The following is a 56,781-nucleotide window of genomic DNA, read 5'->3' on the forward strand; positions in this document are numbered from 1 at the left end:
GGCACTGATCTCGGCGACATCACGCTCGCGAGCTTCGCGGGCAAGCGCAAGGTGCTGAACATCGTGCCGAGCCTCGACACGCCGACCTGCGCCACGTCGACGCGCAAATTCAACGAATCCGCCGGCAAGCTCGACAACACCGTCGTGCTCGTCGTTTCGGGCGACCTGCCGTTCGCGGCCAAGCGTTTCTGCACGACCGAAGGTCTCGCCAACGTGGTGACGGCGTCGACGTTCCGCGGCCATGAGTTCGCGCAGGCGTATGGCGTCGATGTCGCGAGCGGTCCGCTCAAGGGGCTGACGGCGCGCGCAGTCGTCGTCCTCGATGAGAACAACAAGGTGCTGCATGCCGAACTCGTGCCCGAAATCAAGAACGAGCCGAACTACGATGCGGCGCTGTCGGCGCTGAAGTAAGCTGCACGGCCGGACCGCTTGCGGCGGTCCGCGCATACGAGGCGCGGCAGCCATCGAACTCGAAAGGCCGCCGCCGCGCGCCGTATGCGCATTCTCTTGCTCGGCACCCCAACTTAAAGGACGCTCGCCTTGGCTACGCTCATCTGCGGCTCGCTCGCCTACGACAACATCATGACTTTCCAGGGCCGCTTCGGCGACCACATCCTGCCGGATCAGGTGCACATGCTGAACATCAGCTTCCTGGTCCCGACGATGCGGCGCAACTTCGGCGGCTGTGCGGGCAACATCGCCTATGCGCTGAAACTGCTCGGCGGCGATCCGAAGATCATGGCGACGCTCGGCGAAGCGGACGCGCAGCTTTACATCGACCGCCTCGACGCGCTCGGTTTGTCGAAGGAATACGTGCGCGTGCTGCCCGGCCAGCACTCGGCGCAATGCTTCATCACGACCGATCTCGCGAACAACCAGATCACCGCCTTCCACCCCGGCGCGATGATGGAATCGCACCTCAACCGCGCCGACGAAGCGCAGGGCATCTCGCTCGGCATCGTCGCGCCGGACGGCGCCGACGGCATGCGCGAACACGCCGCCCAGTTCGCGGCTGCGGGTGTGCCGTTCGTCTTCGATCCGGGTCAGGGTTTGCCTATCCTTGATGGTGTAGAACTCTGTCGCATGATTGAACTTGCCAAATACGTGGCGGTCAACGATTACGAAGCCAAGTTGTTGAGCAACAAGACCGGCTGGTCGATCGAAGACATCAAGAGCCGCGTCGATGCGCTGATCGTGACGCGCGGCGAGCATGGCGCCCAGATCTATCATGAGGGCGGCGTGCTCGACGTGCCGGTTGCGAAGGCGCGTCAGGTCGTCGATCCGACCGGTTGCGGAGACGCGTTCCGCGGCGGCCTGCTGTACGGCATCGAAAACAATCTTGGCTGGGAAAAAACGGGGCGTCTCGCGAGTCTGATGGGTGCGTTGAAGATCGAACATCAAGGCCCGCAAACCTATGCGCCGACGCGCGCCGAAATCGAAGAGCGTTTCAAGCAGGCATTCGGAACGAGCCTGTCGTGAGCGAGTGGAAGAAGGGAGTGAAGGGATGAAAACGGTAAGTCGCATCATGCTGGCAGCAACGCTCATCGGCTCAGTGGCGCTGACGGGCTGCGCGTATAACAGCAGTTCGCCCGACGTCTACACGGCGTCGCAGGCTCAGCGCGAGGAAACGGTGCGCATGGCGACCGTCGAAAGCGTGCGCGGCGTGAAGATCAGCTCGAACAACGGGCAGCCGAGCGGTCTCGGCGCAATCGGCGGCGGCGCGCTCGGCGGTGTCGCGGCGGGCAGCGCCATCGGCGGCGGCAACGGGTCGATCATCGCGGGCATCATCGGCGGTCTGGCGGGCGCGGTCGCGGGTAACGCGGTCGAGAACAGCGTCGCGACGAAGAACGGCCTGGAGATCACCGTGCGCCTCGACAACGGCGACCTTCGCGCGATCACGCAGACATCGAACGGCGAAGTGTTTCAGGCTGGCGAGCGCGTTCGCCTGCTGTCGAGCGGCGGCGTGACGCGCGTGACGCACTAGGCACCGGCGGATTCAACCGAGGAATCGTCAGCGATTCTTCGGCGGATGACAGAAGCGCATGCCTCGAAAGAGGCATGCGCTTTTTGTTTGCCGCTTGCTCGAGCGCGTGACATTGCCGCTGTGTGCGACGCCACGCGAAAAACCCGTCGCCGAGTTTCCCCAGCGACGGGACGAGGCCGGGTAGGCCTACCCGGTCGTAAGGCACAGCGAGGTGTGCCGCGGTGATGCGTCCTGCTTGTGCCGAGACTTACGGACGGCTGCCGGTCGGGAACGGCCATGCCGCCGCCGGGTTCAGCGCCGTCTTGACTGCTGCAGCCGGAGCGGCCGGAGCAGGCGTCGAGACAGTCGTTGCCGTCGTTGCGGGAGCGGCAGCGGTCGTCTTCTTGGCAGCAGCGGCCTTCTTGGCCGGAGCCTTCTTCGCTGCGGGCGCAGCCTTCTTCGCTGCGGGAGCAGGCGCGGGAGCCGACGCCGACGTCGAAGCAGGCGCAGGAGCAGCAGGCGCGGCAGGAGCAGAAGCAGTCTTCGCCGACGCCTTCTTCGCAGGGGCTTTCTTCGCAGCAGCCTTCTTCGCGGGGGCCTTTTTCGCAGGAGCCTTTTTGGCTGCAGCCTTCTTCGCGGCCGCTTTCTTCGCAGGCGCCTTCTTGGCGGCAGCCTTCTTCGCCGGCGCCTTCTTCGCAGCGGCCTTCTTCGTCGCTACCTTCTTGGTCGCGACTTTCTTGGCTGCGGCTTTCTTAGCGGGCGCCTTCTTCGCAGCGACCTTCTTGGCTGCGGCTTTCTTCGCCGGCGCCTTCTTCGCGGCGACCTTCTTTGCCGCTACCTTCTTGGTCGCGACTTTCTTTGCTGCGGCCTTCTTCGCCGGCGCTGCCTTCTTGGCTGCAACCTTCTTCACTGCGACTTTCTTTGCAGCGACCTTCTTGGTGGCGACCTTCTTTGCCGCTACCTTCTTCGCCGGAGCGGCTGCCTTCTTGGCGGTGACTTTCTTTGCTGCGGCCTTCTTAGCGGCGGGTTTCTTTTTGGCGACTGCCATGATTTTTCTCCTTCAGGTTTTCAGATGAGAGTCAGTTCAAACAACACCCTTCGTCAAAACCCGCTTCCCGCGTGGAGGCTCTCAGGGCACACGCTACGAAGCGGATTATTCATCGGCGTACGCTGATCCCACCTGCTTACGCTAATGAATACGGCAAGGCGCGCCGTGCCCCGAGGCACCGCGCGCCAAATAAAGTCAGCGCCAATACCGAGCGCCGCCCATCGCTTGATCGAGCCAGCGAGCTTGCCGCTGGCGTTTTCCGGGGGGAAGTTTGCCCATCCCATTGAAGGGAACGCAAAACGCCTGTCTTCGAATCGGGCCACTCGGCCCGTTAAGTCAGTAGGCGCACTTTGCATCAGGCGACCGTTCTCCTAAACCTTGTCAGTCAGGCGCGCGTGAGTGACACGCCGCTGCCTGCCCGTCCCATCGATTTCGTCTGCAACACGTCCTGGGCTTGTTGTTATTCCCAGGTCAGCGCGCCGCCGGTTTGATACTCAATCACGCGTGTCTCGAAGAAGTTGCGTTCCTTCTTCAAGTCGATCATTTCGCTCATCCACGGGAACGGGTTTTCCTCGTTCGGGAAGAGCGGGTCCAGGCCGATCTGCTGGCAACGCCGATTGCAGATGAAGCGCAGGTAACTCTTGAACATCGACGCATTCAGGCCGAGAACCCCGCGCGGCATGGTGTCTTCAGCGTAGCGATATTCAAGATCAACAGCTTGCTTGAAGAGCTCACGGATCTCCGCCTTGAACTCGGCGGTCCACAGTTGCGGCTCTTCGAGCTTGATCTGGTTGATGAGGTCGATGCCGAAATTGCAGTGCATCGATTCATCGCGGAGGATGTACTGATACTGCTCCGCCGCGCCCGTCATCTTGTTCTGGCGACCCAGCGCCAGAATCTGCGTGAAGCCCACATAGAAAAACAGACCTTCCATGATGCAGGCGAACACGATCAACGACTTGAGCAATTTCTGGTCCGCTTCCAGCGTGCCGGTGGTGAAGGCCGGATCGGTCAACGTCTGGATGAACGGGATGAGGAACTCGTCCTTGTCCCGGATGGACTTCACTTCGTGATACGCGTTGAAGATCTCGCTTTCGTCGAGACCGAGCGATTCGACGATGTACTGATACGCATGCGTATGGATCGCCTCTTCGAACGCCTGGCGCAGCAGGAACTGGCGGCACTCCGGAGCGGTGATGTGACGATACGTGCCGAGCACGATGTTGTTCGCGGCGAGCGAGTCCGCCGTCACGAAGAAGCCGAGGTTGCGCTTGACGATGCGACGCTCGTCATCGGACAGACCGTTCGGGTCTTTCCACAGGGCGATGTCTCGCGACATGTTCACTTCCTGCGGCATCCAGTGATTCGCGCAACCGGCGAGGTACTTCTCCCACGCCCACTTGTACTTGAACGGCACCAGCTGGTTGACGTCGGTCTGGCCGTTGATGATGCGCTTGTCTGCGACGTTGACGCGCGCTTCGCTCTGCGCGGCGATAGCGCCCGCGGAGGGCGTGGCGGCTGCCGGGGGAACGAAGCCATCGGAGAAGATGTTGTTCGCCTGAGCAGACTGATGGGCGGCTTGATGAGCTGCAGCATGTGCTGCTTGCGTACCGAAAGTCGTGCCTTGAGCGTTGCGCAACGGGTTCTGTTGCGAAGCGCTCGAGGGAGCTACGGTCGTGTTCTCGTCATCCCAGTTGAGCATAAATTCTCACCATCAATTTAGATCGGTTTGTACCATCTTTTCATGAGCGATAAAAGAGCTTGCTCATGAAAATTCTCGTTTTCTAGCGATTTGGATTCAGCGTTGCTACCTGCATACAACACTTGGCTCGTCGCTTCATGTGTGACGCGTGATGCAGGCACCGATGAGACAGGTGTGAAGCGGTCCTCACTGACTGTCATCGAGTGCTTCGGTGCGGTCTGCGCAGCGTTGCTTCGATGCTTCGAAGCGATGGTTCGAACGCGAGCGCAGCATGTGTCGATGTGAAGCGTTCGATGGTTCGCATGAGTGTCCGACACACGTGACCTTCATGCGGCTCATGCGAACTCGCATGCGATGTCATCGACGATGAAGCGGCATGTCGGACTCGCGATTTTTCTTGCGCATTCGATGCGCGAGGAACGCAGCCGGCGACTCGTTAGAGCGCTTCGATTTCGTTGCCGAAGTTTAGCATTTTCGGCCTAATCCATACAAGATATTGTGTCTGTCGCGGTCGATCCATACAACCTATAGGGCCGCTGCGCAAGTGCGAAAAAAGCGTCATCGGCGTAGCGGATCGAGCAGAGAACGCAGGTTGTTGTGATCGATCTCGTGCATGAGCGCAAGCAACGCGCCGAGCTTGCCTTGAGGAAAACCCTCACGCGCGAACCATGCGAGATAGTGTGCGGGCAAGTCGGCGATAAGCCGGTCCTTGTACTTGCCGTAGGGCATCGTCTGCGTGACGAGACGTTGCAGGTCTTGCGGGTCCATCGTTTCTCGACTCCTCTTGCATGTTCATCGCATCACATAGCCTGACGCTGGCGGTCGGCGTGTGCTCCACATCGGTGCCATAATCGCCGCTCCTCCCGCCATGATGATCGTTCTCTGATGCCGCTCGCCGTCAAAGCTTTCATTGCCCCTCTCATCGTCGCATGTGCGATGTTCATGGAAAGCGTCGACGCCAACGTCATCGTTACTGCGATTCCCGAAATGGCCCGGGCGTTCGGACGCGATCCCGTCACGCTCAAGATCGCGGTCACGAGCTATGTGCTTGGCCTCGGCGTCTTCATTCCGATCTGCGGCTGGGTCGCCGACCGCTTCGGCGCACGCGTCGTGTTTCGCACGGCCATCGGCATCTTCGTCGTCGGCTCGCTGCTTTGCGCGGCGTCGACATCGCTCGGCACCTTCACCGTCGCGCGCTTCATTCAGGGCGTCGGCGGCGCGATGATGGTGCCCGTCGGACGCATCATCATCTTCCGCTCGGTGCGCCGCTCGGAGTTCATTCGCGCGATGAACTACCTGTCGGTGCCTGCAATGCTCGGACCCGCCGCCGGTCCGCTGCTCGGCGGCTTCATCACGACGTATCTGCACTGGCGGCTGATCTTCTTCATCAACATCCCGATCGGCATTGCCGGCATCTACCTGACCAATCGATACATCACCGACACGCGTGAAGAGCATCCCGGCCGGCTCGACTGGTTCGGCTTCTTTCTTTCGGCGAGCGCGGGCGTGTTGCTGATGCTCGGGCTGTCGCTCGTCGGCGGCGAGCTGGTGCCGCAGAGCGTCGCTTACGCGATGTGCGTGCTCGGCGCGGTGATGGTCGCGCTCTACATCCTGCATGCGCGACGCGCCGAGCGGCCGCTGCTCGACTTGCGCTTCTTTCGCGTGCCGACGTTTCAGGCGAGCGTCGGTGGCGGCTCGCTCTTTCGCATCGGACTGGGCGCCGTGCCTTTTCTGCTGCCGCTCGCGCTGCAGGAAGGCCTCGGCATGACGGCGTTCAAGTCCGGCGCGATCACGTGTGCGTCCGCGTTCGGCGGCATGTTCATGCGATCGCTGGCGTCGCGCGTGTTGCATCGTTTCGGCTTCCGGCAGACGCTGCTGTACAACGCGGCGTTGTCGGGGATCGCGATCGCTGCATGCGGCGCGTTCTTTCCCGGCACGCCGACATGGGTCATCTGGGCGGTCGTGCTGCTCGGCGGGTTCTTTCCTGCGTTGCAGTTCACGTCGCTCAACTCGCTCGCTTACGCGGAGATCGAGACGCGCGATGTGGGCCGGGCCACCAGCCTGGCCAGTTTCGTGCAGCAGGTTTCGCTTGGGCTCGGGGTGACGATCGCCGGCATCACGCTCGAGCTGTCGCAGTATCTGAATGGCCACGCTTCCGTGCGCTGGTCGGACTTCTGGCCTGCGTTCATGGTGGTGGGCCTGTTTTCGTTTCTTTCGATGCCGGTTACTGCGCGCCTGTCGCGCGATGCCGGACGGGAGATCTCGCGCGGGACGCGAGGGTAAGTTCATTCTTGCTCTGCCGCGCTGGTTCGACGCCGCAATGAAAAAGGCCGGTATCGAAGTCGTCCCCGAGGGAAAGAAGCATCCGATACCGGCCCTACCGCTCGGGGAAAGCCAGGCTTCCCCCAAGCGCCCTCTCGCGACGAGAGAGCAAACCTCTTACTGACAGGCCTCGCACTCGTCGAACCCGGCGTCGCCCGGACGCATCATGCAAACCGGGCCATCGGCTTCCGGTGCATCCGCCGCTGCGGCAGGCGCGGCGTTGAAGCCACCGCCTGCAGCACCGCTCGCCGCCGATGCCCCGCCGCCCGAAGCACCGAAGCCGCCATCGGAACCCGACGAAGGAACCGCGTTCAGCGCACCGTGCGCAACAGTCGACTTCTCGACGTGCGTCGCCGCCATCGTACGGAGGTAATACGTCGTCTTCAGGCCACGCAGCCAGGCGAGCTTGTAGACCTCGTCGAGCTTCTTGCCCGAAGCGCCGCCCATGTAGATGTTCAGCGACTGCGCCTGATCGATCCACTTCTGACGACGCGACGCCGCCTCGACCAGCCACTTCGGATCGACTTCGAACGCCGTCGCGTAGATCGCGCGCAGGTCCGCCGGAATGCGGTCGATGCGCGACAGCGTGCCGTCGAAGTACTTCAGGTCCGAGACCATCACCTCGTCCCACAGGCCGCGCGCCTTCAGGTCACGCACCAGGTAGTCGTTCACCACCGTGAATTCGCCCGACAGATTCGACTTCACGTACAGGTTCTGGAACGTCGGCTCGATACACGCCGACACGCCGATGATGTTCGAGATCGTCGCCGTCGGCGCAATCGCCACGCAGTTCGAATTGCGCATGCCGTGCGTCGCAATGCGCGAACGCAGCGTCGACCAGTCCATCGTCTCGGTCGTATCGACTTCGACATAACCGCCGCGCGCTTCGGCGAGCAGCTTGATCGTATCCTGCGGGAGAATGCCGCGATCCCACAGCGAGCCGCGATACGTCGCGTAACGGCCGCGCTCCTCCGCCAGTTCCGTCGACGCGTAGTACGCGTAGTAGCAGACGGCTTCCATCGAACGATCCGCGAACTCCACCGCTTCCTGCGACGCGTACGGCGTGCGCAACAAGTGCAGGCAGTCCTGGAAGCCCATGATGCCCATGCCCACCGGACGATGCTTCAGGTTCGAATTGCGCGCCTTCGCCACCGCGTAATAGTTGATGTCGATGACGTTGTCGAGCATACGCATCGCGACGCTGATCGTGCGCTTCAGCTTCTCGTGATCCAGCGCGAGCGTGCCGTCGGCCTGCTTCGTCAAGTGCGCGACGAGGTTCACGGAGCCGAGGTTGCAGACCGCGATTTCGCTGTCGCTCGTGTTCAGCGTGATTTCCGTGCACAGGTTCGACGAATGGACGACGCCCACGTGCTGCTGCGGCGAACGCACGTTGCACGGGTCCTTGAACGTGATCCACGGATGGCCCGTCTCGAACAGCATGCCGAGCATCTTGCGCCACAGTTGCGCCGCCGGCACCTTCTTGAACAGCTTGATTTCGCCGCGCGCCGCCTTGTCTTCATAGGCCGTGTACGCCTTTTCGAACGCCGCGCCGAACAGGTCGTGCAGGTCCGGGCAGGTGGCCGGCGAGAACAGCGTCCAGTCGCCGCCTTCGTGGACGCGCTTCATGAACAGGTCGGGAATCCAGTTCGCCGTGTTCATGTCGTGCGTGCGGCGACGGTCATCGCCCGTGTTCTTGCGCAGTTCCAGGAACTCTTCGATGTCCAGGTGCCACGTCTCGAGGTACGCGCAGACCGCGCCCTTGCGCTTGCCGCCCTGATTCACGGCGACGGCCGTGTCGTTCACGACCTTCAGGAACGGCACCACGCCCTGCGATTTGCCGTTCGTGCCCTTGATGTGCGAGCCGAGCGCGCGCACGCGGGTCCAGTCGTTGCCGAGGCCGCCCGCGAACTTCGAGAGCAGCGCGTTTTCCTTCAGCGCTTCATAGATGCCGTCGAGATCGTCGGCAACCGTCGTCAGATAGCACGACGACAACTGCGAGCGATGCGTGCCCGAGTTGAACAGCGTCGGCGTCGACGACATGAAGTCGAACGACGACAGCACGTTGTAGAACTCGATGGCGCGCGCTTCGCGGTCGATCTCGTTGAGCGACAGGCCCATCGCGACGCGCATGAAGAACGCCTGCGGCAACTCGATGCGCGTGCCGTCGACGTGCAGGAAGTAGCGGTCGTACAACGTCTGCAGGCCGAGATAGCCGAATTGCAGGTCGCGATTCGCGTCGAGCGCGGCGCCGAGGCGCTTCAGGTCGAACTGCTGCAGCTTCTCGTCGAGCAGCCCGGCTTCGATGCCGCGCTTGATGAACTGCGGGAAATATTCGGCGTAACGCTCGCCCATTTCGGCTTGCGTCACTTCTTCGCCGAGGATTTCGCGGCGGATCGTGTGCAGCAGAATGCGCGCCGTAACCTGGCTGTATGCCGGGTCCTTCTCGATCATCGTGCGCGCCGCGAGAATGGCCGAGTCGTAGACCTGGCTCATCGGCACGCCGTCGTACAGGTTCTTCACCGTTTCGGCAACGATCGGATCGGCGGACACCGCATCGCCCAGATTCGCGCATGCGGAGACGATCAGCCCTTTCAGCGCTTCGAGATCGAGCGGGCGCGTCACGCCGTTGTCCGTCACGTTGATGACGCCGCCTTCGTGCGACTGCGCATCCTGCGCGGCCGAGCGCTCTTGCGAACGCTGCTGCGTGCGCTTCTCGCGATACAGCACGTAGGCGCGCGCGACGTTGTGCTCGCCGCCGCGCATCAGCGCGAGTTCGACCTGATCCTGAATGTCTTCGATGTGGAACGTGCCGCCGTGCGGACGGCTGCGCACCAGCGCGCGCACGACCGCTTGCGTCAGCTGCTCGACGAGCTCGCGCACACGCGCCGAAGCCGCGCCCTGCCCGCCATTGACGGCGATGAACGCCTTCGTCACGGCGATGGAAATCTTCGACGGCTCGAACGACACCACGCTTCCGTTGCGACGGATGACCTTGTAGTCGGCAAACGTCGTGTTGGGCGCGAGCGCTTGCGCGCCCTGGCCTTGCGCACCGCCCGCGGGCTGTGCGGATGCGCCTTCGAAGGAAGACGTGGCGTTCTCGGTGGTTTGCATGTGCAAAACTCCTGGGTGTTCGAATGGTGCGGATGATCCGCGGATTTATCACTTGTGCCGCGCGTATCGCGCCATCTGACGACGATGCAACGCGCGGTGTTTTTTTGCGGTGAAGCCGGGCTGTGAAGTCGGCCGTGAAGCCGGCAAGCCCTGAAACGCGATTCGCGGCGATGTCGGCCCGCACTGTTCTTGGCGCCGCGTGCGGGGCCCGCGTTGGCGCGCGGTTATCGGCCGACGCGACGCGCGTTCACTTGCTGCCTTCTTCACGGTGATGCTCGCCGGCGCTCGATACGGTTCGCCGTTTTTCCACGCCGGAAAGCGCCCCGGCCAGCCGAACGTTCCCTTGCGCCGGAAAGCCAACGGCGCCGGCTCGTAGGAGCGGGCGCCGCCTCAACAACACAAGATATAGTGCAAATTACGTCTGCGAGCACCAAGTATAGTGGAACTTCGCACGGTCTCAAAAAGGTTTTTTTGCTGACGAAACGCCTTCGCGGGGTTGACTTCTGCAACGCCGAAGCACGACAAGGCATCGAGCCTGACGCTGCTGCGTCGCAGCGAGAAAGACCTTACGCGGCGCATAGTCGCGGGGCGCGGGGCTGCGCAGATGGTGGGCTGAAATGAGAAAAACAATGACCGCAACGCGCGGTGGCGATCGTTTGAAATGCGATGCGCGTCCTGAGCGGTCGCGCTTGATCGGTCAATCGCTCATCGTGCGTCGCGGCCCGTCGGACGGTTGGCGTGGCGGCGTGCGTGATCGCTGCAGCAGAAGCGTTCTCCCGCCACGACGATGGCTTCGCTGCGCGGCGTATGCACGCCGCATTGCGCGCAGCGGATGAGCGGATCGGCGAGTTGCGGGGCGTCGCTGGCTGCGGCGCCGTTGCGGGCGCGCGAGCTCGTCGAACCGGCGGAGTCCGCCGCGCCTGTGGCGCCCGACTGGGCGCGCTGATTCGCGCGGCGCAGCTTCTTCAGGAGCCACTGCGTGACGAAGAAGAGGACGATCAGAAGAATGAAGTTTCGCATCGACTGGAAAAGTGGAATCGCCCGCTCAGATGACGGCGCGATGCAGCAGCACTTCGAACACGAACCGGCTGCCGACATACGCGAGCAGCAACGCCACGAACGAAGCAAGCACCCAGCGCAGCGCGGCGCGCCCGCGCCAGCCGGAGATGCGCCGCGCGGTGAGCAGCGCGCCGAACATCAGCCAGGAGAGGAAAGCGAAGATGGTCTTGTGATCGAAGCGCAACGCGCGATCGACCAGTTGCTCATTGAACGCGATGCCCGACACCAGCGTGAGCGTCAGCAGCACGAAGCCCGCGCCGATCAGCCGGAACAGCAGCTTTTCGAGCGTAAGCAGCGGCGGCAAGGTGTCGAGCCAGCTCGCGAGCCAGCCGTTGTTGCCCGAGTGGCGCATCGCGAGGCCGCGCATGCGCTGCAGGCGACGTTCGAGCATGAGCATCAGAATGGCGTGCAGCGCGGCGATGGCGAACAACCCATACGCGATGTTCGCAATCAGAAAGTGGAGCTTGAACATCGGCGCGGCGGAATACGACAGCACGCGCACGCCGCCGAACACGAGCGGCAGGACCGACGCCACGCACGCGAGCGGCAGCACGAGCAGGCGCAAGCCGTCGAGCGGAAAGAAGAAGCTCTCGATCCAGTAGATGCCCGCGCCGAGCCAGAACATCGCGGAAAGCGCGAACGCGAAGCCAAACACCATCGCGTTCTGCGGGAAGATGGTCGTGTGCAGCAAGAGGCCGTGCACGAGCAACGCTATTAATAGTAGCGCGCGCCCGACGCCGCTCATGCCGGAGGCCTTCGATGCAGCCGCGGGCGTCGCGCCCACGCCCGCAGGCACGCCCGCCAGCGCCGGCTCGACGCCCGTATGACGATGCGCGCGCCAGCCCGCCACGGCCAGTCCGCCGTAGAGAAGCGCAGTGAGGGCATACAGTACAATATCCATGTTCGAAGTTTACACTAGGCCCCGAACCTGCGACGTCTTCCCCTTGCGCCGGAATAGAGCGCATCGCTGCGAAGCCGTCTTCACGTCGCGGGACAACAAGGGCCGCACTCTCTACATTCCCCATGCTCGACAACCTCACTCAACGGATGGCGCGCGTCGTCAAGACGCTGCGCGGCGAGGCCCGGCTCACCGAGGCCAACACGCAGGAAATGCTGCGCGAAGTGCGCCTCGCACTGCTCGAAGCCGACGTGGCGCTGCCGGTCGTGCGCGAGTTCATCGCCAAGGTGAAGGAGAAGGCGCTCGGCGAGGAAGTACTGTCGAGCCTGTCGCCGGGTCAGGCGCTCGTCGGCGTCGTGCAGCGCGAACTCACCGCGGTCATCGGCGGCGACTACGAAGGCAAGGCCGCCGAACTGAATCTCGCGGTGACGCCGCCCGCGGTCATCCTCATGGCCGGCCTGCAGGGCGCGGGCAAGACGACGACCACCGGCAAGCTCGCCAAACTGCTGCGCGAAAAGCAGAAGAAGAAAGTGCTGACGGTTTCCGTCGACGTGTACCGCCCCGCCGCTATCCGCCAGTTGCAGACGGTCACGGAGCAGGTCGGCGCGGACTTCTTCCCGTCGGAGCCGGATCAGAAACCGGCGGACATCGCGCGCGCGGCGATCGACTGGGCGAAGCGGCATTACCACGATGTCGTGATCGTCGATACGGCCGGCCGTCTCGGCATCGACGAAGCGATGATGAACGAGATCAGCGAACTTCATGCGCTGCTGAAGCCGGCTGAAACGCTGTTCGTCGTCGATGCGATGCTCGGTCAGGACGCCGTCAACACCGCGAAGGCGTTCAACGACGCGCTGCCGCTGACGGGCGTCGTGCTCACGAAGCTCGACGGCGACTCGCGCGGCGGCGCGGCGCTTTCCGTGCGTCACGTTACCGGCAAGCCGATCAAGTTCGTCGGCGTCGCGGAAAAGCTCGATGGTCTCGAAGTCTTCCATCCGGATCGCATGGCGAACCGGATTCTCGGCATGGGCGACATTCTCGCGCTCGTCGAGGAAGCGCAGCGCGGCGTCGACACCGCCGCCGCGCAGAAACTCGCCGACAAGGTCAAGAAAGGCGGTGACTTCGACTTGAACGACTTCAAGGCGCAGTTGTCGCAGATGAAGAAGATGGGCGGTCTGTCGTCGCTGATGGACAAGCTGCCCGCGCAGTTCCAGCAAGCCGCGCAAGGCGCGGACATGAACAACGCCGAAAAGCAGATGCGCCGCATGGAAGGCATCATCAACTCGATGACGTTGCAGGAGCGCGCCAAGCCGGAGCTGATCAAGGCTGCGCGCAAGCGTCGTATCGCGGCGGGCGCGGGCGTTCACGTGCAGGAGGTGAACCGCATGCTGAACCAGTACGAGCAAATGCGCGGCATGATGAAGAAGCTCAAGGGCGGCAATCTGCAGAAGATGATGCGCGGCATGAAGGGCATGATGCCGGGCATGCGTTGATCGCGTTGCATCGAGCCCGTGTTTTTTCGCCGATGCGGCGACGAGACGCGGGTTTATGATAAGGCGCGCGCCGCCGTTTTTTCCACAGCAAGCAGTCAGCCTCCCCCGCTTTCCCTATGAATCGCGAAGAAGCCCTCCATATTTTTAGCCACTCGGAAGAGATCGTTTCGGCTGCCGAAGTCAACGCATCCATCGAGCGCATGGCTGCGGCCATCAAGGCGGCGACGAGCGAAGACTTCCCGCTCGTGCTCTCGGTTATGGGGGGCGCGGCCGTGTTTACCGGCATGCTGCTGCCGCACCTCGACTTCCCGCTCGAATTCGACTACATCCACCTGACGCGCTATCGCAACGCCATCAAGGGCGGCAGCGAAATGCAATGGCGCGTGGCGCCGGCGGAATCGGTGAAGGATCGCGTGGTGCTCGTGCTGGACGACATCCTCGACGAAGGGGAAACGATGGCCGCCATCCGCGACCGAATCATGGCGATGGGCGCGAAACAGTTCCTGTCGGCGGTGCTGTGCGAAAAGATCATCCCGAAGGCGAAGCCGTTGCGCCCCGACTTCTGCGGGTTCGAAGTGCCGGATCGCTATGTGTTCGGCTGCGGTATGGATGCCAAGGGATACTGGCGGAATCTGCCGACGATCCGTGCGTTGACGGAAGGGGCGTAAGCGCTTCGTTTCCTAAGTTCGTCTCAAGGGCCGCATCAGCGGCCCTTTTCAATCACGAGCGAACCTCAAACAAAAAGCGGCCAAGGCCGCTTTTTTCATAACTGATGCACGAAGGTCCGTATCCCTTCGAGCATCATCTCGACCGAGATCGCGACCAGCACCAGACCCATCAGGCGCTCGAACGCCGTCACCGCGCGTTCGCCGAGCCACTGCTGAATCTTCTCCGCGAGAATCAGCACGACCGCGCACACGATCATCGTGACCGTGAGCGCGCCGATCCATTCGACCATTTTCCCCGGCGCCTGCGATGTCAGCAGCATCACCGTCGCGAGCGCGGAAGGCCCGGCGAGCGCGGGAATCGCGAGCGGCACGATCAGCGGTTCGCCGCCGCGCGAGTCGCCGCCCATCGGGCCGTCCGGATGCGGGAAGATCATCCGCAGCGCGATCAGAAACAGCACGATCCCGCCGCCGATGCGCAGCGACAAATCCGTCAGATGCATCGCGCGCAGGAAGCGGTCGCCGGCCAGCATGAAAAACAGCAGGATGCCGAACGCGATCGCCACTTCGCGCAGAACCACGATGCGGCGCCGCTCGATGGCGACACCCCGCAGCGCGTTGATGAAGATCGGGATATTGCCGAGCGGATCGGTGATGAGCAGCAGCAGAACCGTCGCAGACAGGAAGTTGTACTGCATTACTTCGCGAGCGCCGCCCGCACCTTGCCTGTCACAACGCCCGCAGCCTCTTCCACCGGCAGCAGCGTGGCTTCGGTATCGCGGCGGCCCTGGTATTCGAGCTTGCCTTCCTTCAGCCCGCGATCGCCGATCACGATGCGATGCGGCACGCCGATCAGTTCCCAGTCCGCGAACATCACGCCGGGTCGCTCGCCGCGATCATCGAGAATCACGTCGATGCCCGCTTCGGTCAGCGTCGCATACAGCTTGTCCGCCTGCTCGCGCACGGCGTCGCTGCGGTCATAACCCATCGGGCAGATCACGACCTCGAACGGTGCGATGGATTCCGGCCAGATGATGCCCTTGTCATCGAAGTTCTGTTCGATCGCCGCGCCCAGCACGCGCGTCACACCGATGCCGTAGCAGCCCATCAGCATCGGCGCAGGCTTGCCGTTCTCGTCGAGATACGTCGCGCCCATCGACTCGGAGTACTTGGTGCCGAGCTGGAACACGTGGCCGACTTCGATGCCGCGGCAGATTTCGAGCGTGCCCTTGCCGTCCGGCGAAGGATCGCCCGCGACGACGTTGCGGATATCCGCGACTTCCGGTTCCGGCAGATCGCGGCCCCAGTTCACGCCGGTCGTGTGGAAATCGACTTCGTTGGTGCCGACGACGAAGTCGCTCATGTTCGCCACCGTGCGGTCCGCGATCACACGCACCGGCTTCTTTGTGCCGATCGGCCCGAGATAGCCCGGCGGCGTGCCGAACCATTCGACGATCTCCGCTTCCGTCGCGAAGCGATAGCCCGCGAGGCCCGGCAGCTTGTTGACCTTGACGTCGTTCAGCGAATGATCGCCGCGCAGCATCAGCAACCAGATGGTCGGTTCCGCGCCTTCGTTGTCGGTGGCGAGGATGATCGACTTGATGGTCTTTTCGAGCGGGATGTTCAGGTGCTCGGCGACCGCTTCGCACTTCGCCTTGCCGGGCGTCGGCGTCTTCGTGAGCGCTTCGGTGGGCGCGGCGCGTTGCGCGATCAGCGGCAGCGCATCCGCGGCTTCCACGTTCGCGGCGAAGTCCGAAGTCGGGCAATACGCGATGTCGTCCTCGCCCGTCTCGGCGATCACGTGGAATTCGTGCGAGCCGCTGCCGCCGATCGAACCGTTGTCCGCCGCGACCGCACGGAATTCGAGGCCGATGCGCGTGAAGATGCGCACGTAGGCGTCGTACATCTTGCGGTACGACTCGGCGAGGCCGGCGCTGTCCTTATCGAAGGAATACGCGTCCTTCATGATGAATTCGCGGCCGCGCATGACGCCGAAACGCGGGCGGATTTCGTCGCGGAACTTCGTTTGAATCTGATAGAAGTTGACCGGCAACTGGCGATAGCTCTTGATCTCGCGGCGCGCGATGTCCGTCACGACTTCTTCGTGCGTCGGCCCGACGACGAAATCGCGCTCGTGGCGATCCTTGATGCGCAGCAGCTCCGGACCGTATTGCTCCCAGCGGCCGGATTCCTGCCACAGCTCGGCGGGCTGCACGGCGGGCATCAGCAATTCGAGCCCGCCCGCGCGATTCATCTCTTCACGCACGATGGCTTCGACCTTGCGAATGGAACGCAGGCCTATCGGCATGTAATCGTAGATACCGCCCGCGACGCGACGGATCATGCCGGCGCGCATCATCAGCTTGTGACTGACGATCTCGGCGTCGGCGGGGGCTTCCTTCAGGGTGCCGATGAAGAAACGGGATGCTTTCATTCAGAAATTTTCCAAAAGCGGCGCGCGCCTCGAACCATGTGGCTACGAGGCTGGCAAGACGGGTGAACAACGGAACGGTGGACGGCTTGCGTGAACCGGCACGCACTGACTCCGGCCGACAAGAAGAAGATTCTGCCGCCTTCCCGGTCGCGTGGCAAAGATTCCTCGCACTTCAGCGCATTTCTGCCCCGAAATGCAGCGGCCGCCGCGGGTTGAAACCGATGCGCCGGGTCCGTTATCTGTTTATAATCAAAGCAATTTTAAAGGATTCGAAGGTGGTTGTATGCTGGATCGTGAAGGCTTTCGCCCGAACGTCGGCATCATCCTCTTGAACGCGCGCAACGAAGTGTTTTGGGGCAAGCGGCTGCGTGAACATTCCTGGCAGTTTCCGCAAGGGGGTATCAAATACGGCGAAACCCCCGTGCAAGCAATGTATCGGGAGTTACACGAAGAAACCGGCCTGCTGCCTGAACACGTGAAAGTTGTCGGTCGCACACGCGACTGGCTGCGTTATGAGGTGCCGGATAAGTTCATCAAGCGCGAAGTGCGCGGACATTATCGCGGTCAGAAACAGATCTGGTTTCTGCTGCGCATGGTGGGGCGCGACTGTGACATTTGCCTGCGCGCGACGGACCATCCGGAATTCGATGCTTGGCGCTGGAATGAGTACTGGGTGCCGCTGGATGCGGTCATCGAGTTCAAGCGCGACGTTTATCAACTTGCTCTCACCGAGCTTTCCCGCTTCTTGCGGAGAACCAATGCTCGCGGCGAACGCGCCGCGCATCACGGGCCGCGCTATCCACGCGTCGTCCAGACGATGACGATCGAAGCACCTGCCGTAACCGCCGCTGGCGCTGCGGTTCAGGCAGAATGCACGATCAGCGAAGACGTGCGGATCATCGCAACGGGCGCATCGTGCGATTGATCGGCACCGGTCTTCGTCCATTTTGACACTCGGCACTTCGAAGAACCCGGCACCGCGAGCATTGCTCGCGGTGCCAGGTGCTTTGCCGCCCGCGCATCCGTTTATCGGGAACATCGAATTGAAAGTCATCGTCTCATCTGCGGTAGCCGTGGCCGTGTTCGCCGCGCTCGCCGGCTGCTCCAGTTCCAAAGCTCCGTCCGCGTCCAATCAGGATGACGGCGTGTTCACGTATCTGCTCGACCGGAAGTCGGAATGGGTCGAGAACAAGGTCGATACGCTTCCGCCGCTGCCGCAAGCGTCCAATCTGCTGCCGTTCAACGTCTCGCAGAACACGCCGCTGACATTCGCCGTCGACAAGACTTCGCTTACCGTCGGCAGTGACGGCGTCGTGCGATACGTCGTCGTCGCGACGAGTCCGGGCGGCGCGCGCAACGTGAACTACGAAGGCATCCGCTGCGATACCTACGAATGGCGGCGCTACGCAAGCATCGACGACGCGCAGACCGGCTGGGATCGCGGCGCGACGTTCGATTTCCGGCGCATCGAGAACGGCGAACTGAACGCCTATCAGGCGGCGCTGTATCAGGACTACTTCTGCACGAGCAAGCTGCCTGTCGGCAATGCGAAGCAGATCGTCGAGAACATCCAGTACAAGCGCACGCAGAGTTCGATCAACCTGCGCTGACGGTTTCGCCGCTCGTTCTGGCAGCAAAAAAGCCCGCTGGCCTTTCGGCTCAGCGGGCTTTGTCTTTACGGCTGCCGATGTCAGACCAGCACCAGATTGTCGCGATGAATCAGTTCCGGTTCGAGCATATAGCCGAGCACGCTTTCGATCTCGCCGCTCGGCCGCCGATGGATCAGCCGCGCTTCCGAACTGCTGTAGTTGGTGATGCCGCGCGCCACTTCCTGCCCCTGATCGTTGACGCACGCGATCACTTCCCCGCGACCGAACGCGCCCTTCACATCGACGACGCCGATCGGCAGCAGGCTCTTCCCGTCGGCCGTGAGCTTCTGGACGGCGCCGTCATCGATGACGACGTGACCGCGCACCTGCAAGTGATCCGCCATCCACTGTTTGCGCGCCGCGATGCGTGCCGTGCGCGCGATCAGTTGCGTGCCGATCATCTCGCCCGAAGCGAGCCGCGTCAGCACATCGGCTTCACGGCCACTCGCGATCACCGTGTTCGCGCCGCTATGCGCCGCGCGCTTCGCCGCGAGAATCTTGGTCAGCATGCCGCCGCGCCCGAGGCTCGAGCCCGCGCCGCCGGCCATCTGCTCGAGTTCGGGCATACCTGCATCGGCTTGCTCGACGAGCGTTGCACTTGGATCCTTGCGCGGGTCGGCGGTGAAGAGCCCGCGCTGATCCGTAAGAATGACAAGCGCATCGCCTTCGATCAGATTCGCCACGAGCGCGCCGAGCGTGTCGTTGTCGCCGAATTTGATTTCGTCGGTGATGACGGTGTCGTTCTCGTTGATGATCGGCACCGCGCCCAGGCGAAGCAGCGTCAACAGCGTGGAGCGCGCGTTCAGATAACGCTCGCGATCGGCGAGATCAGCGTGTGTGAGCAGAATCTGCGCGGTGCGGATGCCGTGCGCGCCGAAGCTGCTCTCGTAGACCTGCGCGAGCCCCATCTGCCCGACCGCGGCGGCAGCCTGAAGTTCGTCGATTTCGCGCGGCCGCTTGCTCCAGCCGAGCCGATGAATGCCCTCCGCGATCGCACCCGAACTGACGAGCACGACTTCCTTGCCCTGCTCGCGCAGCGCCGCGATCTGCGACGCCCAGCGGGCGATGGCCGCGTGATCCAGTCCGCGCCCATCATTGGTGACGAGACTGGACCCCACTTTCACTACGATTCGCTTCGCAGCGGCGATGACCGAACGCATCGTGCGCTTTCTCCTCGGGTGTCGCGGCCCGTATCAGCGGGTCGCTTCGTTACTCGTTGGCTTCTTTGCTCGCTGCGTCGTCGCGGAAGCGCACGTCGGCGGCGAGATCTTCCGCTTCGGCCGCACGCGAGGCGTCGGAATGCTGCGAGATGTAATCGAAGATGGCGTAGGTCAGCGCCTCACAGCCCTGGCCGGTGAGCGCGGAGATTTCATACACCGGGCCGTCCCATTCGAAACGCTCGATGAAGTCCTTCACGCGCGCCTCGCGCTCGTCCTCGGGCACCATGTCGAGCTTGTTCAGCACGAGCCAGCGCGGCTTTTCGAAGAGCGCCTCGTCGTACTTGCGCAGTTCGCCGACGATCGCCTTCGCATCGGCGACGGGATCGACGTTTTCATCGAACGGAGCCAGGTCGACCAGATGCAGCAGCACCCCGGTGCGCTGCAAGTGCCGCAGGAAGCGATGCCCCAGCCCCGCGCCTTCCGCCGCGCCTTCGATCAGCCCCGGGATATCCGCGATCACGAAGCTCTTGCTCGGCCCGACGCGCACCACGCCGAGATTGGGCGCGAGCGTCGTGAACGGATAATCGGCAATTTTGGGCCGCGCGTTCGAGACCGACGAGATGAAAGTCGATTTCCCCGCGTTCGGCATGCCGAGCAAGCCCACGTCCGCCAGCACTTTCAGCTCGAGCTTGAGCATGCGACGCTCGCCCGGCTTGCCATCGGTCTTCTGACGCGGCGCGCGGTTCGTGCTCGACTTGAAATGCAGGTTGCCGAGGCCGCCCGCGCCGCCCTGCGCGATCAGGACCTGCTGATTGTGCTCGGTCAGATCGGCGATGATTTCGCCCGTTTCCTGATCCGAGATGATGGTGCCGACCGGCATGCGCAGCGTGATGTCTTCGCCGCCCTTGCCATAGCAGTCCGCGCCGCGCCCGTTCTCGCCGTTGCGCGCCTGATGCTTCTTCGCGAACCGGTAGTCGATCAGCGTGTTAATGTTGCGATCCGCGACCGCGTAGACGCTGCCGCCGCGCCCGCCGTCGCCGCCGTCCGGCCCGCCGAACGGGACGAACTTTTCGCGGCGCATCGACGCGCTGCCATCTCCTCCGTCGCCGGCGATGACTTCGATCCTCGCTTCGTCAATGAACTTCATGCGTTGCTCCGTCCCGTGTTTCCAAGCGATGAGGCCGCCCCGGCGATAACGCCGTAGCTGCAGCCGAACCGCTATTTTGCCGTGACCGGCGGCTGCCGGTCATCGATAAGCGTGAATTCTGTCGATGCGGCGTTTTCCGCGCACCAATGCAAAAGGCCCCGCGAACTTCGCGGGGCCTTTTGCGGTCCTGAAGCCCGTGCGTAGGTTTTACGCTGCCGGGACGACGACGACCGTGTGCTTCTTCGCTGCGCCCTTCGTCGTGAACTGGACGTGGCCGTCGGTCAGCGCGAACAGCGTGTGATCCTTGCCGATGCCGACGTTTTCACCCGGGTGCATGCGCGTGCCGCGCTGGCGAACGATGATGCCGCCCGCGTTGATTGCCTGGCCGCCGTAAACCTTCACGCCGAGGCGCTTCGATTCCGAATCGCGGCCGTTGCGGGAAGACCCGCCTGCTTTTTTGTGTGCCATTTGCTATAGCTCCTTTACCGTTGTGCGCGACGCGTTAAGCGTTGATCGCGTCGATGCGCAGTTCGGTGTAGTTCTGGCGATGGCCAGCGTGCTTTTGGTAGTGCTTCCGGCGGCGCATCTTGAAGATGGTCACTTTCTTGTGACGACCCTGGGACACGACGGTAGCCTTGACGGAAGCCCCACTGACCAGCGGTGTACCGAACTGAATCGATTCACCTTCGCCTACTGCGAGAACCTGGTCGAGCGTGATTTCAGCGTCAATGTCTGCCGGTATCTGTTCTACTTTCAATTTTTCGCCAACGGCAACCTTATACTGCTTGCCGCCGGTTTTTATGACCGCGTACATTGAGAACCTCACTCAGAATTTCGTTTTCCCACGCACCACGCGCGGAAAACACGAGATTATACATAGGGTTAGGCAGCGCGTCAAAAGGCATTGACATTTGCCGTTTGTACCCGGCGTGCGGCATCCGTGCCCGATCTTCTGCGATTTCGCCCCGATCCGATCGCGATTGCGCCCGCTCGCGCGACCCTCGCGCGCCGCGGCACCCGTCGCCGCGCCGATTCGCCTTATAATCCGCCGCATTACCTTATCAGCCGATCATGTCGTCCACCGCCACTTCTTCCCCCGACGCCGCCGCACTGCTTGCCCCGATCGCCGAGGACATGCAGCAGGTCAATCGCGTCATCCGGCAGCGCCTGGCATCAGAAGTGATGCTCATCAATCAGATTTCCGAGTACATCATCGGCGCGGGCGGGAAGCGGCTGCGTCCGGCGTTGCTGCTGCTCGTGTCGGGCGCGCTGGGCGATACGACCGGGCATCGCCATGAACTCGCGGCGGTCGTTGAATTCATCCACACCGCAACGCTGCTGCACGACGATGTCGTCGATGAATCCGATCTGCGCCGTGGCCGCAAGACCGCGAACGCGCTGTTCGGCAACGCGGCGAGCGTGCTGGTCGGCGACTTCTTGTATTCGCGCTCGTTCGAGATGATGGTGAGCGTCGGCAAGATGCGCGTGATGGAGATTCTTTCGGTCGCGACCAACATCATTTCCGAAGGCGAAGTGCTGCAGCTTCTGAACATGCACGACCCGGACGTCGACGAAGCGCGTTACATGCAGGTCATCCGCTACAAGACGGCGAAGCTTTTCGAGGCGGCGGCACAACTGGGCGCGGTGCTCTCAGGTGCGGATGCGCGCACGGAAGCAGCGGCGGCGGAGTTTGGCCGGCGCATCGGCACGGCGTTCCAGATCATGGACGACTGGCTCGATTACACGGGCACGCCTGAATCGATGGGCAAGAATGCCGGCGACGACTTGCGCGAAGGCAAGCCGACGCTGCCGCTCATCTATCTGATGGAGCACGGCACGCCGGAACAGGCGGCGCTCGCACGCGAAGCCATCGAGCAAGGCGGCACGGATCGCTTCGACACGATCTTCCACGCAATCACCACGTCCGGTGCGCTCGATCACACGTTGCAATGCGCGCGAAATGAAGCACAGGCCGCCGCCGATGCGATTTCGTCATTCCCCAGTTCCATTTTCAAAGATAGCCTGCTAGAATTATGCTCTTACTCGACGGCGAGACAGTCTTAAACGAGACTTTAGCGCACAAAACGTCTAGTTAAGTTGAATTCGGGGTGTAGCTTAGCCTGGTAGAGCGCTACGTTCGGGACGTAGAGGCCGGAGGTTCGAATCCTCTCACCCCGACCAGAATTTGCAAAAACCCGCATGGTCCGCCATGCGGGTTTTTTCTTTTCCAGCCCCCGCTGCGTCATGCCTGGCCGATCGGCCGGGAGGCGAAGCGGGAAAGCCGTCTGCTATAGTCCCTTTCATCATCGCTTCTACTCGATCACCGCGTGGACAACCTTCCCTTATGGGCGCAAATCTGCGCCATCTTCCTGCTTCTCATTCTTTCCGGTTTTTTTTCGATCTCCGAAACCTCGATGATGGCGCTCAACCGCCATCGGCTGAAATTTCTGGCTAGCCAGGGATCGCTGCGCGCCCGGACCACGCAGGGCCTGCTCGCGAAGACCGATCAGCTGCTCTCCGTCATTCTCATCGGCAACAACCTGATCAACACGATCATCCCGGTGCTCACGACGTCGATCGCGCTGCGCACGTTCGGTCACAACAACGTCGTGCTGTCGGTGACGACGGGCGTGATCGCGTTCCTGATCATCGTGTTCGCGGAGATCGCGCCGAAGATCGTCGGGGCGACCTTTCCCGAGAAGGTCGCGTTGCCGGCGAGTCTCGTGCTTGCGCCGCTCATGCGCATCGCGCGGCCGCTCGTGTGGTTCGTCAATCTCTTCGCCAACGCCATTCTGGCCGCGCTGCACATCAACACGAAGGGCGGCCGCGATCAGCGTCTGTCGCCGGAAGAGCTGCGCACCATCGTGCTGGAAACCGGCAGCTTCATGCCGACCAAGCACCGCAGCATCCTGCTGAACCTGTTCGATCTGGAAAACATCTCCGTCGATGACGTGATGATTCCCCGCCGCCGGATCGAAGCGCTCGATTTCGACGCGCCGTTCGACCAGATCCTGCACCAGCTCGAAACCTGCTATCACAACAAGCTCGTTGTTTATCAGGGCGACATCGACCGCGTGCTCGGCATCCTGCACGTACGCAAGACGCTGTCGGCGCTGCATAACCAGGAACTCGAGCGCGAAACGCTGCGCGAACTGCTCATGGAGCCCTACTTCGTTCCCGCCGGCACGCCGGTTTTTCAGCAGCTTCAGTATTTCCAGGAGAGCGGCCAACGCATCGCGATCGTGGTCGACGAATACGGCGAATTGCAGGGCCTCGTCACGCCGGAAGACATCATCGAAGAACTGATCGGCGAGTTCACGACGACGATTCCGCGCGGCGCAGGCTCGCGCGGCTGGGACGAGAACGGCGAGTGCATCGTCCCGGGCAGCATGCCACTGCGGGAACTCAACCGTTGGCTGAAGCTCAGCTTGCCGACGGACGGCCCCAAGACGCTGAACGGTCTCATCCTCGAAACGCTCGAACAAATTCCGGACGGCGACGTATCGGTGCGTATCGCGGGCGTTCATTTCGAAGTCCTGCGCAGCGACGATCAGTCGATCCGCACCGTCAAGATCTTCCGCCCGCCGACGCCGGGCAAGCGCGTGCTGCGTTAGCCATTCGGACGAGTAGGCGCGGGCAAGCGGGCGCGGGATGATCGGCTCATCTCATTTCGCACCGTGCTCCGATGATCTCCGCCTTCCGCGCCGCCGAACCTTCTCTCGACACCGCATCCGATCCCGACTCGCCCGCCGTCTCGCTGCTCGCGAACACCTTGCGCGAAGCGGCCGAGCGCGGCGCGTCCGATATCCACGTCGAGCCGTCCGAGCACGATTGGCGCATCCGGCTGCGTGTCGACGGCGCGTTACACGTGCTGCGCCGTCCGCCACCGCATCTGCGCGATGCATTCGTGACGCGCATCAAAGTGCTGGCGCGCATGGATATCGCCGAGCGCCGCGTGCCGCAGGACGGCCGGCTGCGGCTCGCGCTTGGCGGGGGACAGACCGGCGACTATCGCGTGAATTCGCTGCCGACGCTCTTCGGTGAAAAGCTCGTGCTGCGTCGGCTGGATGCGCTGCCGCCGGACCTTTCGCTTGGCGCGCTCGGCCTGAGCGAAGCGCAAGGCCGCGTCGTCGATTCGGCGATTCGCGCGCCGCATGGTCTCGTTCTCGTCACCGGGCCGACAGGCAGCGGCAAGACCTTGTCCCTCTATTGCTTCCTGCAGATGCTCAACGCCGAAGCGCGCAACATCTGCTCGGTCGAAGACCCGGCCGAAATTCAGCTCGCCGGCATCAATCAGGTCAGCGTACGCGAGAAGGCCGGCCTGAACTTCGCCGTGGCGTTGCGCGCGTTCATGCGGCAGGACCCCGACGTCATCATGGTCGGCGAGATCCGTGACTCGGAGACCGCGGACGGCGCGGTGAAGGCCGCGCAGACCGGCCATCTCGTGCTCTCGACGCTTCACACGAACGACGCGCCTGCCGCGATCGCGCGCCTCATCGACATCGGCGTGGCGCCGTACAACCTTGCGTCGGCGCTGCGGCTCGTGACCGCGCAACGCTTGGTGCGCAAGCTGTGCGAGGCCTGCCGTGCGCGTTCGTCGCTCACGCTCGACGACGGCTTTCGTCCGTTCGAGCCGCGCGGCTGCCCGGCGTGTCATGGCATCGGGTATCGCGGGCGAATCGGTGTGCATCAGTTGATGCCGGTTTCGGATGCGATGCGCGAACTCATCGTCGCGCGGTCGGCGACGCATGCGATCTCGCGGCTCGCGCAATCGGAGGGCATGCCCGCGCTGCGCGACGCCGCTTTCGCTCGCGTGCGCGAAGGCGTGACGAGCGTCGCGGAAGCCGTGGACGCGACGGAGATCGTATGAGCGCGCAAGGATCATCGGACGTCCGCTTCGGCTGGCGCGGCATCGACGCGGAAGGCGCGCGCATGAGCGGAAAGCTCATCGCGGCCGATGCCGCTTCGGCGCGCGCGTCGTTGCGACGGGACGGCGTGATCGTCCTCGAACTCGAAGCGCTCGGCGACGCGCCGCCTGCGAAGGCATCGGCGTCGGATGTCGGCGTTTTCACGCGTCAGCTTGCCGGTCTGTTGCGCGCGGGGCTGCCGCTCGCGGGTGCACTCGAAATGCTCGGCGACGCGGGCGGACGTGGCGGCCTGCCGCGCATCGTGCGATCGCTTGCACGCGACATCACGCGGGGCGTGCCGTTTTCGGCCGCGCTCACGCGTCATCCGGGGGCGTTCGGCGCGCTTTATTGCCAGCTCGTCGCGGTCGGCGAAGTGGCGGGCGCGTTGCCCGCCGTGCTCGCGCGGCTCGCCGATGATCAGGACCGCGCCAGCGCCCAGCGCGCGAAGTTGCGTGCCGCGCTCGCCTATCCGGTGATGGTGCTGCTGCTGTCGCTCGCGATCACGGCGGGCTTGCTGATCGGCGTAGTGCCGACATTCAAGACGATCTTCGATGGCTTCGGCGCCGCGCTGCCCGCGCCGACGCGCTTCGTGCTCGCGTTGTCCGATGCCGTCGCGCATCATGCCGTGCCGTTCACGGCGCTCTGCGTCTGCGCGGTGCTGGCCGGTGCACGATGGCTCCGGCGTTCCCCCCGCGCCCGCGAAACCGCGGACCGCATTGCGCTGAAGCTGCCGATCGTCGGCGCGCTGCTGCGGTCGCTCGCCGTCGCCCGATGGAGCCGCGCGCTCGGCACCTTGCTCGCGGCCGGCACGCCGCTATCCGACGCGTTCGATTCCCTCGCGCACGCCACCGGCAATCAGGTGTTCGACCGCGCGACCGTCGAGATCGCGGCGCGCCTGCGCAACGGCGAACGTCTGGCTTTCGCGATGCGCGCGCTCGGCTGCTTCCCTCGGGACGTCGTGCAACCGATCGCCGTCGCGGAAGAATCCGGCTCGCTCGACGCAATGCTGCTCGATCTCGCCGCGCTCGCCGATCGTCAGGTGGACGAGCGCATCGGCACATTCGCGAGTCTGTGCGAACCGCTCGTCATCACGGTGCTGGGCGCGCTGGTGGGCGGCCTCGTCATCGCGATGTATCTTCCGATCATCCAGCTCGGCAACGTGGTGTAGCATCGCGGGCCAAAGACATCGCATCCAGATCATGCAGCCTCCGTTCGATCCGTCCGCCGCGCACCATGCGAGCGATTACCTGGCGCCGTTCGCGGCTTTGCCGGTCGTCGCGCAATACGCGTTCGCCGTCGTGTTCGGGCTGGTCATCGGCAGCTTTCTGACGGTCGTCGTGCATCGCTTGCCGGTCATGCTCGAACGCGCGTGGCGCGCCGAATTCGATTCCGCCGTGCCCGATGCTTCCAAAGCGCCCGCCGACGCGTATCCCGCGCGCTTCAATCTCGCGGTGCCGCGCAGCGCATGTCCGCATTGCGGTCACGTGCTGCGGGCATGGGAGAACATTCCGGTCCTGAGCTATCTCGCGCTGAGAGGACGATGCGCCTCGTGCGGCGCGCGCGTCAGTCCGCGCTACCCGTTGATCGAACTGGCGACCGCCGCGCTGGCAGCACTCTCGCTTTACGCTTACGGGCCCGACTGGCCGGCACTCGCGGCATTCGGCCTGTGCGCGACGCTGCTGGCTGCGAGCCTCATCGATTACGACACGCGCTATCTGCCCGACGTGCTGACGCTGCCGCTGCTGTGGGCGGGGCTGATCGTCAATCTGGGCGAAGGCGGATTCGCGACCCTTCACGACGCAGTCACCGGCGCGATCGCGGGCTATGTCTTTCTGTGGTGCGTGTACTGGATTTTCAAACTGGCGCGCGGCGTCGAAGGCATGGGCTACGGCGACTTCAAGCTGCTGGCCGCAATCGGCGCATGGCTCGGATGGGCCTCGCTCGCGCAAGTAGTCCTGATCTCGGCGGTGGCGGGCGCGGTGTTCGGCATCGTCGCAACGTGGCGGGGCCGCATGAGCTTCGAAGAGCCGTTGCCGTTCGGGCCGTTCCTTGCGGCGGGCGGGGCGATCACCCTGTTCGTCGGCACGCCGCTTTACGCATTGTTCGGATGAAGACAAGGAGCAGCAGATGTTCAGCATCGGGCTGACGGGCGGCATCGGAAGCGGTAAGAGCACGGTCGCGGACCTGTTCGCGGCGCGCGGCGTGCCGCTCATCGATACGGACATCATCGCGCATCAGGTGACGGCGCCGGGCGGCGTCGCGATGCCGCTGATCGCGAGCGAATTCGGCAGCGGCTTCCTGGCGCCCGACGGCTCGCTTGACCGCGCCCGAATGCGCGAACTCGTCTTCACCGAGGACACCGCCAAAGCCCGCCTCGAAGCCATCCTGCATCCGCTGATACGCGCCGAGACCGAGCGTCAGCGCCAGGCGGCGAGCGGCCCGTATCACATCGTCGTGGTGCCGTTGCTCGTCGAATCGGGGAACTGGGCTTCGCGGGTGTCGCGCGTGCTCGTCGTCGACTGCCCGGTGGAGACGCAGATCGAGCGCGTCATGCGGCGAAACGGCTTCCCGCGCGAGCAGGTGCTGGCGATCATCGCGAAGCAGGCATCGCGCGAAACGCGGCTCGCGGCAGCAGACGACATCGTGCGGAACGATGAAGCCGCCACGCTCGAAACACTCGCAACTCAGGTCGACGAACTCCACGCGCGTTATCTGGAACTCGCCGGGTGACGGTTTTCGAGTGTTGAATATCGAAGAAGTTGCGGATTTTGCCGGGAAAAGCGGTAAATGCGGCGAGAATGTGGCGCGATTTGCTAGGGTTCGGATGCGGCATTAGAATGTGCTGACTTCCGCTCATGGAAGCAACCGACCCACGCCGAGGCGAGCGCGCTTGATCCTTTACGAGTATCCCTTCAACGAGCGAATCCGGACGCTGCTGCGTCTCGAAGACTTGTTCGAGCGCTTCACGTTCTTTCTGACGCAGGAAGATCCTCGGGAGCATCATGTGGCGCTGACCACGCTCTTCGAAATCTCGGAAGTCGCGGGGCGCACGGACCTCAAAGCCGACTTGATGAAGGAACTGGAGCGCCAGCGTCAGACGCTCGCGCCGTTTCGCGGCAATCCGGGTATCGAGCAGGAGGCGCTGGAAGCCGTCCTTGGCGAAATCGAACAAACGCTCGCCGGTTTGGGCGACATGCACGGCAAGACCGGCCAGCATCTTGCGGACAACGAATGGCTTGCCAGCATCCGCAGCCGCACGATCATTCCCGGCGGCACCTGCAAGTTCGATCTGCCGTCGTATTACGCGTGGCAGCAGTTGCCCGTCGAACAGCGCCGTCAGGACATCGCGAGCTGGGTCATGCCGATGCTCGCCCTGCGCGACGCCGCTGCCATCGTGCTTCGGCTTGCGCGCGAGTCGGGCCAGGCGTCGAAAGTCATGGCGATGCAGGGAAGCTATCAGCAGATGCTCTCGGGCCGCACCTACCAGTTGATGCAGGTGCGCGTGTCGCCCGAAGTGCGCGTCATTCCGGAAGCGAGCGCCAACAAGTACATGCTGTGGGTGCGTTTCACCGTGCAGGACGGCGATCTGAAACCGCGCCCCGTCGATGTCGACGTCCCGTTTCATCTGACGCTTTGCAGCCTTTGAACCGCGCGGTCCGGCCTCATATAGTCGATTGTCGATTCAACGCCGGCTCAACTCGCCACGCCTCACCGTCATGACCACTGTCGTCAAATGTCCGACCTGCGCCAAGGAAGTGCGCTGGGTCCCGGAAAATCGCTATCGTCCGTTCTGCTCGGAGCGTTGCAAGCAAATCGATTTCGGCGCCTGGGCGGCCGAGAAGTACAAGATTGCGGGCAATTCGCAGGAAACGCCGCCGGACGACGATTCGCACGGCGGCCTCAACTAGCGGCCTCGCGGCTTCAACGCTCCGCTTCCGCCTCGAGCCAGTTCAACACCGGAATCGCGGCGGGCAGAAGCGGCGCGACCGCCACCGGAAGCGCCTGCCACGCGATCGCCTGCCCCTCGCGGCCACGGGGCGTCCCGCTCCAGCCGGTCACCTTGCAGAAAAAGAGACGCACGTAGGCATGCGGATAGTCGTGCTCCAGCGTGCGCCAGAGTTCGCACGCGGTCACGTCGATGCCCAGTTCCTCGTGCAGTTCGCGCGAAAGCGCCGCCTCGACGCTCTCGCCCGCTTCCAGCTTGCCGCCCGGAAACTCCCAATAGCCTTCGTACGGCTTGCCGTCGGGCCGCTGCGCGAGCAGATAGCGTCCGTCCGGCTGAACCATCACGCCGACGGCTACCTCGGTCACCTTGCGGCCATCGGGCGCGACGTCCGTTCGTGCTTCGTTCATGCCGCTCATTGCTTGCGGCCCGACCAGTCGCGCGCAAACTGCCACGCCACGCGGCCCGAGCGTGAACCGCGCTCGAGCGCCCAGACCAGCGCGTCGCCGCGCGCGCTTTCGATTTCGGCCGCCTCGCAACCGAAGTGTTTCAGCCAGTGGCCGACGATCGTCAGATAGTCGTCCTGCTTGAACGGATAGAAGCTCACCCACAACCCGAAACGCTCGGACAACGAAATCTTCTCTTCGACGACTTCGCCCGGATGAATCTCGCCGTCGGGCATGTGCTTGTACGACTCGTTGTCGCTCATGTACTCGGGCAGCAGATGGCGGCGGTTCGACGTCGCGTAGATCAGCACGTTGTCCGACTGGGCGGCCACCGATCCATCAAGCGCGACCTTCAGCGCCTTATAGCCCGATTCGCCTTCCTCGAACGACAAATCGTCGCAGAACACAATGAAGCGCTCGGGCCGCGCCGAGATCAGATCGACGATATCGCCGAGATCGTGGAGATCGTCCTTGTCGACTTCGATCAGACGCAGGCCGTCTTTCGCGTACGCGTTCAGGCACGCCTTGATGAGCGAGGACTTGCCCGTTCCGCGCGCGCCCGTCAGCAGCACGTTGTTGGCGGGCAGCCTGTTCACGAACTGCCGCGTGTTCTGCTCGATGAGCCCTTTCTGGCGATCGATGTTCTGCAGGTCGTCGAGCGAAATGTCCGAGATGGCGGGCACCGGCTGCAAAAAGCCGCGCCCCTGCCGCTTGCGCCAGCGGAAAGCCACCGCGGATTGCCAGTCGATATCGGGCGCGGCAGGCGGCAGCATGCCTTCGATACGCGCCAGAACCGCTTCGGCGCGCGTGAGAAATTGTTCGAGTTTGTCCATGTCTCTTTCTTTGCGCGCCGGTTCAGCGCGCGTTACGAGCGGTAATCGGCGTTGATGCTGACGTAATCGTGCGAGAGGTCGCAGGTCCAGACGGTTGCCTCGGCGTTGCCACGGCCGAGCACGACGCGAATCGCGATTTCGCTTTTCTTCATCACGCGCTGGCCGTCTTCTTCGCGATACTCAGGATTGCGCCCGCCGGCCTTTGCGACGAGCACGTCGTCGAGATACAGGTCGATCTTGCCGACGTCGAGGTCCGTGACGCCCGCATAGCCGATGGCGGCCAGGATACGGCCGAGGTTCGGATCGGATGCGTAGAACGCGGTCTTGACGAGCGGCGAATGACCAATCGCGTAGGCGATCTGGCGGCATTCAGCAACATCCTTGCCGCCTTCGACCGTGATCGTCATGAACTTTGTCGCGCCTTCGCCATCGCGCACGATCAGTTGCGCGAGTTCTTGCGCCACTGCCGTCACGGCGTCGCGCAGCGCGGCGTAGGCCGGCGCATCCGTCGACGTGATCGCGGGCAGGCTCGACTTCCCCGACGCGATGAGGATGAACGAATCGTTCGTGGAAGTATCGCCGTCGATGGTAATGCAGTTGAACGAGCGATCCGCCACGTGCTTCACGAGCTCGTCGAGCACCGGCTGCGCAACGGCGGCATCGAAGGCGAGGAAGCCGAGCATCGTCGCCATGTTCGGCTTGATCATGCCCGCGCCCTTGCTGATACCGGACAACGTAACCGCATGACCGTCGATCTGCACTTGGCGCGACGACGCTTTCGGCAGCGTGTCGGTCGTCATGATGGCTTGCGCGGCGTCGAACCAGTGAGCGGGCTGCTGATTGGCGAGCGCGGCGGGCAGACCGGCTTTCAGGCGATCGATCGGCAGCGGCTCGAGAATCACGCCGGTCGAGAAAGGCAGAATCTGCTGCGGGTCGACGCCCGCGAGACGCGCGAGTTCGGCGCAGGTTTCGCGGGCGTGCGCCATGCCTGGCTCACCGGTACCCGCGTTCGCGTTGCCCGTGTTGACGACCAGCGCGCGAATGCCCTTGCCCCCGGCGCGCACCGCGTCCAGATGTTCGCGGCACACCGTCACCGGCGCGGCGCAGAAGCGGTTTTGCGTGAACACGCCCGCGACGGTCGCGCCTTCATCGACGCGAATCACGAGCACGTCCTTGCGATTGGGCTTGCGGATGTTCGCTTCGGCCCAGCCTAGCGTGACGCCTGGAACCGGATGTAGCGCGGCGGGATCGATCGAGGGGAAGTTGACAGCCATGTTCGCGACTCGCTGATGGTGGCGAGTGCCGGCCCGATGCGCCGGCACGCTGTGAAAGACTGACGCCGCCTGAAGCTGTGATGCTGCGGACGGCGCCGTGAAACGCTCGGGGCGCGCAGCGCGGCCCGGTTGAGACCTGCAAAGACAAACGACGCATTGCTGCGTCGCTCGTCCGTTTTGTCGATCAGAAAGCGCTTATGCCAGCTTTCCGTGACAGTTCTTGTACTTCTTCCCGCTGCCGCACGGGCACGGGTCGTTGCGGCCGACCTTCGGCACTTCGTCGGACGGGCGCGTGGCCACGGTGATGTCGTCGCTCGCCGCCATCGCCTGATTGACCATCTGCGCGGTGGCGGTCGCCGCAGCGGCGGCTGCCGGCGTAGCGGCCGGCGCGGCGGCCGCGTTGAAGTCCGCGTGCGTGAACGACACGTTCTCCAGATGGCTGCCCTTCTCTTCGTACTGCTCGGCGGCTTCTTCCAGTTGCTCCGGCGACTGGATCTGCACGTTCATCACGACGCGCGTGACTTCCTGCTTCACGGAATCGAGCATCGCGGCGAAGAGTTCGAACGCCTCGCGCTTGTATTCCTGCTTCGGATTCTTCTGCGCATAGCCGCGCAGATGGATGCCCTGACGCAGATGATCGAGCGCGGCCAAATGCTCGCGCCAGCGGCTGTCGAGCGTCTGCAGCATGATCGAGCGTTCGAATGCGCTGAACGATTCGCGGCCCACGAGCGCGACCTTCGCCTCGTACGCTTCGTCGGCGGCGGAAAGCACGGCTTCGGAGATTTCCTCGGCGTCGATCGAGTTGGACTCGTTGATCATCTCCTGAATGGCCAGATCCAGCGACCACTCGTTGCGCAGCACTTCCTCGAGTTCCGGCGCGTCCCACTGTTCTTCGATACTGCCCGCCGGAACGAACGTGCGCACTAGATCGCTGATCACGCCGTGACGCATCGCGGCGATGGTCTCCTGCACGTCGTTCGCTTCGAGCAACTCGTTGCGCTGCTGATAGATGACCTTGCGCTGATCGTTGGCGACGTCGTCGTACTCGAGCAGTTGCTTGCGGATGTCGAAGTTGCGCGCTTCGACTTTGCGCTGCGCGCCTTCGATCGAACGCGTGACCATGCCCGCTTCGATCGGCTCGCCTTCCGGCATCTTCAGGCGGTCCATGATCGCGCGGACGCGGTCGCCCGCGAAGATGCGCAGGAGCGGATCGTCCAGCGAGAGATAGAAACGCGACGAGCCCGGATCGCCCTGACGGCCCGCGCGGCCGCGCAACTGGTTGTCGATACGGCGCGATTCGTGACGCTCCGTGCCGATGATATGCAGCCCGCCCGCAGCCTTCACGTGGTCGTGCAGCGTCTGCCATTCGTCGTGCAGCTTCTGGATGCGTGCGGCTTTTTCTTCTTCGGGAATCGAAAGATCCGCCTCGATGAACGACGCCTGCTTCTCGACGTTGCCGCCGAGCACGATGTCCGTGCCGCGACCCGCCATGTTCGTCGCAATGGTCACGACGCCCGGCCGGCCCGCTTCCGCGACGATCGCCGCTTCGCGTGCGTGCTGCTTCGCGTTGAGCACTTCGTGACGCACGCCCGCCTGCGTCAGCAAGCCGGACAGCAACTCCGACGCTTCGATCGACGTGGTGCCGACGAGCGTCGGCTGGCCGCGCTCGACGCAATCGCGGATATCGCGGATGACGGCGTCGTAACGTTCCTTCGACGTCTTGTAGATCTGGTCCTGCTTGTCGACGCGCTTCGGCGGACGGTTCGTCGGAATCACGACCGTTTCGAGGCCGTAGATTTCCTGGAATTCGTACGCTTCGGTGTCCGCCGTGCCGGTCATGCCGGACAGCTTGGAATACATGCGGAAGTAGTTCTGCAGCGTGATCGAGGCGAGCGTCTGGTTCTCCGCCTGAATCTGCACGTGCTCTTTCGCTTCGACGGCCTGATGCAAGCCGTCCGACCAGCGGCGGCCGGTCATCATGCGGCCCGTGAATTCGTCGACGATCACGACTTCGCCGTTTTGCACCACGTAATGCTGATCGCGATGGAAGAGCGTATGCGCGCGCAGTGCCGCATAGATGTGATGCATCAGCGTGATGTTCTGCGGCGCGTAGACACTTTCGCCTTCGCCGATCAGGCCCCACTCGACGAGCAGACGCTCCGCCTTCTCGTGGCCCGACTCGGTCAGGAACACCTGACGCGCTTTCTCATCGAGCGTGTAGTCGCCCGGCTTCTCGACGCCCGTGCCGTCCGCCTTCTCCTCGCCGATCTGCATTTCGAGCAGCGGCGGCAGCGCGTTCATGCGCACGTAGAGGTCGGTGTGGTCTTCGGCCTGGCCGGAGATGATGAGCGGCGTACGCGCTTCGTCGATGAGGATCGAGTCCACTTCATCGACGATCGCGAAATTGAGCGGCCGCTGCACGCGCGCATCGGTCTCGTAGACCATGTTGTCGCGCAGATAGTCGAAGCCGAACTCGTTGTTCGTGCCGTAGGTGATGTCCGCCGCGTAGGCTTCCTGCTTCTGCGCGTGCTGCATCTGCGACAGATTCACGCCACACGAGAGCCCGAGGAAGTTGTACAGGCGAGCCATCCATTCGGCGTCGCGCTGGGCGAGGTAGTCGTTGACCGTCACGACGTGCACGCCCCGGCCCGACAGCGCGTTCAGATACGCCGCGAGCGTGGCAACGAGCGTCTTGCCCTCGCCGGTGCGCATTTCGGCGATCTTGCCGTAGTGCAGGACCATGCCGCCGATCAACTGGACGTCGAAGTGGCGCATCTTCAAGACGCGCCGGCTCGCCTCGCGACAGACGGCGAAGGCTTCGGGCAAAAGCACGTCGAGCGACTCGCCGCCGGCGACGCGCTTGCGGAACTCGTCCGTCTTCGCGCGCAACTGATCGTCCGAATATTTCTCGACGGTCGGCTCGAGGGCATTGATCGCCGCAACGGTCTTTTGGTACTGCTTGATCAGCCGCTGATTGCGGCTGCCAAAAATCTTCTGAAGGAAACCGGTCGTCATCGGATCAGTGTCTGCGTCGCGGCTTCGGAGGACGACAGTTTAAACCTGCGTCCGGGCTCCAAAAAACCTCGGCGACTTAAGTCCATGGGGTGAAATTCGAATCGGGAATTTTAGCACGCGAGTCAAGCACGCCTTGCGTCGGCGTGGGCTCGCGGACGTCGGCGGAACGCGACAGTCAACCGCTTGAAAGCTCCGCTGCGCGGGCGTCGGTACAAGGCATCCGGGCGTTCCGGGCGGCAGGCTCGCGGTACAATCGATGGGTCGCGTCACGCGTCCGTCGATTAAGAAATGAGCCGTTTTTCTACAAATTCAAGGTATCCGCCCAGGCGGCTGGACCCGCGCCGGCCGCAAGCCGTCGCTGACGTGCTCGGCCAGACCGATGCTTTCCGCGCATTGCGTGCCGGCGTCGAGCAAATGGCGGCGCTGCAACGCGATCTGACGGCGCTTTTGCCGGATTATCTCGCCGCCAACATCGAACCCGGCTTCATCAAGGATGGCGTGCTCGCGCTCTTCGCCGCGCACAATGCGCTAGCGGCGCGTCTGCGTCATATGGAGCCTCGCCTGCTTGCCGATCTTCAACAACGCGGCTGGGCGGTCGATTCGCTGCGAATCCGCGTGCGTCCGCAAGCGGTGAGAGAAGCGGCGCCGCCCAAGCAGGCGCGCATGTCGGCGGCGGGCGCATCGGCATTGCATGAGCTGGCTGAGTCGCTGGCGCCGTCGCCGCTGCAGGAGGCGCTTGCGCGCATGGCGGCACGCCACCAGGGCCGCGGACAAAAAAAATGAGCGGCGCTTTCGCTGCCGCTCACCTTGTTCCGCTTGCCGCTTGCCGCTTGCCGCTTGCCGCTTGCCGCTTGCCGCCGCCGATGATCAGGCGAATGCGGTCTGCGTATCGAACGCGAAACCGCGTGGCGCTTTCTGCGTGTCGTCGAACGTGACGATTTCATAGGCGTCTTCGTTCGCCAGCAGTTCGCGCAGCAGCATGTTGTTCATCGCGTGGCCGCCCTTGTACGCCTTGTACGCCGCCAGCAACGGATGTCCGGCTACATACAGGTCGCCGATGGCGTCAAGCATCTTGTGCTTCACGAACTCGTCGTCGTAGCGCAGGCCGTCGTTATTCAGGATGCGGTACTCGTCCAGCACGATCGCGTTGTCCATGCTGCCGCCGCGTGCAAGGCCCAGTTCGCGCATCATTTCGACTTCGTGCGCGAAACCGAACGTGCGTGCGCGCGCGATATCGCGAACGTACGACGTGGTCGCGAAGTCCACTTCCAGCGCCTGCCCCGTCTTGTCGACGGCGGGATGACGGAAGTCGATAGTGAAGCTCAGCTTGAATCCGAAGTACGGCTCGAGGCGCGCGAACTTGTCGCCGTCGCGCACTTCGACCGGCTTCCTGACCTTGATGAATTTCTTCGGCGCGTTCTGCTCTTCGATACCCGCCGACTGAATCAGAAACACGAAGGAAGCCGCGCTGCCGTCCATGATCGGAATCTCTTCGGCGGTCACATCGACGTACAAGTTGTCGATGCCCAGACCCGCGCACGCCGACATCAGGTGCTCGATGGTCGACACGCGCGCGCCGTCCTTCTGCAACACCGATGCGAGCCGGGTGTCGCCGATTGCCATGGCCGAGACCGGAATGTCCACCGGCTGCGGCAGGTCGACCCGCGAGAAGACAATGCCCGTTCCCGCCGGCGCCGGTCGCAGCGTCAGATCGACCTTGCGGCCGGAGTGAAGGCCGATTCCCACGGTTTTGACGACGGTCTTGATTGTTCGCTGCTTCAACATGATTTTAGTCCGATAGCATTCCCGATAAAGAGAATTAATCGCACGCAGAATTCTAATAGATCGAAGTATACTCGATTCGGAACATTTCGTCCCAAACCAAGGCGTATCAACTGTTTCCCTGTGTTACGCCGCGATCTCGGGAGAGTCAAGTGAAACGGGCCGATGGCCGGAATGGAGGCATTTCCGGTCATCGGCCCTAAGTTGTCGCCGATTGCGAGGACGTCTTTCAGCGTTGCGTAACTACAACGACACGCAACGCGACGCCACTGCCATCAGGTCAACGTCGCCAGGATGCTTCGAGCGTCGCTGACTTCGAACTTGCCGGGCGCTTCGACAGCGAGCGTCTTGACCACGCCGTTGTCGACCACCATCGCGTAGCGCTGGGAACGGATTCCCATGCCGCGCTCGGTCAAATCCTGATCCAGTCCGAGTGCCTGAGTGAAACGCGCACTGCCGTCCGCAATCATCTTCACCTTGCCCGCGGTTTGAAGATCGCGTCCCCACGCGTTCATCACGAACGCGTCGTTGACGGAAACGCACCAGATTTCGTCGATGCCCGCGGCGAACAACTCGTCCGCTGCGTCGACGTAGCCCGGCACGTGCCTGCCGGAGCACGTTGGCGTGAACGCGCCCGGCAATCCGAAGATCACCACGCGCTTGCCTGCGGCCCGCTCGCGCGCCGGGAACCCGTTCGGTCCCACGGCACAGCCCTCGCTCGCCACTTCGATGAACTCGAAGAGACGCGCATCAGGCAACGTTTCACCCACTTCGATCATGCTCGGTCCTTCCCTCGTCAGTGCCCGGACATCCCTGGCGCTCATTCGTCCCGCAGTGCCACCGATGCGTGCTTCGACGGTTCAGGTTTCATTTGCCTTCGGCAAATTCGCGGGCGGCTGGCCACGGCCTGGCGTCGTTACTTCGACGCGGCCTTGGACAGTCGCCCCACGCGAAACCTGCATCGCCGGTTCACGCTCGACGTGCCTGCGGTGGCTGGACTGCTCGTGCCAGCAACCGAAAGGCGCGGGGCCTGTCAGTCCGCTTGCTTGCGCAGGAACGCGGGGATGTCGTACGTATCGACGCCCTTCTCCTGCAATGCCTGCACATGCGATGCCGCGGTTTCACGCGTCGAGCGCCACACTGCCGGCGTATCGAGTTGACCGTAGTCCGTCGTCTGACCGTGCTGCGGCGCGTAGTTGCCATGCGCTGCATGCGCGACCGGCTGATTGTCGGTGCCCGTGCGCAGAAGCGTCATCGGCGCTTGCTGCTGCTTCTTCGCCGCACGGCCCAGGCCCGTCGCGACCACGGTCACGCGCAGGGCATCGCCCATTGCGTCGTCGTACACGGCGCCGAAAATCACCGTGGCGTCGTCGGCTGCGTAGGACTTGATCGTGTTCATCACTTCGCGGGTTTCAGACAGACGCAGCGAACGGCTCGACGTGATGTTCACCAGCACGCCGCGCGCACCCGACAGGTCCACGCCTTCGAGCAGCGGGCTCGCCACGGCCTGTTCAGCCGCGAGACGCGCACGATCGACGCCGGCAACCGTCGCCGTGCCCATCATGGCCTTGCCCTGCTCGCCCATCACCGTCTTCACGTCTTCGAAGTCGACGTTGACGAGACCATCGACATTGATTATTTCAGCGATGCCCGCGACGGCGTTGTTCAGCACGTCGTCCGCGCACTGGAAGCACTTGTCCATCTCGGCGTCGTCGCCCATCACTTCGAAGAGCTTGTCGTTCAGCACGACGATCAGCGAATCGACGTGATCTTCCAGTTGCTGCGAGCCGGCTTCAGCGACGCGCATGCGGCGGCCGCCTTCGAACTCGAACGGCTTGCTGACGACGCCGACCGTCAGAATGCCCATTTCCTTCGCAATCTGCGCGACGACCGGCGCCGCGCCCGTACCCGTGCCGCCACCCATGCCCGCGGTGATGAACACCATATGGGCGCCACGGAGCGCGTCGGCGATGCGCTCGCGTGCATCTTCCGCCGCTTCCTTACCCTTCTCCGGCTTGGCGCCTGCGCCCAGGCCGGTCATACCCAATTGCAGGACCGCCGGCGCGCGCGAGCGAGCCAGCGCCTGCGCGTCGGTGTTCATCACGATGAAATCGACGCCCTGCACACCCCGATTGATCATGTGCTGAACGGCGTTGCCGCCCGCACCGCCAACTCCGACCACCTTGATGATCGTTCCGTTGGTTTCCGTTTCCAGCATTTCGAAATCCATGTTGCCTCCGTCAAGAATGAAGATCGGCGTTATCCGGTGAGAGATCGGGCAACCTCTCGCCGCGCGCTAGCCGCCGGTACCGGCGCGAATTATATTCACTGCTTACATAAATTTGTTCGTACTGCTGTGCTGCGCTCGGGCTTTAGAAGTTTCCGAGGAACCAGTCCTTCATTCGCGTGAGCACTTGCCCCATCGATCCGTTCTGCACCGCGACCTTGCGGCCGCGCATGCGCTGCGAGCGTCCTTCGGCGAGCAGGCCCATCGCGGTCGAGTAGCGCGGGTTGCGCACGACATCCGCGAGACCGCCTGCATACTCCGGCACGCCAATGCGCACCGGCTTCAGGAAGATGTCTTCGCCGAGTTCGACCATGCCGGGCATCATCGCCGCGCCGCCGGTCAGCACGACGCCGCTCGACAGCAGCTCTTCGTAGCCGGATTCGCGCACGACCTGCTGCACGAGCGAGAACAGTTCTTCGACGCGCGGCTCGACCACCGCCGCCAGCGCCTGGCGCGACAACGTGCGCGGACCGCGTTCGCCGAGGCCCGGCACTTCGATCATTTCGTCCGGATCGGCGAGCGCCTGCTTCGCGATGCCGTAGCTCACCTTGATGTCTTCCGCGTCGGGCGTCGGCGTGCGAAGCGCCATCGCGACGTCGCTCGTGATCTGGTCGCCGGCGATCGGAATCACCGCCGTATGACGGATCGCGCCTTCGCTGAAGATCGCGATATCGGTCGTGCCGCCGCCGATATCGACGAGCACGACGCCCAGTTCCTTCTCGTCCTCGGTCAGCACCGCGAGCGACGACGCAAGCGGTTGCAGAATGAGGTCGTTCACTTCGAGCCCGCAGCGGCGCACGCACTTGACGATGTTCTGCGCCGCGCTCACCGCGCCCGTGACGATATGCACCTTCACTTCGAGGCGGATGCCGCTCATGCCGATCGGCTCGCGCACGTCCTCCTGCCCGTCGATGATGAATTCCTGCGTCAGGATATGCAGCACCTGCTGATCGGTCGGGATGTTGATGGCCTTCGCCGTCTCGATCACGCGCGCGACGTCGGTCTGCGTCACTTCCTTGTCCTTGATCGCGACCATCCCGCTCGAATTGAAGCTGCGGATGTGACTGCCCGCGATGCCGGTGAAGACGTTGGTGATCTTGCAATCCGCCATCAGCTCGGCTTCCTCGAGCGCGCGCTGAATGGACTGCACCGTGGCCTCGATATTGACCACGACGCCCTTCTTCAACCCCTTCGAGTCGCTCTGACCGAGTCCGATCACCTCGTAGTGGCCCTCGCCCTTCAATTCGGCGACGATCGCGACCACCTTCGACGTTCCGATGTCGAGGGAAACCAGCAGGTCTTTGTAGTCTTTGCTCATAGCGTGCTCATGCCTGTGATGTCTGCTTACTTCTTGGCCTTGTCGGTGTCGTTGATGAAGCGCATGCTGGCGGCGCGTATCGCGAAGCCATTGGGGTAACGCAAATCCGCATATTCGATCTCCTTGCCCCACCGCCCCGTCACGGAGGGCCACGATGCGACGAACCGCCTGGTGCGGTCATACAGCGTGTCCTGATTGCGCTCGCGGCCGAGCTCGATCTGCGTGCCGTTCGAGAGCTTGACCGTCCACGCGAAACGCGGCGACAGCGTCACTTCCTCGGGCTGCGCATCGAGCGGCGCAAACCACTTCTGAAAATCGTGATAACGCGCGACGACTTCCTTCGCCGTGCCTTCCGGACCGTCGAACGCGGGCAGGTCGTCGTCGAGCTCGCCCTGATTCGCGGTGAAAAGCTCGCCGTCGACGCTCACCAGTTGATCGTTGCCCCACGTGCCGAGCGGCTTGTACTCCTCGAGCGTCACCGCGAGGGCGTTCGGCCATACGCGGCGCACGCTCGCATGACGCACCCACGGCATCTGTTCGAACGCGGTCCGCGCGGTATCGAGATCGACGGTGAAGAAGTTGCCCTTCAAATGCCCGACCACGCTCGCACGCACCGTGGGCGTATTGATGTGCTGCGTGTCGCCGTCGATCTGAATTTCGCGCAGGCGGAACTCGGGACGCTGGATCGCCCATACGCCCGCGGCGCATAGCAGCATCAGCACGAGCATGGCGTGCAGCGCGCTGGCGGCCAGGTTCATCTGGCGAACGTTGTTCCACATGGCTCGTGCTTCGTCTTGTTCCGTTGATCCTGCGTTAGCTCGTAAGCGTGAGCGACAACACCTTCACGACCAGGTCCTTGTAGCTGATGCCGACCGCCCGCGCGGCCTTCGGCGGCAGCGAGTGATCGGTCATGCCAGGCGCGGTGTTCACTTCGAGGAAGTACGGGTTGCCGTCCGCGTCCAGCATGAAATCGGCGCGGCCCCAGTCGGTGCAGCCGAGCATGTCGAATGCGCGCTGCGTCAACTGCTTCATGCGCGTTTCCTCCGCGTCGGTCAGGCCGCAGGGAATCAGGTATTGCGTGTCGTCGGCGACGTACTTCGCGTGGTAGTCGTAGAACTCGCCCGCCGGAATGATCCGGATGACCGGCAAGTCGAGATCGCCCGCGATGCAGCACGTGTACTCGCCGCCGCCTTCGATGCTCTTCTCGACGATCACGATCTTGTCGAACTGCGCAGCCTGCTCCAGCGCCGGCACGAGCGACTCTGCGTTCTTCACCTTGATGACCGCGACGCTCGATCCTTCGCTCGCGGGCTTCACGAAGAGCGGCAGGCCGAGCCTGGCGATGATGTCCTGCGCGCGCGATGCATAGTCGTCGCCGCGCACGACGGTCTCGAACGGCGGCGTCGGGATGCCGGTCTGCTGCCACACGAGCTTCGTGCGCAGCTTGTCCATGCCGAGCGCGGACCCGAGCACGCCGCTGCCGGTGTACCGGATGCCGTAGAAGTCCAGCGCGCCCTGCAACTGGCCGTTCTCGCCATAACCGCCGTGCAGCGCGATGAACGCGCGCTCGAAGCCCTCGGCTTTCAGATCGGAGAGCGGACGCTCGGCGGGATCGAACGGATGCGCGTCGACGCCGGCGTCCCGCAGTCCTTCGAGCACGAGCCGGCCCGAATTGAGCGAGACTTCGCGCTCCGCGGAATTTCCGCCGAGAAGCACGGCCACTTTGCCGAAGACTTTCGGATCGATGTTGTTCACTGTGTTGCTCATTGCGTCGCTCATTGCTGTCATCACTGCGGCTGGCTCTGCGCGAGCCGCCCGCATACACCGCCGATGGAACCCGCGCCCATCGTGATTACTACATCGCCATTGCGCGCGATCGTCGTCAGCGCGTCGGGCACCTCGTCCACCGTTTCGACGAACACCGGCTCGATCTTCCCGGCGACGCGGATCGCACGCGCGAGCGCGCGGCCATCGGCGGCGACGATCGGCGCTTCGCCGGCTGCGTAGACATCGGTGAGGACGAGAGCGTCGACCGTCGAGAGCACCTTGACGAAGTCCTCGAAGCAGTCGCGCGTGCGCGTGTAGCGATGCGGCTGGAAGGCAAGCACGAGACGCCGGTCGGGAAATGCACCGCGCGCCGCCGCGACCGTCGCGGCCATTTCGACCGGGTGATGACCGTAGTCGTCGATCAGCGTGTACGCGCCTTCGTTGTCAGTCGTCTTCACTTCGCCGTAGCGCTGGAAGCGCCGGCCGACACCGTTGAAGTCGGCGAGCGCCCTCTGGATATCGGCATCCGCAACTTCGAGTTCAGTCGCAATCGCGATGGCCGCGAGCGCGTTCTGCACGTTGTGCAGGCCGGGCAGGTTCAGCACGATATCGAGCGGCGGCGCGTCTTCGCGCATCGTCGTGAAATGCATGCGGCCGCCGCGCGCCTCGACGTTCACCGCGCGCACTTGCGCCTCCGCGCCGATGCCATAGCGGATGATCGGCTTCGACACGAACGGCAGGATTTCGCGCACGTTCGGGTCGTCGACGCACAGCACCGCGATGCCATAGAACGGCAGCCGGTGCGTGAACTCGATGAACGCCTGCTTGAGCCGCGCGAAGTCGTGGCCGTAGGTGTCCATGTGATCGGCGTCGATGTTCGTGATGACTTCGATCACCGGGAAAAGATTCAGGAACGACGCGTCCGATTCGTCCGCTTCGGCGACGATGAAATCGCCCGTGCCGAGCCGCGCGTTCGCGCCGGCGCTGATCAGCCGTCCGCCGATCACGAAGGTCGGATCGAGCCCGCCCGCGGCGAGCACGCTCGCGACGAGCGACGTGGTCGTGGTCTTGCCGTGCGTGCCGGCAATCGCGATGCCCTGCTTCAGGCGCATCAGTTCCGCGAGCATCACGGCGCGCGGCACGATCGGCACGCGGCGATGGCGCGCGGCGAGCACTTCGGGATTGTCGGGCCGCACGGCCGTCGATACGACGACCGCATTCGCGCCTTCGATGTTCTCTTCGCGATGACCGATCTCGACACGCGCGCCGAGCGCACGAAGCCGCTCCGTGACCGCGTTTTGCGCGAGGTCCGAACCGCTGACCTGATAACCGAGATTGAGCAGCACTTCAGCGATGCCGCTCATCCCCGCTCCGCCGATGCCGACGAAGTGAATGTGCTTGACGATATGTTTCATGTCTTAATGTGCCTCCCGAGCTTGCGCGTTCAGACGCGCGCCGGCCACGTCGGCGCAGATGCTCGCGACCCGTTCGGTCGCGTCCGGCTTCGCCAGCGCGCGCGAGCGCACGGCCATTTCGGCGAGCGTCTCCCGCGACTGCGCACGCAACCAGCCGGCGAGCTTTTCCGCCGACAAATCGCGTTGTTGTATCAATTCAGCAGCGCCGTTCCTGGCGAGGAACGCGCCGTTGGTCGTCTGGTGATCGTCGACGGCGAACGGGAACGGCACGAAAAGCGCGGCCACGCCGACCGCCGCGATTTCCGAAACCGTCATCGCGCCCGAGCGGCAGATCACGAGATCGGCGGATGCGTAAGCACTTGCCATGTCCTCGATGAACGGCACCAGTTGCAAGTCCTCACCGCGCGCCAAACCCGCCGCCGCGTAGTTCGCTTCCAATGCTTCGATGTGCTTTGCGCCCGCCTGATGCACGATGCGCGGACGAACATCGGCGGGAAGCAACGCAAGCGCTTTCGGCACCGTTTCGTTCAGCGCGGCAGCGCCAAGACTTCCGCCGACCACGAGCACGTTCAGCTTTCCCGAGCGAGCGGCGTAGCGTTCTTTGGGCGGCAATGTCTCGTTAAGTTCCGCACGAATCGGATTGCCGGTCCATTCGGCATTCGGCAACGCATCGGGGAACGCGACGAGCACCCGCTTCGCAAGATGCGCGAGTACCTTGTTTGCGAGGCCCGCGATCGAATTCTGTTCGTGCAGCACGAGCGGACAGCCCGCGAGCTTGGTCATGACGCCCGCCGGGAACGTGATGTAGCCGCCCATGCCGAGCACGACGTCCGGCCTGACCTGGCGCAGCACGCGCAGACTTTGCGAACACGCGCGCAGCAGGTTCACGGGCAGCATCAGCTTGGTCTTGATGCCCTTGCCCCGCACACCGCCGAAGCGCACGGCTTCCATCGGAATGCCGTGCTTCGGGACGAGCGTCGCTTCCATGCCGCTCGCGTTGCCGAGCCACACGACGCGCCATCCGCGCGCCTGCATCCAGTGCGCGACGGCCAGCCCCGGAAACACGTGGCCGCCGGTGCCGCCGGCCATGACCATCAGCGTGCGGTTGTTCTGCGCGGTCATACCTTTCCTCCGCGCATCAGGACGCGATTCTCATAGTCGACGCGCAGCAGTACCGCCAGCGCGACGCAGTTCAGCAAGATGCCCGAGCCGCCGTAGGAAACGAGCGGCAGCGTGAGACCTTTGGTCGGCAAGAGGCCTAGGTTCACGCCCATGTTGATGAAGGTCTGCGCGCCGAACCAGATGCCGACGCCCTTGGCCATCAGCCCCGCGAACGTGCGGTCGAGCGCGAGCGCCTGACGGCCGATTTCGAACGCGCGGCGCACGATCCAGTAGAACAGCAGAATGACGCAGATGACGCCGACGAAGCCCAGTTCTTCGCCGATCACCGCGAGGATGAAGTCGGTATGCGCTTCGGGCAGATAGTTGAGCTTCTCGACACTGCCGCCCAGTCCGACGCCGAACCATTCGCCACGCCCGAATGCGATGAGCGAGTGCGTCAGTTGATACGCCTTGCCTTGCGCGTAACGGTCGTCCCACGGATCGAGATACGCGAAGATCCGCTCGCGACGCCACGGCGAGAGCCACACGAGCATCGCGAACGTGCCCACCGCCGTCAGCACGAGGCCGCCGAACAGCTTGCCGTTCACGCCGCCGAGAAACAGCACGCCCATTGCGATCGCGGCGATCACCATGAACGCGCCCATGTCCGGTTCGAGCAGCAGCAGCGCGCCGACCGCGCCGACCGCGACGGCCATCGGCAGAAATCCCTTGCCGAAGCTATGCATGAACTCCTGCTTGCGGACCGTGTAGTTCGCGGCGTAAATCGTGACCGCGAGCTTCATGATCTCCGACGGCTGCATGTTCGAAATGCCGAGCGGAATCCAGCGGCGCGCGCCGTTCACGCCCTTGCCGATGTGCGGAATCAGCACGATGATCAATAGCACGAGCGCGAGCAGAAACAGCTTCGGCGCGTACTTCTCCCACGTCTTCACCGGAATCTTGAAGGCGATGACCGCGCCGACGAGCGCCGTCGTGACCGACACGAGGTGACGCACGAGGAAGTGATAGTCGCGGTATTGCGCGTACTTCGGCGAATCGGGCATGGCGATCGACGCCGAATACACCATCACGATGCCGAGACCGAGCAGCGCGATCATCACCCACAGCAGCGAATAATCGTAGTCGAGCATGCGCGAGCGCGCGGGACGCACGCCGTTGACCGCGCTCGAAATGCCGTCTGCGCTCTCCGTGCGGCGGACACGCGCGCTCGCGCCTGAAACTCCGGCGAGCGAGTCGTTCGCCACCGCGTTGCGCTGGCCGGTCAGTTTCGATCCGAAGCGTTCCGACCAGCTCATAGCATCACTCCCCGCGCTGCGGCGATTTCTTCGACCGCGCCGCGAAACACGTCGGCGCGGTGTGCATAGTTCCTGAACATGTCGAGGCTCGCGCAGGCGGGCGAGAGCAACACGGCGTCGCCGGCCTCCGCGATGCGCGCGGCCGCGTGCGTCGCGGCTTCGAGCGTCGCGTGATCTTCGAGCGCGACGCCCGTCGATGCGAGCGTCTCGCGAATGCGCGGCGCGTCACGGCCGATCAGCATCACCGCGCGAGCCCAGCGCGCGACCGGCGCTTCGAGCGGCGAGAAGTCCTGGCCCTTGCCATCGCCGCCGGCGATCAGCACGACGCGCTGCGCGAGGCCATCGAGCGCGGCGACCGTTGCGCCGACGTTGGTGCCCTTGCTGTCGTCGACGTAATCGACGCCATCGATCTGAGCGATCACTTCCACGCGATGCGGCTCGCCCCGGTACTCACGCAGGCCGTGCAGCAACGCGGCGAGCGGCAGGTCGATGGCGCGCGCGAGCGCCAGCGCGGCGAGCGCGTTGGCGGCGTTATGCAGGCCACGAATGCGCAGCGCATCGGACGGCATGAGGCGCTTGGCGACGACGTTCGGCGCGGCCGCCTCCTGCTTGCGACGGCGCGATGTCGCCGGTTCGGTGGCCGCGTCGCGATCGATGCCTTGCGCGAGCCACGCGATGCCGTTGTCGCGCAGCAAGCCGTAGTCGCCGAGAGCCGACGGTTCATCGAGGCCGAAGGTCACGACGCGGCCCGGCGCAACGTTGGCCGCGAGCGCCATCGTGCGCGCGTCGTCGCGATTCAGCACGCGTGTGGTGCGCGGGCCGAAGATACGGCCCTTCGCGGCGGCGTAGGCATCGAGGCCGCCGTGCCAGTCGAGATGATCCTGCGTGATGTTGAGCACCGCGGCGGCATCCGGCTCGAAGGTATGCGCGGTTTCAAGCTGGAAGCTCGACAACTCGAGCACCCACACATCGGGCAATGCGGTTTGATCGATGGCTTCCGCGAGCTTGTCGAGCATCGCCGGGCTGATGTTGCCCGCCACTGCAACGCGCTTGCCCGCGCGCTCGCACAGAAGACCGGTGAGCGCGGTCGTCGTGGTCTTGCCGTTCGTGCCGGTGATCGCGAGCACCTTCGGCTGATAGCCGTTCACGGCGAGTCCCGCGAGCGCCTGCGCGAAGAGTTCCAGTTCGCCCCATACGGGGATGCCGCGTTCTTTCGCCGCGGCGACGAGCGGCGCGAGATCCGGCGCGAGCGGCGACAGACCCGGGCTCACGGCGACGAGTTCGATACCGCCGTCGAGCAGTTCGGTCGTGAACGCGCCGCCGACGAAGTCCGCATCGATGTTATGGATGACGAGCTCGGACAGGTTCGGCGGATTCTCGCGCGTGTCGGCGATCCGCAGGCGGCAGCCGTGCCTGGCGCACCAACGCGCCATCGCGAGGCCGGATTCACCGAGCCCCAGCACGAGCACCATCGGACTTTGCCGACCGGAAAACTTCTCGCCAAACATCGCTTTACCTTTGATCTAAACCAGAGACAGATGAACCTTCGGGTGCCCGGGAATCAACGCAGCTTCAACGTCGACAAGCCAAACAGACACAACATCAACGTGATGATCCAGAACCGCACGACCACTTGCGTTTCCGTCCAGCCGGACAGTTCGTAGTGGTGATGCAGCGGCGCCATCTTGAAGAAGCGGCGGCCCTCGCCATAACGGCGCTTCGTGAACTTGAACCAGAAGACTTGCAGCATCACGGAAAGCGTTTCCGCGACGAAGATGCCGCCCATGATGAACAGCACGATTTCCTGACGCACGATCACCGCGATGGTCCCGAGCGCGCCGCCGAGCGCGAGCGCGCCGACATCGCCCATGAAGACCTGCGCGGGGTGCGTGTTGTACCAGAGGAACGCGAGGCCCGCGCCGCCCATCGCCGAACAGAAGATCAGCAGTTCGCCCGCGCCGGGAATGTGCGGGAACAGCAGGTACTTCGAATAGACCGAGCTGCCCATCACGTAGGCAAACGCGCCGAGCGACGCGCCCACGAGCACGACCGGCATGATGACAAGACCGTCGAGGCCATCGGTGAGATTGACTGCGTTGCTCGACCCGACGATCACGAAGTACGTCATCGCGATGAAGCCCCACACGCCGAGCGGATACGTGATCGACTTGAGGAAGGGCAGCATCAGGTCGGCGCGTGCGGGCAGGCCCATCGAGAGGCCGCTGCGCACCCACGCCATGAAGAGATCGAACACGCGCGCGTTGTTCGCTTCCGACACGCTGAACGCGAGATAGACCGCGGCGAAAATGCCGATCACCGATTGCCAGAAATACTTCTCGCGCGACGACATGCCGCGCGGGTCCTTGTGCACGACCTTGCGATAGTCGTCCACCCAGCCGATCACGCCAAAGCCGAACGTGACGAGCATCACGATCCACACGAAGCGATTCGTGAGATCGGCCCACAGCAGCGTGGACACCGCAATGCCGATGAGAATGAGCACGCCGCCCATCGTCGGCGTGCCGGACTTGACGAGGTGCGTCTGCGGGCCGTCCTTGCGCACGGCCTGGCCGACTTTCATCGCGGTCAGTTTGCGGATCACCCACGGGCCGCAGACGAGACCGATCAACAACGCCGTCGCCGTGGCTCCCACGGCGCGGAAAGTAATGTAGGTGAACACGCGCATGAAGCTGGCGTCATTCTGAAGCCATTGCGCGAGTGCGAGTAGCATGCTGGGCCTTCTCTTTCAGTGAGTCAGTGTGCTGCGGGCGCGGCGCCCGAAGCGGGTTGTTGTGGGCTCGTGAGGGCGTCAACCACGCGTTCCATCTTCATGAAACGCGAGCCTTTCGCGAGATACGTTGCGCCAGGTCCGAACCCGGCTTGTTCGAGTGCTTCGAGCAGTGCGCCGACATCGTCGAAATGCGCGCCGGTCTGCTTCGATGCCGTTGCGTTGAATGCGTTCACTGAATCGCGGCTGGCGTCGCCGAGCGCGAAGAGCGCATCGATGCCGCGTTGCGCCGCGTAAGCGCCGACTTCGCGATGAAACGCCGGCCCTTCTTCACCGACTTCGCCCATGTCGCCCATCACGAGCACGCGCGGCGATGGCTGCGCGGCGAGCACGTCGATGGCTGCGCGCATGGAATCGGGATTGGAGTTGTACGTATCGTCGATGACCGTCGCGCCGTTCAGCGCGCCGATCAGCGCGCGCTTGACCTGCAAGCGGCCCTTCACCGGCTGGAACGCTTCGAGGCCGCGCCTGATCGCGTCGAGCGAAACGCCGGCGGCAAGCGCCGCAGCCGTTGCCGCGAGCGCGTTGCGCGCGTTGTGCTCGCCGAGCACCGCCAGCGTCACGTCGATCGCGCCTTGCGGCGAGCGCACGTGCACCGTCGTCCCGCTGACCGTCCCGGTGACGGCGGCCATCGATTTGTCGCCGGTGAGCGCGAAGTCCATGATCGGATTGCCGGTCGCGGCGACGCGCCAGATGCTCGCGTAATGGTCGTCGGCGGGAAACACGGCCGTGCCGGTTTCGCCGAGCGCATGGATGACGGAAGCGTGTTCGAGCGCGACCGCTTCGACCGTCGCCATGAATTCCTGATGCTCGCGCTGCGCGTTGTTGACGACCGCGACGGTCGGCGCCGCGATCTTGCCAAGCTCGGCCGTTTCGCCCGGATGATTCATGCCCAGCTCGACCACCGCCAGCTCGTGCGCCGCGCTCAGGCGAAACAGCGTGAGCGGCAAGCCGATGTCGTTATTGAAGTTGCCCGCCGTCGCGAGACGCGCTTGTTCGCCGACAGCCGCCGCGAAGATCGACGCGATCATTTCCTTGACCGTCGTCTTGCCGTTGCTGCCCGTGACGGCGACCAGCGGCATCGTGTAGCGCTTGCGCCAGCCGTGCGCCAACGCACCGAGCGCCGCGCGCGTGTCCTTTACCTTGATGACAGGAAGCGGCCAGGCATCCGAATTGCGCAACTCGCGCGAAACGAGCGCCGCAGCCGCGCCGCTCTTCGCAACCTGATCCAGGAAATCATGCGCATCGAAGCGATCGCCCTTCACCGCGACGAAAAGATCGCCCGCCTGAATGGCGCGGCTATCCGTCACGACGCGTTCGATCGCAATGCTTTCATCGCCGATGAGCGACGCGCCGGGAATCAGCGCGGCGGCTTCGCGCAAGCTGAACATGGTCATTCGGAACCTCCGCGCTGCGTCGCGCGTGCTGCAAGCGCGAGGCGCGCGTGGTCCTGATCGGAGAACGCGCGCTTCTTGCCCATGATTTCCTGTGTGGCTTCGTGCCCTTTGCCGGCCAGCACGACGACATCCTCCCGCGCCGCCGACCGCACGGCTTGCAGGATGGCACTCGCGCGATCTTCGATACGCCGCGCTTTCGCGGCGTCCTTCATGCCGGCGGCGATCTGATCGATGATGGCGAGCGGATCTTCGCTGCGCGGGTTGTCGCTCGTGATGACGACCTGATCGGCGAGACGTTCCGCGATCTCGCCCATCAGCGGGCGCTTGGTCGCGTCACGGTCACCGCCGCAACCGAACATGCAAATGAGCTCGCCGCCGCGCGCATTCGCAATCGGGCGAAGCGCGGCGAGCGTTTTGTCGAGCGCATCGGGCGTGTGCGCGTAGTCGATCACGACGAGCGGCTCATCGCTTTGGAGCCGGCCGCCGAGACGCTCCATGCGCCCGTTGACCGATTCGAGCTTCGCAATGCGCGCGATGGCGGCATCGAACGGGACGCCCACTTCGAGCAGCACGCCGAGCACGGCGAGCAGGTTGCTGACGTTGAACGTGCCGAGCGTGCTGACTTCGACTTCGGCTTCGCCCCAATCAGACGAGAGATGAAACGCGGTGCCGGTGGCCGTCGCGCGGACGTGCGTGGCGAGGAGCATCGCGTCGGCGCTCGGGGCGGCATCGGCGGGCATTTCGACGCCGTAGGCAATCGTGCGGACCTTGCCGCGCAGCGAGGCGATCAGGCGCTGGCCGGCGGCATCGTCACGATTGACGATCGCCGTTTTCAGCGACGGCCACGCGAACAGACGCGCCTTCGCCGCTTCGTATGCCTCGAACGTGCCGTGATAATCGAGATGGTCCTGCGTCAGATTCGTGAAGATGGCGATGTCGAAATCCGTGCCGTTCACGCGGCCCTGATGCAGCGCATGCGACGACACTTCCATCGCGACGGCTTCCGCGCCCTGGCTCTTCAGTTGCGCGAGGCTGCGCTGAAGTTGCGGCGCGTCGGGCGTGGTGAAACCGGTATTCACGAGCTTGCCGGGCATGCCGATACCGAGCGTGCCGACGATTGCGCACGGGCGGCCGAGCGCGGTCAGCGCCGTGGCGATCCACTGGCTGCACGATGTCTTGCCGTTCGTGCCGGTCACGCCGACAGTCAGCATCGACGCGGTCGGCTCGCCGTACCACGCGGAAGCGATCGGGCCGGCGAGCTCGTTCAACGCAGGGACGGCGAGCGTCTTCGATGCGTCCGGCTTGCCCGCAAAGTTTTCCGGCTGGTACAGCGCCGCTGCCGCGCCCGCGCCGAGGGCGGCGTCGATGTACGGACGATTGTCCGCGCCATCGACCGCATACGCGAAAAACACGTCGCCGCTTTTCAGCGAGCGCGTGTCGGCGTGCAACTGCGCCTCCGGCCGCGCATGCGCGCGCAGCCATTTAACGGCGTTCGAAACGTCCTTCTGCATCTTGCTTTGACGGGCCGCGCTCATCGCACGACTCCCGGATGACTCTTCGTGTTGCTCGACACGGCGACTTTCTTCGCCGTGTTCGCGTTGTTGGTATTCGCTGGCTGCGTCCCTGATTGCGGCGCAGAACCGGATTCGTCCGACACCACCATTTGCTTGACCGGCATGTCGGGCGGCACGTTCAGCGCACGCAAGGTGTCGCCGACGATGCCCGAAAACACCGGCCCCGACACCTGTCCGCCGAAGTGGCTGCCCGCCGTCGGCTCGTCGACCGATACCGCCACGACGATGCGCGGATTCGGCATCGGCGCCATGCCGACGAACGACGCGCGGTACTTCGAATGGTCGTAGCCGCGGCCCGCATGCTTGTAGGCCGTACCCGACTTGCCGCCGACGCGGTAACCCGGCACCGCCGCATCCGGCGACGTCCCGTTCTTCGACACGACGGTTTCGAGCATCGCGCGCACTTCGCGTGCGGTGGTCGGCGAAAAAACCTGCTGACCGAGCGGCGGCTGATCGGCCGGCGTGCGGAAGATCGATACCGGCAGCACCGAGCCGTCGTGCGCGATCGCCGTATATGCGCGAGCGAGCTGGAACAGCGACGCCGACAAGCCGTAGCCGTAGGACATGGTCGCCTGCTCGATACGCCGCCAGCTCTTCCACGGCCGCAAACGCCCGGTCACCGCGCCCGGAAAACCGACTTTCGGCGCCTGACCGAGCCCGAGGCCCGTGTACATGTTCCACATCTCTTCGGGCCGCAATTGCATCGCAATTTTGGTCGCGCCGATATTGCTCGACTTCTGAATCACGCCGCCGACAGTGAGCGTGCCGAAGCCTGCGTCGTCCGTGATGCGCGCGCCGTCGAGCACGAACACGCCGCCACCCGTTTCGACCAGCGTGTTCGGCGACACGCGATGCAGGTCGAGCGCGAGCGAAACGGTGAACGGCTTCATGATCGAGCCCGGCTCGAAAGTGTCCGTGAGGATGCGGTTGCGCAACTGCTCGCCGGTCATGCGCGAGCGGTCGTTCGGGTTGTAGGTGGGATAGTTGACGAGCGCGAGCACTTCGCCCGTCTTCGTATCGATGACGATTGCCGCGCCCGCCTTCGCCTTCGACTTCTCGACGGCCGCCTTCAGGTTCGTGTACGCGATGTACTGAATCTTGCTGTCGATCGACAGTTCGACATCCTTGCCGTTATGCGGCACGACTTGCTCGTCGACGTCCTCGACGATATGACCCATGCGATCCTTGATGACACGGCGCATGCCCGGCGTTCCGGCGAGCACGCCCTGATCGCCGAGTTCGACGCCTTCCTGACCCTTGTCTTCAATATTAGTAAAGCCGATCAGGTGCGCGGTGATTTCACCTTCCGGATAGAAGCGCTTGTATTCCCCGCGCGAATAGATGCCGGGAATGTCGAGCGCCGCCACCTTCTGCGCGACTTCCAGCGGCACCTGGCGCTTGACGTAGACGAAGGTCTTGTCCATCGACAGCTTCGCGCGCAGGTCTTTCTGCGTCATGTCGAGCAGCTTCGCCAGTTCCGCCAGCTTGTCCGCGCCGAGGTCGTTCGGCACTGTTTCGGGAATCGCCCAGATCGCCTTGACGGGCAGACTCGTGGCAAGCACGAGGCCATTGCGGTCGGTGATCTGGCCGCGCGTAGCCGGGAGCTCGAGCGTGCGCTGATAGCGGCTCTCGCCCTGCTTCTTGAAGAACGCGTTGCCGGGGCCCTGAATCCAGAATGCGCGCGCGGCCAGCGCGAGGAACGCCATGAACAGCAGAAACACGACGAGCTTCGAGCGCCACATCGGCAGGCGCACGGCGAGGATCGGATTCGGCGTGTAGGCGACGTCCTTTTGTTTCGCGGATTTTTTCATCGTTTCGCTCCGCGAGCGGGCGGCGCCGAGGCGGGCAGCGGCGGCGGCATGGGCGCATCGGCGGCCTTGGTGGTCGCCGGGTCGTAGGTGAGATATTGCGTGCGGCCGGTCGTCACGGGCTGCATCTTCAGTGAGTTAGTGGCCAACTGCTCGATGCGCGAAGTCTTCGACAACGCGCTCTGCTGATACTGAAACTGTGCGAAATCCTGCTGAAGCTGGCGTTCCTGCGATTGCGCCCGCTGCAGTTCGATGAACACCTGCCGCTGCTTGTTCGTGGCGCTGACGACCGACAGCGCGCACCCGAGCACGATCATCAACAGGAAGATGTTGAGACGGTTCATGGCGCGATGCGCTCCGCGATGCGCATGACCGCGGAACGTGCGCGCGGGTTCTCGGCGACTTCCGCGTCACTCGGAAACACGCGGCCGACAATCCGCAACGGCGGACTCGGCAGATCGACCGCGCGGATCGGCAAACGACGGTCCACCGCCGGCGCGCTCGATTGCGCCTGCATGAACCGCTTGACGATCCGGTCTTCGAGCGAATGAAAGCTGATCACGACCAGCCGCCCCCCTTGCTCCAACAAACTTAGTGCCGATTCAAGAACTACTTGCAGCTCCGCAAGCTCTTGATTGATGTGAATCCGTATAGCCTGAAAGGTGCGAGTTGCCGGGTCCTTGCCCTTTTCACGGGTCTTGACGACGTGACCCACGATTTCGGCAAGCTCGCGCGTGCTGACGAGAGGCCCAAGACGGTCGGACTCTGCCCGGCGAGCAACAAGCGCCTTTGCAATCTGAAAAGCAAACCGTTCTTCCCCATAATCTCTGATCACCTCCGTCAATTCCTGCACCGTGGCCCGCGCGAGCCACTCGGCCGCCGACTCGCCGCGAGTCGGGTCCATTCTCATGTCGAGCGGGCCTTCCGCCCGGAAGCTGAAGCCGCGTTCGGGATCGTCCACCTGGGGCGACGACACACCGAGATCCAGCAACACGCCCGACACCTTTTGCACTCCGCGTTCGCTCGCTGCATCACGCATCGACGCAAAGCTGTCGTGCACGATCGAGAAACGCGAATCCTGAATCTGTTGCGCCGTGGCGATTGCGAGCGGGTCTTTGTCGAAAGCGATGAGCCGCCCCGCTTCGCCCAGCCGTTGCAAAATTGCCCGGCTATGACCGCCGCGCCCGAAGGTGCCATCCATATAGATGCCGTCCGCGCGCGTGATCAGTCCGTCTACTGCTTCATTGAGCAGCACCGTGCGATGCTGCAGTTCATTTCCCATCGCAGGTGCCATGTCGTTGAGCGCCGCGTCAGAAAGTGAAGTTCTTTAGCGCGTCGGGCATGCCCTGCGCCATCGCCGCGGCTTCCTTCGCGGCGTACGTCTGTGAATCCCATAATTCGAAGTGCGCGCCCATGCCGAGCAGCGTCACTTCCTTTTCGAGCGACGCGGCAGCACGAAGCTCGGGCGAGACCAGCACGCGCCCGGCGGTGTCGAGTTCGACATCCATTGCGTTACCGAGAAAGATGCGCCGCCACCACATCGCTTCCATCGGAAGCGCGGCAACCTTGGCGCGAAAGACTTCCCATTCGGGACGAGGAAAGAGCAACAGGCATCCATCCGGGCTCTTCGTGAGCGTCACCCGGCCTTCTGCCTGCCCTTGCAGCGCTTCCCGATAGCGAGACGGAACCGACATCCGCCCTTTCGCATCGAGCGTCAGCGCCGACGCCCCTTGGAACACTCGCCCTTCTCCCCGTTATGACCGGCTCACCGTCTCTGGCGCTGGTCCGTGCAAAGCTGACGACGCCCTCGATGACGCCACTCCCGCCGCAAAACTGCCCGAAAGTGGGTTCGGAATCACACAAAGAACCACTTTCTCACACTGTCTCCCACTTTAGAGGAACGTATTTCCTCGGTCAAGACGCGGTAGCTTTTTTCAGGAAGGTTTTGCTCGCTAGAACAAGGACTTAGCGCAAGGACTTGAAGCGGGGATGGAGAAGAAAAGCGTTTGGAATTAGAGAGCTAGTGCGCTATCTGAAGGTAAAGTCTGAATTCGACGATAGAGAGACGTGAAATGTAACGGTTTCCGTGGGCGGATCGTGTGAGGAATGCGGCCTTGGGTCGATGGCCGTTCGAACGAACGCGGACAGCCATCGATATAGCATGAATCAGATGTAGTAAGCGGTGCGCGTCATGACTTTCGACGCGGCGCGCATCAACGCCCGCACTGGAAACGGCATTTCGCTTCCGCCCGCGCCGATGGCCGCTGCGGCGTGCGCGCTCTCGTCGTTACGCATCTGCTCGACGATCGCCCGCGAAGCATAGTCCGCAGCCGGCAGCGTGCGCATGTGGCCGTCAAGATGCTGCTCGACCTGTCGCTCGGTCTCGGCCATGAATCCGAGGCTCGCGCGGTCGCCGAAGCGTCCCGCCGCGAAGCCGATCGCCAGCGCGCCTGCGTACCAGAGCGGGTTCAACAGGCTCGGGCGTGAGTCGAGATCCTTCAGGCGCTGCGCGGTCCAGGCGAGGTGGTCTTCTTCTTCGCGAGCCGCGTGCTCGAAACTCGCCTTGAGCGTCAGAGAATTGGTCGCGAGCTTTTGCGCCTGATACAGCGCCTGCGCGCAGACTTCGCCCACGTGATTCACGCGCATCAATCCCGCTGAATGCGCCTTCTCCTTCTCCGTGAGCGCCGGCTCTGCAACGAGCGAGTCGCCTTCCACCAGCCCCGCCACGTTCGATTCGGGAATCGGCCGCGACATGCGGCTCACGCCGACCATGGAACGCAAGCCTCGATCGAATTCGCTAATGATTTCATCGAGCGTCATGTTCTCACCTCTTTGTTCGTATTCGTGCTTTCGCAGCAGCGCATCGCCCTTGCTTAGCAAGCCCTATTCTCTCTGGCCGACGATGCGAAGATGCCCCTCGGCAAGCGCCATTTTTTGTAATTAGGGCAAACACGACTCGTGAAAATGCTGAAAAACCAAGATTTTAGCGCATGTTGCAAAAACGTCACACGAGCGGCTGACGCGGCCCCGTTTTCCTTCCGCCGATCAGGACGTGTTTGCTACATTACGTGTCAACTTCGTAAAGAAGTATTCCGGCAGGGACCGTCAACACACTGGCGCTAGAACAGTGACCTTGCCAAAACAGTTGCAGGAACATCC

Annotated in this window: 51 protein-coding genes, 1 tRNA gene and 1 pseudogene (1 of these 53 cut by a window edge); 18 read left to right on the forward strand and 35 right to left on the reverse strand. The window is 63.6% G+C overall.

Annotation, left to right across the window (positions count from 1 at the left end):
* The 3 genes from tpx to BG57_RS18040 form a co-directional block, all read left to right on the forward strand.
* On the forward strand, positions 1-411 hold the 3' portion of the coding sequence (tpx, locus tag BG57_RS18030) for a thiol peroxidase (protein ID WP_035966798.1). Its footprint begins 90 nt before the window's first position; 411 of the gene's 501 nt are visible here — the last part of the coding sequence; its start codon lies off the left edge, out of view; its stop codon occupies positions 409-411.
* Between the two features lie 129 nt (positions 412-540).
* Positions 541-1,479, forward strand: coding sequence for a carbohydrate kinase family protein (locus BG57_RS18035; protein WP_035966800.1), 939 nt, complete (start codon positions 541-543; stop codon positions 1,477-1,479).
* 25 nt (positions 1,480-1,504) lie between these two features.
* On the forward strand, positions 1,505-1,984 hold the full coding sequence (locus tag BG57_RS18040; RefSeq protein ID WP_035966802.1) for an outer membrane lipoprotein: 480 nt from the start codon (positions 1,505-1,507) through the stop codon (positions 1,982-1,984).
* 247 nt (positions 1,985-2,231) lie between these two features.
* On the opposite strand, the gene BG57_RS31680 is transcribed toward BG57_RS18040, so the two are convergent.
* The 4 genes and pseudogenes from BG57_RS31680 to BG57_RS18055 all read right to left on the reverse strand — a co-directional run bounded on the left by BG57_RS31680 (position 2,232) and on the right by BG57_RS18055 (position 5,481).
* Entirely contained in the window at positions 2,232-3,011 is a 780-nt protein-coding gene (locus tag BG57_RS31680; protein ID WP_075583164.1) for a histone H1-like repetitive region-containing protein, read from the reverse strand.
* A 31-nt stretch (positions 3,012-3,042) separates the two neighbouring features.
* Positions 3,043-3,367: pseudogene (locus tag BG57_RS34240) on the reverse strand (hypothetical protein).
* A 104-nt stretch (positions 3,368-3,471) separates the two neighbouring features.
* The gene (locus BG57_RS18050; protein ID WP_035966804.1) at positions 3,472-4,713 is read right to left on the reverse strand and encodes a ribonucleotide-diphosphate reductase subunit beta; all 1,242 of its coding nucleotides are present in this window, start codon (positions 4,711-4,713) and stop codon (positions 3,472-3,474) included.
* Positions 4,714-5,271: 558 nt separating this feature from the next.
* Positions 5,272-5,481, reverse strand: a complete 210-nt coding sequence (locus BG57_RS18055; RefSeq protein WP_035966806.1) for a DUF3820 family protein — start codon at positions 5,479-5,481, stop codon at positions 5,272-5,274.
* 117 nt (positions 5,482-5,598) lie between these two features.
* On the opposite strand from BG57_RS18055, the gene BG57_RS18060 reads away from it, so the two are divergent.
* The gene (locus BG57_RS18060) at positions 5,599-6,996 is read left to right on the forward strand and encodes an MFS transporter (protein ID WP_035966808.1); all 1,398 of its coding nucleotides are present in this window, start codon (positions 5,599-5,601) and stop codon (positions 6,994-6,996) included.
* Between the two features lie 156 nt (positions 6,997-7,152).
* Here the strand turns inward: BG57_RS18060 and BG57_RS18070 are convergent, their stop codons facing one another.
* The 3 genes from BG57_RS18070 to BG57_RS18085 form a co-directional block, all read right to left on the reverse strand.
* Complete coding sequence (locus BG57_RS18070) at positions 7,153-10,146, reverse strand: ribonucleoside-diphosphate reductase subunit alpha (protein WP_035966812.1); 2,994 nt, start codon at positions 10,144-10,146, stop codon at positions 7,153-7,155.
* Positions 10,147-10,851: 705 nt separating this feature from the next.
* Positions 10,852-11,166, reverse strand: coding sequence for a PP0621 family protein (locus BG57_RS18080; RefSeq protein ID WP_035966817.1), 315 nt, complete (start codon positions 11,164-11,166; stop codon positions 10,852-10,854).
* A 25-nt stretch (positions 11,167-11,191) separates the two neighbouring features.
* Positions 11,192-12,106 carry a cytochrome C assembly family protein gene (locus BG57_RS18085; protein ID WP_035966820.1) on the reverse strand — a complete coding sequence of 305 codons (915 nt, stop codon included), beginning with the start codon at positions 12,104-12,106 and terminating at the stop codon, positions 11,192-11,194.
* A 122-nt stretch (positions 12,107-12,228) separates the two neighbouring features.
* Between BG57_RS18085 and ffh the strand changes: the two genes are divergently transcribed.
* Both ffh and BG57_RS18095 read left to right on the forward strand, forming a co-directional pair.
* Positions 12,229-13,596 (forward strand): signal recognition particle protein, encoded by a 1,368-nt coding sequence (gene ffh, locus BG57_RS18090; RefSeq protein ID WP_035966823.1) that lies wholly within the window; start codon positions 12,229-12,231, stop codon positions 13,594-13,596.
* Between the two features lie 116 nt (positions 13,597-13,712).
* Complete coding sequence (locus BG57_RS18095; RefSeq protein ID WP_035966824.1) at positions 13,713-14,264, forward strand: hypoxanthine-guanine phosphoribosyltransferase; 552 nt, start codon at positions 13,713-13,715, stop codon at positions 14,262-14,264.
* 95 nt (positions 14,265-14,359) lie between these two features.
* Here BG57_RS18095 and BG57_RS18100 read toward each other — a convergent pair whose 3' ends face one another.
* Positions 14,360-14,959 carry a MarC family protein gene (locus BG57_RS18100; protein WP_035966826.1) on the reverse strand — a complete coding sequence of 200 codons (600 nt, stop codon included), beginning with the start codon at positions 14,957-14,959 and terminating at the stop codon, positions 14,360-14,362.
* A complete protein-coding gene (locus tag BG57_RS18105) occupies positions 14,959-16,695 on the reverse strand; it encodes a proline--tRNA ligase (RefSeq protein WP_035966828.1) in 1,737 nt (578 codons plus the stop codon). The genes BG57_RS18100 and BG57_RS18105 overlap by 1 nt, the downstream gene beginning before the upstream one ends.
* A 283-nt stretch (positions 16,696-16,978) precedes the next feature.
* Between BG57_RS18105 and BG57_RS18110 the strand changes: the two genes are divergently transcribed.
* Both BG57_RS18110 and BG57_RS18115 read left to right on the forward strand, forming a co-directional pair.
* Positions 16,979-17,620 (forward strand): RNA pyrophosphohydrolase, encoded by a 642-nt coding sequence (locus BG57_RS18110; RefSeq protein ID WP_035966829.1) that lies wholly within the window; start codon positions 16,979-16,981, stop codon positions 17,618-17,620.
* Positions 17,621-17,738: 118 nt separating this feature from the next.
* Entirely contained in the window at positions 17,739-18,305 is a 567-nt protein-coding gene (locus BG57_RS18115) for a CNP1-like family protein (protein WP_035966914.1), read from the forward strand.
* Between the two features lie 80 nt (positions 18,306-18,385).
* Here the strand turns inward: BG57_RS18115 and proB are convergent, their stop codons facing one another.
* The 4 genes from proB to rplU form a co-directional block, all read right to left on the reverse strand.
* The gene (proB, locus tag BG57_RS18120; protein WP_035966830.1) at positions 18,386-19,504 is read right to left on the reverse strand and encodes a glutamate 5-kinase; all 1,119 of its coding nucleotides are present in this window, start codon (positions 19,502-19,504) and stop codon (positions 18,386-18,388) included.
* Positions 19,505-19,553: 49 nt separating this feature from the next.
* Complete coding sequence (gene cgtA / locus BG57_RS18125; protein ID WP_035966831.1) at positions 19,554-20,651, reverse strand: Obg family GTPase CgtA; 1,098 nt, start codon at positions 20,649-20,651, stop codon at positions 19,554-19,556.
* A gap of 207 nt (positions 20,652-20,858) precedes the next feature.
* Positions 20,859-21,119: a 50S ribosomal protein L27 gene (rpmA, locus tag BG57_RS18130; RefSeq protein ID WP_035966833.1), complete on the reverse strand. Its 261-nt coding sequence runs from the start codon at positions 21,117-21,119 to the stop codon at positions 20,859-20,861.
* Between the two features lie 34 nt (positions 21,120-21,153).
* Positions 21,154-21,465: a 50S ribosomal protein L21 gene (gene rplU, locus BG57_RS18135; RefSeq protein WP_008342953.1), complete on the reverse strand. Its 312-nt coding sequence runs from the start codon at positions 21,463-21,465 to the stop codon at positions 21,154-21,156.
* Between the two features lie 257 nt (positions 21,466-21,722).
* Between rplU and BG57_RS18140 the strand changes: the two genes are divergently transcribed.
* The 9 genes from BG57_RS18140 (at position 21,723) to yacG (ending at position 29,466) form a co-directional block, all read left to right on the forward strand.
* Positions 21,723-22,715, forward strand: coding sequence for a polyprenyl synthetase family protein (locus BG57_RS18140; protein ID WP_035966835.1), 993 nt, complete (start codon positions 21,723-21,725; stop codon positions 22,713-22,715).
* Positions 22,716-22,755: 40 nt separating this feature from the next.
* Positions 22,756-22,832 (forward strand) — tRNA-Pro (locus BG57_RS18145).
* Between the two features lie 146 nt (positions 22,833-22,978).
* Positions 22,979-24,265 carry an HlyC/CorC family transporter gene (locus BG57_RS18150; RefSeq protein WP_035966837.1) on the forward strand — a complete coding sequence of 429 codons (1,287 nt, stop codon included), beginning with the start codon at positions 22,979-22,981 and terminating at the stop codon, positions 24,263-24,265.
* A gap of 71 nt (positions 24,266-24,336) precedes the next feature.
* Positions 24,337-25,521 carry a GspE/PulE family protein gene (locus BG57_RS18155; RefSeq protein WP_035966839.1) on the forward strand — a complete coding sequence of 395 codons (1,185 nt, stop codon included), beginning with the start codon at positions 24,337-24,339 and terminating at the stop codon, positions 25,519-25,521.
* The gene (locus BG57_RS18160) at positions 25,518-26,726 is read left to right on the forward strand and encodes a type II secretion system F family protein (protein WP_035966841.1); all 1,209 of its coding nucleotides are present in this window, start codon (positions 25,518-25,520) and stop codon (positions 26,724-26,726) included. The genes BG57_RS18155 and BG57_RS18160 overlap by 4 nt, the downstream gene beginning before the upstream one ends.
* 31 nt (positions 26,727-26,757) lie before the next feature.
* On the forward strand, positions 26,758-27,669 hold the full coding sequence (locus tag BG57_RS18165; RefSeq protein ID WP_035966843.1) for a prepilin peptidase: 912 nt from the start codon (positions 26,758-26,760) through the stop codon (positions 27,667-27,669).
* 16 nt (positions 27,670-27,685) lie between these two features.
* On the forward strand, positions 27,686-28,288 hold the full coding sequence (gene coaE, locus BG57_RS18170) for a dephospho-CoA kinase (RefSeq protein ID WP_035966844.1): 603 nt from the start codon (positions 27,686-27,688) through the stop codon (positions 28,286-28,288).
* A 160-nt stretch (positions 28,289-28,448) separates the two neighbouring features.
* On the forward strand, positions 28,449-29,204 hold the full coding sequence (gene zapD / locus BG57_RS18175) for a cell division protein ZapD (RefSeq protein ID WP_035966846.1): 756 nt from the start codon (positions 28,449-28,451) through the stop codon (positions 29,202-29,204).
* A gap of 70 nt (positions 29,205-29,274) precedes the next feature.
* Entirely contained in the window at positions 29,275-29,466 is a 192-nt protein-coding gene (gene yacG / locus BG57_RS18180) for a DNA gyrase inhibitor YacG (protein ID WP_035966849.1), read from the forward strand.
* Between the two features lie 13 nt (positions 29,467-29,479).
* Here the strand turns inward: yacG and BG57_RS18185 are convergent, their stop codons facing one another.
* The 4 genes from BG57_RS18185 to secA form a co-directional block, all read right to left on the reverse strand.
* Entirely contained in the window at positions 29,480-29,911 is a 432-nt protein-coding gene (locus BG57_RS18185; protein ID WP_035966915.1) for an NUDIX domain-containing protein, read from the reverse strand.
* 5 nt (positions 29,912-29,916) lie between these two features.
* Complete coding sequence (locus BG57_RS18190) at positions 29,917-30,780, reverse strand: ATP-binding protein (RefSeq protein ID WP_035966850.1); 864 nt, start codon at positions 30,778-30,780, stop codon at positions 29,917-29,919.
* 32 nt (positions 30,781-30,812) lie between these two features.
* Positions 30,813-32,054, reverse strand: coding sequence for a bifunctional glutamate N-acetyltransferase/amino-acid acetyltransferase ArgJ (gene argJ / locus BG57_RS18195; RefSeq protein ID WP_035966851.1), 1,242 nt, complete (start codon positions 32,052-32,054; stop codon positions 30,813-30,815).
* Between the two features lie 195 nt (positions 32,055-32,249).
* Entirely contained in the window at positions 32,250-35,069 is a 2,820-nt protein-coding gene (gene secA, locus BG57_RS18200) for a preprotein translocase subunit SecA (protein ID WP_035966852.1), read from the reverse strand.
* 288 nt (positions 35,070-35,357) lie between these two features.
* Here secA and BG57_RS18205 point away from each other — a divergent pair, with 288 nt between their 5' ends.
* Positions 35,358-35,852, forward strand: coding sequence for a DciA family protein (locus tag BG57_RS18205; RefSeq protein WP_035966854.1), 495 nt, complete (start codon positions 35,358-35,360; stop codon positions 35,850-35,852).
* An 84-nt stretch (positions 35,853-35,936) separates the two neighbouring features.
* Here BG57_RS18205 and lpxC read toward each other — a convergent pair whose 3' ends face one another.
* From lpxC to coq7, 18 genes are all read right to left on the reverse strand, one after another.
* On the reverse strand, positions 35,937-36,854 hold the full coding sequence (gene lpxC, locus BG57_RS18210; RefSeq protein WP_035966855.1) for a UDP-3-O-acyl-N-acetylglucosamine deacetylase: 918 nt from the start codon (positions 36,852-36,854) through the stop codon (positions 35,937-35,939).
* Between the two features lie 272 nt (positions 36,855-37,126).
* Positions 37,127-37,630, reverse strand: coding sequence for a peroxiredoxin (locus BG57_RS18215; protein WP_035966856.1), 504 nt, complete (start codon positions 37,628-37,630; stop codon positions 37,127-37,129).
* Between the two features lie 254 nt (positions 37,631-37,884).
* Positions 37,885-39,081 (reverse strand): cell division protein FtsZ, encoded by a 1,197-nt coding sequence (gene ftsZ / locus BG57_RS18220; RefSeq protein WP_035966858.1) that lies wholly within the window; start codon positions 39,079-39,081, stop codon positions 37,885-37,887.
* A gap of 142 nt (positions 39,082-39,223) precedes the next feature.
* Positions 39,224-40,456, reverse strand: coding sequence for a cell division protein FtsA (gene ftsA, locus BG57_RS18225; RefSeq protein ID WP_035966862.1), 1,233 nt, complete (start codon positions 40,454-40,456; stop codon positions 39,224-39,226).
* 26 nt (positions 40,457-40,482) lie between these two features.
* Complete coding sequence (locus tag BG57_RS18230; RefSeq protein WP_035966865.1) at positions 40,483-41,235, reverse strand: cell division protein FtsQ/DivIB; 753 nt, start codon at positions 41,233-41,235, stop codon at positions 40,483-40,485.
* A 34-nt stretch (positions 41,236-41,269) separates the two neighbouring features.
* Complete coding sequence (locus tag BG57_RS18235; RefSeq protein WP_035966917.1) at positions 41,270-42,211, reverse strand: D-alanine--D-alanine ligase; 942 nt, start codon at positions 42,209-42,211, stop codon at positions 41,270-41,272.
* Between the two features lie 32 nt (positions 42,212-42,243).
* On the reverse strand, positions 42,244-43,638 hold the full coding sequence (gene murC, locus BG57_RS18240) for a UDP-N-acetylmuramate--L-alanine ligase (protein ID WP_035966868.1): 1,395 nt from the start codon (positions 43,636-43,638) through the stop codon (positions 42,244-42,246).
* Between the two features lie 3 nt (positions 43,639-43,641).
* Entirely contained in the window at positions 43,642-44,760 is a 1,119-nt protein-coding gene (gene murG / locus BG57_RS18245; RefSeq protein ID WP_035966869.1) for an undecaprenyldiphospho-muramoylpentapeptide beta-N-acetylglucosaminyltransferase, read from the reverse strand.
* Positions 44,757-46,055 (reverse strand): putative lipid II flippase FtsW, encoded by a 1,299-nt coding sequence (gene ftsW / locus BG57_RS18250; RefSeq protein WP_035966871.1) that lies wholly within the window; start codon positions 46,053-46,055, stop codon positions 44,757-44,759. Before ftsW ends, murG begins: the two co-directional genes overlap by 4 nt.
* Positions 46,052-47,563, reverse strand: coding sequence for a UDP-N-acetylmuramoyl-L-alanine--D-glutamate ligase (gene murD, locus BG57_RS18255; protein ID WP_035966873.1), 1,512 nt, complete (start codon positions 47,561-47,563; stop codon positions 46,052-46,054). The genes ftsW and murD overlap by 4 nt, the downstream gene beginning before the upstream one ends.
* 53 nt (positions 47,564-47,616) lie before the next feature.
* The gene (gene mraY / locus BG57_RS18260) at positions 47,617-48,786 is read right to left on the reverse strand and encodes a phospho-N-acetylmuramoyl-pentapeptide-transferase (protein ID WP_035966875.1); all 1,170 of its coding nucleotides are present in this window, start codon (positions 48,784-48,786) and stop codon (positions 47,617-47,619) included.
* Positions 48,787-48,809: 23 nt separating this feature from the next.
* A complete protein-coding gene (locus tag BG57_RS18265) occupies positions 48,810-50,240 on the reverse strand; it encodes a UDP-N-acetylmuramoyl-tripeptide--D-alanyl-D-alanine ligase (protein ID WP_035966877.1) in 1,431 nt (476 codons plus the stop codon).
* A complete protein-coding gene (locus BG57_RS18270) occupies positions 50,237-51,775 on the reverse strand; it encodes a UDP-N-acetylmuramoyl-L-alanyl-D-glutamate--2,6-diaminopimelate ligase (RefSeq protein WP_035966879.1) in 1,539 nt (512 codons plus the stop codon). Before BG57_RS18270 ends, BG57_RS18265 begins: the two co-directional genes overlap by 4 nt.
* Positions 51,772-53,625 carry a peptidoglycan D,D-transpeptidase FtsI family protein gene (locus BG57_RS18275; protein ID WP_035966880.1) on the reverse strand — a complete coding sequence of 618 codons (1,854 nt, stop codon included), beginning with the start codon at positions 53,623-53,625 and terminating at the stop codon, positions 51,772-51,774. Before BG57_RS18275 ends, BG57_RS18270 begins: the two co-directional genes overlap by 4 nt.
* The gene (gene ftsL / locus BG57_RS18280; protein ID WP_035966882.1) at positions 53,622-53,966 is read right to left on the reverse strand and encodes a cell division protein FtsL; all 345 of its coding nucleotides are present in this window, start codon (positions 53,964-53,966) and stop codon (positions 53,622-53,624) included. The genes BG57_RS18275 and ftsL overlap by 4 nt, the downstream gene beginning before the upstream one ends.
* Positions 53,963-54,916: a 16S rRNA (cytosine(1402)-N(4))-methyltransferase RsmH gene (rsmH, locus tag BG57_RS18285; RefSeq protein ID WP_035966889.1), complete on the reverse strand. Its 954-nt coding sequence runs from the start codon at positions 54,914-54,916 to the stop codon at positions 53,963-53,965. Before rsmH ends, ftsL begins: the two co-directional genes overlap by 4 nt.
* Positions 54,917-54,932: 16 nt before the next feature.
* Positions 54,933-55,361 carry a division/cell wall cluster transcriptional repressor MraZ gene (mraZ, locus tag BG57_RS18290; protein WP_035966891.1) on the reverse strand — a complete coding sequence of 143 codons (429 nt, stop codon included), beginning with the start codon at positions 55,359-55,361 and terminating at the stop codon, positions 54,933-54,935.
* A 427-nt stretch (positions 55,362-55,788) separates the two neighbouring features.
* Positions 55,789-56,442 carry a 2-polyprenyl-3-methyl-6-methoxy-1,4-benzoquinone monooxygenase gene (coq7, locus tag BG57_RS18295; RefSeq protein ID WP_035966918.1) on the reverse strand — a complete coding sequence of 218 codons (654 nt, stop codon included), beginning with the start codon at positions 56,440-56,442 and terminating at the stop codon, positions 55,789-55,791.
* Between the last annotated feature and the right edge of the window lie 339 nt (positions 56,443-56,781).

Source organism: Caballeronia grimmiae (genome assembly GCF_000698555.1).
Lineage (GTDB): Bacteria > Pseudomonadota > Gammaproteobacteria > Burkholderiales > Burkholderiaceae > Caballeronia > Caballeronia grimmiae.

What these genes read in the sequence shown, in the direction of transcription:
- BG57_RS18215 (WP_035966856.1), bottom strand. Translation starts at nt 37,630, where the DNA reads ATGATCGAAGTGGGTGAAACGTTGCCTGATGCGCGTCTCTTCGAGTTC.
- BG57_RS18275 (WP_035966880.1), bottom strand. Translation starts at nt 53,625, where the DNA reads ATGAAAAAATCCGCGAAACAAAAGGACGTCGCCTACACGCCGAATCCG.
- coq7 (WP_035966918.1), bottom strand. Translation starts at nt 56,442, where the DNA reads ATGACGCTCGATGAAATCATTAGCGAATTCGATCGAGGCTTGCGTTCC.
- BG57_RS18055 (WP_035966806.1), bottom strand. Translation starts at nt 5,481, where the DNA reads ATGGACCCGCAAGACCTGCAACGTCTCGTCACGCAGACGATGCCCTAC.
- BG57_RS18230 (WP_035966865.1), bottom strand. Translation starts at nt 41,235, where the DNA reads ATGTGGAACAACGTTCGCCAGATGAACCTGGCCGCCAGCGCGCTGCAC.
- rplU (WP_008342953.1), bottom strand. Translation starts at nt 21,465, where the DNA reads ATGTACGCGGTCATAAAAACCGGCGGCAAGCAGTATAAGGTTGCCGTT.
- rpmA (WP_035966833.1), bottom strand. Translation starts at nt 21,119, where the DNA reads ATGGCACACAAAAAAGCAGGCGGGTCTTCCCGCAACGGCCGCGATTCG.
- ftsA (WP_035966862.1), bottom strand. Translation starts at nt 40,456, where the DNA reads ATGAGCAAAGACTACAAAGACCTGCTGGTTTCCCTCGACATCGGAACG.
- BG57_RS18185 (WP_035966915.1), bottom strand. Translation starts at nt 29,911, where the DNA reads ATGAACGAAGCACGAACGGACGTCGCGCCCGATGGCCGCAAGGTGACC.
- BG57_RS18105 (WP_035966828.1), bottom strand. Translation starts at nt 16,695, where the DNA reads ATGAAAGCATCCCGTTTCTTCATCGGCACCCTGAAGGAAGCCCCCGCC.
- BG57_RS18060 (WP_035966808.1), top strand. Translation starts at nt 5,599, where the DNA reads ATGCCGCTCGCCGTCAAAGCTTTCATTGCCCCTCTCATCGTCGCATGT.
- BG57_RS18110 (WP_035966829.1), top strand. Translation starts at nt 16,979, where the DNA reads ATGCTGGATCGTGAAGGCTTTCGCCCGAACGTCGGCATCATCCTCTTG.
- BG57_RS18100 (WP_035966826.1), bottom strand. Translation starts at nt 14,959, where the DNA reads ATGCAGTACAACTTCCTGTCTGCGACGGTTCTGCTGCTGCTCATCACC.
- BG57_RS18190 (WP_035966850.1), bottom strand. Translation starts at nt 30,780, where the DNA reads ATGGACAAACTCGAACAATTTCTCACGCGCGCCGAAGCGGTTCTGGCG.
- BG57_RS18140 (WP_035966835.1), top strand. Translation starts at nt 21,723, where the DNA reads ATGTCGTCCACCGCCACTTCTTCCCCCGACGCCGCCGCACTGCTTGCC.
- murG (WP_035966869.1), bottom strand. Translation starts at nt 44,760, where the DNA reads ATGACCGCGCAGAACAACCGCACGCTGATGGTCATGGCCGGCGGCACC.
- BG57_RS18270 (WP_035966879.1), bottom strand. Translation starts at nt 51,775, where the DNA reads ATGAGCGCGGCCCGTCAAAGCAAGATGCAGAAGGACGTTTCGAACGCC.
- BG57_RS18160 (WP_035966841.1), top strand. Translation starts at nt 25,518, where the DNA reads ATGAGCGCGCAAGGATCATCGGACGTCCGCTTCGGCTGGCGCGGCATC.
- BG57_RS18205 (WP_035966854.1), top strand. Translation starts at nt 35,358, where the DNA reads ATGAGCCGTTTTTCTACAAATTCAAGGTATCCGCCCAGGCGGCTGGAC.
- mraY (WP_035966875.1), bottom strand. Translation starts at nt 48,786, where the DNA reads ATGCTACTCGCACTCGCGCAATGGCTTCAGAATGACGCCAGCTTCATG.
- murD (WP_035966873.1), bottom strand. Translation starts at nt 47,563, where the DNA reads ATGTTTGGCGAGAAGTTTTCCGGTCGGCAAAGTCCGATGGTGCTCGTG.
- BG57_RS18155 (WP_035966839.1), top strand. Translation starts at nt 24,337, where the DNA reads ATGATCTCCGCCTTCCGCGCCGCCGAACCTTCTCTCGACACCGCATCC.
- ftsL (WP_035966882.1), bottom strand. Translation starts at nt 53,966, where the DNA reads ATGAACCGTCTCAACATCTTCCTGTTGATGATCGTGCTCGGGTGCGCG.
- BG57_RS18095 (WP_035966824.1), top strand. Translation starts at nt 13,713, where the DNA reads ATGAATCGCGAAGAAGCCCTCCATATTTTTAGCCACTCGGAAGAGATC.
- secA (WP_035966852.1), bottom strand. Translation starts at nt 35,069, where the DNA reads ATGACGACCGGTTTCCTTCAGAAGATTTTTGGCAGCCGCAATCAGCGG.
- proB (WP_035966830.1), bottom strand. Translation starts at nt 19,504, where the DNA reads ATGCGTTCGGTCATCGCCGCTGCGAAGCGAATCGTAGTGAAAGTGGGG.
- rsmH (WP_035966889.1), bottom strand. Translation starts at nt 54,916, where the DNA reads ATGGCACCTGCGATGGGAAATGAACTGCAGCATCGCACGGTGCTGCTC.
- argJ (WP_035966851.1), bottom strand. Translation starts at nt 32,054, where the DNA reads ATGGCTGTCAACTTCCCCTCGATCGATCCCGCCGCGCTACATCCGGTT.
- murC (WP_035966868.1), bottom strand. Translation starts at nt 43,638, where the DNA reads ATGAAACATATCGTCAAGCACATTCACTTCGTCGGCATCGGCGGAGCG.
- lpxC (WP_035966855.1), bottom strand. Translation starts at nt 36,854, where the DNA reads ATGTTGAAGCAGCGAACAATCAAGACCGTCGTCAAAACCGTGGGAATC.
- BG57_RS31680 (WP_075583164.1), bottom strand. Translation starts at nt 3,011, where the DNA reads ATGGCAGTCGCCAAAAAGAAACCCGCCGCTAAGAAGGCCGCAGCAAAG.
- BG57_RS18080 (WP_035966817.1), bottom strand. Translation starts at nt 11,166, where the DNA reads ATGCGAAACTTCATTCTTCTGATCGTCCTCTTCTTCGTCACGCAGTGG.
- ftsZ (WP_035966858.1), bottom strand. Translation starts at nt 39,081, where the DNA reads ATGGATTTCGAAATGCTGGAAACGGAAACCAACGGAACGATCATCAAG.
- ffh (WP_035966823.1), top strand. Translation starts at nt 12,229, where the DNA reads ATGCTCGACAACCTCACTCAACGGATGGCGCGCGTCGTCAAGACGCTG.
- BG57_RS18050 (WP_035966804.1), bottom strand. Translation starts at nt 4,713, where the DNA reads ATGCTCAACTGGGATGACGAGAACACGACCGTAGCTCCCTCGAGCGCT.
- coaE (WP_035966844.1), top strand. Translation starts at nt 27,686, where the DNA reads ATGTTCAGCATCGGGCTGACGGGCGGCATCGGAAGCGGTAAGAGCACG.
- yacG (WP_035966849.1), top strand. Translation starts at nt 29,275, where the DNA reads ATGACCACTGTCGTCAAATGTCCGACCTGCGCCAAGGAAGTGCGCTGG.
- BG57_RS18085 (WP_035966820.1), bottom strand. Translation starts at nt 12,106, where the DNA reads ATGGATATTGTACTGTATGCCCTCACTGCGCTTCTCTACGGCGGACTG.
- ftsW (WP_035966871.1), bottom strand. Translation starts at nt 46,055, where the DNA reads ATGAGCTGGTCGGAACGCTTCGGATCGAAACTGACCGGCCAGCGCAAC.
- cgtA (WP_035966831.1), bottom strand. Translation starts at nt 20,651, where the DNA reads ATGAAGTTCATTGACGAAGCGAGGATCGAAGTCATCGCCGGCGACGGA.
- BG57_RS18070 (WP_035966812.1), bottom strand. Translation starts at nt 10,146, where the DNA reads ATGCAAACCACCGAGAACGCCACGTCTTCCTTCGAAGGCGCATCCGCA.
- BG57_RS18040 (WP_035966802.1), top strand. Translation starts at nt 1,505, where the DNA reads ATGAAAACGGTAAGTCGCATCATGCTGGCAGCAACGCTCATCGGCTCA.
- BG57_RS18265 (WP_035966877.1), bottom strand. Translation starts at nt 50,240, where the DNA reads ATGACCATGTTCAGCTTGCGCGAAGCCGCCGCGCTGATTCCCGGCGCG.
- BG57_RS18165 (WP_035966843.1), top strand. Translation starts at nt 26,758, where the DNA reads ATGCAGCCTCCGTTCGATCCGTCCGCCGCGCACCATGCGAGCGATTAC.